At 68.0% G+C, this 55,373-nt stretch carries 55 protein-coding genes and 5 pseudogenes (1 of these 60 running past the window's edge); 27 read left to right on the forward strand and 33 right to left on the reverse strand.

Annotation, left to right across the window (positions count from 1 at the left end; translation table 11 throughout):
* Positions 1-248 precede the first annotated feature (248 nt).
* Positions 249-617 (reverse strand): hypothetical protein, encoded by a 369-nt coding sequence (locus J5X86_RS53100; RefSeq protein ID WP_374229416.1) that lies wholly within the window; start codon positions 615-617, stop codon positions 249-251.
* Positions 618-705: 88 nt separating this feature from the next.
* On the opposite strand from J5X86_RS53100, the gene J5X86_RS43010 reads away from it, so the two are divergent.
* Both J5X86_RS43010 and J5X86_RS43015 read left to right on the forward strand, forming a co-directional pair.
* Positions 706-1,065 (forward strand): hypothetical protein, encoded by a 360-nt coding sequence (locus J5X86_RS43010; protein WP_208522141.1) that lies wholly within the window; start codon positions 706-708, stop codon positions 1,063-1,065.
* Positions 1,062-1,766: pseudogene (locus J5X86_RS43015) on the forward strand (nucleotidyl transferase AbiEii/AbiGii toxin family protein). Before J5X86_RS43010 ends, J5X86_RS43015 begins: the two are co-directional and overlap by 4 nt.
* Positions 1,767-1,806: 40 nt before the next feature.
* Here J5X86_RS43015 and J5X86_RS43020 read toward each other — a convergent pair.
* The gene (locus tag J5X86_RS43020; protein WP_208522063.1) at positions 1,807-1,995 is read right to left on the reverse strand and encodes a hypothetical protein; all 189 of its coding nucleotides are present in this window, start codon (positions 1,993-1,995) and stop codon (positions 1,807-1,809) included.
* A gap of 370 nt (positions 1,996-2,365) precedes the next feature.
* Between J5X86_RS43020 and J5X86_RS51375 the strand changes: the two genes are divergently transcribed.
* Positions 2,366-2,521, forward strand: a complete 156-nt coding sequence (locus J5X86_RS51375; protein WP_243982975.1) for a DUF6233 domain-containing protein — start codon at positions 2,366-2,368, stop codon at positions 2,519-2,521.
* 161 nt (positions 2,522-2,682) lie between these two features.
* Here the strand turns inward: J5X86_RS51375 and J5X86_RS43025 are convergent, their stop codons facing one another.
* Positions 2,683-2,883: a hypothetical protein gene (locus tag J5X86_RS43025; protein WP_208522064.1), complete on the reverse strand. Its 201-nt coding sequence runs from the start codon at positions 2,881-2,883 to the stop codon at positions 2,683-2,685.
* A gap of 369 nt (positions 2,884-3,252) precedes the next feature.
* On the opposite strand from J5X86_RS43025, the gene J5X86_RS52200 reads away from it, so the two are divergent.
* Positions 3,253-3,378: a hypothetical protein gene (locus J5X86_RS52200; RefSeq protein WP_279595736.1), complete on the forward strand. Its 126-nt coding sequence runs from the start codon at positions 3,253-3,255 to the stop codon at positions 3,376-3,378.
* A 6-nt stretch (positions 3,379-3,384) separates the two neighbouring features.
* Here J5X86_RS52200 and J5X86_RS43030 read toward each other — a convergent pair whose 3' ends face one another.
* The 5 genes from J5X86_RS43030 to J5X86_RS52650 form a co-directional block, all read right to left on the reverse strand.
* Positions 3,385-3,717, reverse strand: a complete 333-nt coding sequence (locus J5X86_RS43030; protein WP_308124892.1) for an STAS domain-containing protein — start codon at positions 3,715-3,717, stop codon at positions 3,385-3,387.
* Positions 3,718-3,747: 30 nt separating this feature from the next.
* The gene (locus J5X86_RS43035; RefSeq protein ID WP_208522066.1) at positions 3,748-4,692 is read right to left on the reverse strand and encodes a hypothetical protein; all 945 of its coding nucleotides are present in this window, start codon (positions 4,690-4,692) and stop codon (positions 3,748-3,750) included.
* Positions 4,689-4,937 carry a hypothetical protein gene (locus J5X86_RS43040; protein WP_208522067.1) on the reverse strand — a complete coding sequence of 83 codons (249 nt, stop codon included), beginning with the start codon at positions 4,935-4,937 and terminating at the stop codon, positions 4,689-4,691. Before J5X86_RS43040 ends, J5X86_RS43035 begins: the two co-directional genes overlap by 4 nt.
* A 275-nt stretch (positions 4,938-5,212) precedes the next feature.
* Positions 5,213-7,366 (reverse strand): ATP/GTP-binding protein, encoded by a 2,154-nt coding sequence (locus J5X86_RS43045; RefSeq protein ID WP_308124893.1) that lies wholly within the window; start codon positions 7,364-7,366, stop codon positions 5,213-5,215.
* A 32-nt stretch (positions 7,367-7,398) separates the two neighbouring features.
* Positions 7,399-7,713: a hypothetical protein gene (locus J5X86_RS52650; RefSeq protein ID WP_308124894.1), complete on the reverse strand. Its 315-nt coding sequence runs from the start codon at positions 7,711-7,713 to the stop codon at positions 7,399-7,401.
* Between the two features lie 452 nt (positions 7,714-8,165).
* On the opposite strand from J5X86_RS52650, the gene J5X86_RS43050 reads away from it, so the two are divergent.
* Positions 8,166-8,384 (forward strand): hypothetical protein, encoded by a 219-nt coding sequence (locus J5X86_RS43050; RefSeq protein WP_208522068.1) that lies wholly within the window; start codon positions 8,166-8,168, stop codon positions 8,382-8,384.
* Positions 8,385-8,734: 350 nt separating this feature from the next.
* Here the strand turns inward: J5X86_RS43050 and J5X86_RS43055 are convergent.
* A pseudogene (locus tag J5X86_RS43055) lies at positions 8,735-9,616 on the reverse strand (serine/threonine-protein kinase); the annotation flags it as partial.
* Positions 9,617-9,753: 137 nt separating this feature from the next.
* On the opposite strand from J5X86_RS43055, the gene J5X86_RS43060 reads away from it, so the two are divergent.
* The gene (locus J5X86_RS43060; RefSeq protein ID WP_208522069.1) at positions 9,754-10,293 is read left to right on the forward strand and encodes a winged helix-turn-helix domain-containing protein; all 540 of its coding nucleotides are present in this window, start codon (positions 9,754-9,756) and stop codon (positions 10,291-10,293) included.
* The gene (locus tag J5X86_RS43065) at positions 10,290-10,835 is read left to right on the forward strand and encodes a transposase (protein WP_243982976.1); all 546 of its coding nucleotides are present in this window, start codon (positions 10,290-10,292) and stop codon (positions 10,833-10,835) included. The genes J5X86_RS43060 and J5X86_RS43065 overlap by 4 nt, the downstream gene beginning before the upstream one ends.
* A gap of 160 nt (positions 10,836-10,995) precedes the next feature.
* Here J5X86_RS43065 and J5X86_RS43070 read toward each other — a convergent pair whose 3' ends face one another.
* A complete protein-coding gene (locus J5X86_RS43070) occupies positions 10,996-13,644 on the reverse strand; it encodes a DEAD/DEAH box helicase (protein ID WP_208522070.1) in 2,649 nt (882 codons plus the stop codon).
* Positions 13,645-13,752: 108 nt separating this feature from the next.
* On the opposite strand from J5X86_RS43070, the gene J5X86_RS43075 reads away from it, so the two are divergent.
* Both J5X86_RS43075 and J5X86_RS43080 read left to right on the forward strand, forming a co-directional pair.
* On the forward strand, positions 13,753-14,019 hold the full coding sequence (locus J5X86_RS43075) for a hypothetical protein (protein WP_208522071.1): 267 nt from the start codon (positions 13,753-13,755) through the stop codon (positions 14,017-14,019).
* 351 nt (positions 14,020-14,370) lie between these two features.
* Positions 14,371-14,700: a hypothetical protein gene (locus J5X86_RS43080; RefSeq protein WP_208522072.1), complete on the forward strand. Its 330-nt coding sequence runs from the start codon at positions 14,371-14,373 to the stop codon at positions 14,698-14,700.
* Positions 14,701-14,777: 77 nt separating this feature from the next.
* Here J5X86_RS43080 and J5X86_RS43085 read toward each other — a convergent pair whose 3' ends face one another.
* Together J5X86_RS43085 and J5X86_RS43090 are read right to left on the reverse strand one after the other, a co-directional pair.
* On the reverse strand, positions 14,778-15,665 hold the full coding sequence (locus J5X86_RS43085; protein ID WP_208522073.1) for an aminoglycoside phosphotransferase family protein: 888 nt from the start codon (positions 15,663-15,665) through the stop codon (positions 14,778-14,780).
* On the reverse strand, positions 15,662-17,053 hold the full coding sequence (locus J5X86_RS43090; RefSeq protein WP_243982966.1) for a helix-turn-helix transcriptional regulator: 1,392 nt from the start codon (positions 17,051-17,053) through the stop codon (positions 15,662-15,664). The genes J5X86_RS43085 and J5X86_RS43090 overlap by 4 nt, the downstream gene beginning before the upstream one ends.
* Positions 17,054-17,275: 222 nt before the next feature.
* Between J5X86_RS43090 and J5X86_RS43095 the strand changes: the two genes are divergently transcribed.
* The 3 genes from J5X86_RS43095 to J5X86_RS43105 all read left to right on the forward strand — a co-directional run bounded on the left by J5X86_RS43095 (position 17,276) and on the right by J5X86_RS43105 (position 19,126).
* Positions 17,276-17,686, forward strand: coding sequence for an ATP-binding protein (locus J5X86_RS43095; RefSeq protein WP_208522075.1), 411 nt, complete (start codon positions 17,276-17,278; stop codon positions 17,684-17,686).
* 146 nt (positions 17,687-17,832) lie between these two features.
* Complete coding sequence (locus J5X86_RS43100) at positions 17,833-18,192, forward strand: DUF6415 family natural product biosynthesis protein (RefSeq protein WP_208522076.1); 360 nt, start codon at positions 17,833-17,835, stop codon at positions 18,190-18,192.
* 715 nt (positions 18,193-18,907) lie between these two features.
* Positions 18,908-19,126 carry a hypothetical protein gene (locus J5X86_RS43105; protein WP_208522077.1) on the forward strand — a complete coding sequence of 73 codons (219 nt, stop codon included), beginning with the start codon at positions 18,908-18,910 and terminating at the stop codon, positions 19,124-19,126.
* A gap of 280 nt (positions 19,127-19,406) precedes the next feature.
* Here J5X86_RS43105 and J5X86_RS43110 read toward each other — a convergent pair whose 3' ends face one another.
* Positions 19,407-19,580 carry a hypothetical protein gene (locus tag J5X86_RS43110; protein WP_208522078.1) on the reverse strand — a complete coding sequence of 58 codons (174 nt, stop codon included), beginning with the start codon at positions 19,578-19,580 and terminating at the stop codon, positions 19,407-19,409.
* A 214-nt stretch (positions 19,581-19,794) separates the two neighbouring features.
* Between J5X86_RS43110 and J5X86_RS43115 the strand changes: the two genes are divergently transcribed.
* The 11 genes and pseudogenes from J5X86_RS43115 to J5X86_RS43165 all read left to right on the forward strand — a co-directional run bounded on the left by J5X86_RS43115 (position 19,795) and on the right by J5X86_RS43165 (position 28,271).
* Positions 19,795-20,547 carry a helix-turn-helix domain-containing protein gene (locus J5X86_RS43115; protein ID WP_208522079.1) on the forward strand — a complete coding sequence of 251 codons (753 nt, stop codon included), beginning with the start codon at positions 19,795-19,797 and terminating at the stop codon, positions 20,545-20,547.
* Between the two features lie 135 nt (positions 20,548-20,682).
* On the forward strand, positions 20,683-21,039 hold the full coding sequence (locus tag J5X86_RS43120; RefSeq protein WP_208522080.1) for a hypothetical protein: 357 nt from the start codon (positions 20,683-20,685) through the stop codon (positions 21,037-21,039).
* Positions 21,040-21,049: 10 nt separating this feature from the next.
* Positions 21,050-21,658: a cupin domain-containing protein gene (locus J5X86_RS43125; protein WP_208522081.1), complete on the forward strand. Its 609-nt coding sequence runs from the start codon at positions 21,050-21,052 to the stop codon at positions 21,656-21,658.
* A gap of 226 nt (positions 21,659-21,884) precedes the next feature.
* Positions 21,885-22,328 (forward strand): DUF6082 family protein, encoded by a 444-nt coding sequence (locus J5X86_RS43130; protein WP_208522082.1) that lies wholly within the window; start codon positions 21,885-21,887, stop codon positions 22,326-22,328.
* A gap of 139 nt (positions 22,329-22,467) precedes the next feature.
* Positions 22,468-23,493: a thymidylate synthase gene (locus tag J5X86_RS43135; RefSeq protein WP_208522083.1), complete on the forward strand. Its 1,026-nt coding sequence runs from the start codon at positions 22,468-22,470 to the stop codon at positions 23,491-23,493.
* On the forward strand, positions 23,490-24,530 hold the full coding sequence (locus J5X86_RS43140; RefSeq protein WP_208522084.1) for a nucleoside-diphosphate kinase: 1,041 nt from the start codon (positions 23,490-23,492) through the stop codon (positions 24,528-24,530). Before J5X86_RS43135 ends, J5X86_RS43140 begins: the two co-directional genes overlap by 4 nt.
* 26 nt (positions 24,531-24,556) lie before the next feature.
* The gene (locus tag J5X86_RS43145; protein ID WP_208522085.1) at positions 24,557-25,741 is read left to right on the forward strand and encodes a radical SAM protein; all 1,185 of its coding nucleotides are present in this window, start codon (positions 24,557-24,559) and stop codon (positions 25,739-25,741) included.
* On the forward strand, positions 25,738-26,340 hold the full coding sequence (locus tag J5X86_RS43150) for a 3'-5' exonuclease (protein ID WP_208522086.1): 603 nt from the start codon (positions 25,738-25,740) through the stop codon (positions 26,338-26,340). Before J5X86_RS43145 ends, J5X86_RS43150 begins: the two co-directional genes overlap by 4 nt.
* On the forward strand, positions 26,337-26,927 hold the full coding sequence (locus J5X86_RS43155) for an AAA family ATPase (RefSeq protein WP_308124895.1): 591 nt from the start codon (positions 26,337-26,339) through the stop codon (positions 26,925-26,927). The genes J5X86_RS43150 and J5X86_RS43155 overlap by 4 nt, the downstream gene beginning before the upstream one ends.
* A gap of 68 nt (positions 26,928-26,995) precedes the next feature.
* Positions 26,996-27,705 (forward strand): annotated as a pseudogene (locus J5X86_RS43160) (aldo/keto reductase).
* Positions 27,706-27,815: 110 nt separating this feature from the next.
* A complete protein-coding gene (locus J5X86_RS43165) occupies positions 27,816-28,271 on the forward strand; it encodes a hypothetical protein (protein WP_208522087.1) in 456 nt (151 codons plus the stop codon).
* Between the two features lie 708 nt (positions 28,272-28,979).
* On the opposite strand, the gene J5X86_RS43170 is transcribed toward J5X86_RS43165, so the two are convergent.
* A complete protein-coding gene (locus J5X86_RS43170) occupies positions 28,980-32,030 on the reverse strand; it encodes a tetratricopeptide repeat protein (protein ID WP_208522088.1) in 3,051 nt (1,016 codons plus the stop codon).
* 223 nt (positions 32,031-32,253) lie between these two features.
* Here J5X86_RS43170 and J5X86_RS43175 point away from each other — a divergent pair, with 223 nt between their 5' ends.
* Positions 32,254-34,683, forward strand: a complete 2,430-nt coding sequence (locus tag J5X86_RS43175; protein ID WP_208522089.1) for a tetratricopeptide repeat protein — start codon at positions 32,254-32,256, stop codon at positions 34,681-34,683.
* A 437-nt stretch (positions 34,684-35,120) separates the two neighbouring features.
* Here J5X86_RS43175 and J5X86_RS43180 read toward each other — a convergent pair.
* Together J5X86_RS43180 and J5X86_RS43185 are read right to left on the reverse strand one after the other, a co-directional pair.
* Positions 35,121-36,101: pseudogene (locus J5X86_RS43180) on the reverse strand (IS481 family transposase); the annotation flags it as partial.
* An 87-nt stretch (positions 36,102-36,188) separates the two neighbouring features.
* The gene (locus J5X86_RS43185) at positions 36,189-36,554 is read right to left on the reverse strand and encodes a VOC family protein (RefSeq protein WP_208522090.1); all 366 of its coding nucleotides are present in this window, start codon (positions 36,552-36,554) and stop codon (positions 36,189-36,191) included.
* A 96-nt stretch (positions 36,555-36,650) separates the two neighbouring features.
* Here J5X86_RS43185 and J5X86_RS43190 point away from each other — a divergent pair, with 96 nt between their 5' ends.
* Positions 36,651-37,616, forward strand: coding sequence for a YafY family protein (locus J5X86_RS43190; protein ID WP_208522091.1), 966 nt, complete (start codon positions 36,651-36,653; stop codon positions 37,614-37,616).
* 106 nt (positions 37,617-37,722) lie between these two features.
* On the opposite strand, the gene J5X86_RS43195 is transcribed toward J5X86_RS43190, so the two are convergent.
* Positions 37,723-38,619: a hypothetical protein gene (locus J5X86_RS43195; RefSeq protein ID WP_208522092.1), complete on the reverse strand. Its 897-nt coding sequence runs from the start codon at positions 38,617-38,619 to the stop codon at positions 37,723-37,725.
* A gap of 12 nt (positions 38,620-38,631) precedes the next feature.
* Between J5X86_RS43195 and J5X86_RS43200 the strand changes: the two genes are divergently transcribed.
* On the forward strand, positions 38,632-38,943 hold the full coding sequence (locus J5X86_RS43200; protein ID WP_208522093.1) for a hypothetical protein: 312 nt from the start codon (positions 38,632-38,634) through the stop codon (positions 38,941-38,943).
* A 613-nt stretch (positions 38,944-39,556) separates the two neighbouring features.
* Here J5X86_RS43200 and J5X86_RS43205 read toward each other — a convergent pair.
* The 4 genes and pseudogenes from J5X86_RS43205 to J5X86_RS43220 form a co-directional block, all read right to left on the reverse strand.
* On the reverse strand, positions 39,557-39,997 hold the full coding sequence (locus J5X86_RS43205) for a hypothetical protein (RefSeq protein WP_208522094.1): 441 nt from the start codon (positions 39,995-39,997) through the stop codon (positions 39,557-39,559).
* Between the two features lie 960 nt (positions 39,998-40,957).
* Positions 40,958-42,241 (reverse strand): annotated as a pseudogene (locus J5X86_RS43210) (DUF2637 domain-containing protein); the annotation flags it as partial.
* A gap of 116 nt (positions 42,242-42,357) precedes the next feature.
* Positions 42,358-45,648, reverse strand: coding sequence for a LysM peptidoglycan-binding domain-containing protein (locus J5X86_RS43215; protein ID WP_208522095.1), 3,291 nt, complete (start codon positions 45,646-45,648; stop codon positions 42,358-42,360).
* Positions 45,648-46,112 (reverse strand): pilus assembly protein TadG-related protein, encoded by a 465-nt coding sequence (locus J5X86_RS43220; RefSeq protein WP_208522096.1) that lies wholly within the window; start codon positions 46,110-46,112, stop codon positions 45,648-45,650. Before J5X86_RS43220 ends, J5X86_RS43215 begins: the two co-directional genes overlap by 1 nt.
* Positions 46,113-46,246: 134 nt before the next feature.
* On the opposite strand from J5X86_RS43220, the gene J5X86_RS43225 reads away from it, so the two are divergent.
* Positions 46,247-46,582: a hypothetical protein gene (locus J5X86_RS43225; RefSeq protein WP_208522097.1), complete on the forward strand. Its 336-nt coding sequence runs from the start codon at positions 46,247-46,249 to the stop codon at positions 46,580-46,582.
* 20 nt (positions 46,583-46,602) lie between these two features.
* Here the strand turns inward: J5X86_RS43225 and J5X86_RS43230 are convergent, their stop codons facing one another.
* The 12 genes from J5X86_RS43230 to J5X86_RS43285 form a co-directional block, all read right to left on the reverse strand.
* Positions 46,603-47,079 (reverse strand): TadE/TadG family type IV pilus assembly protein, encoded by a 477-nt coding sequence (locus J5X86_RS43230; RefSeq protein WP_308124896.1) that lies wholly within the window; start codon positions 47,077-47,079, stop codon positions 46,603-46,605.
* Positions 47,080-47,101: 22 nt separating this feature from the next.
* Positions 47,102-47,530, reverse strand: a complete 429-nt coding sequence (locus J5X86_RS43235; protein WP_208522098.1) for a TadE family protein — start codon at positions 47,528-47,530, stop codon at positions 47,102-47,104.
* Entirely contained in the window at positions 47,530-47,736 is a 207-nt protein-coding gene (locus J5X86_RS43240; protein ID WP_208522099.1) for a hypothetical protein, read from the reverse strand. Before J5X86_RS43240 ends, J5X86_RS43235 begins: the two co-directional genes overlap by 1 nt.
* A gap of 50 nt (positions 47,737-47,786) precedes the next feature.
* Positions 47,787-48,674 (reverse strand): type II secretion system F family protein, encoded by an 888-nt coding sequence (locus J5X86_RS43245; protein ID WP_208522100.1) that lies wholly within the window; start codon positions 48,672-48,674, stop codon positions 47,787-47,789.
* Entirely contained in the window at positions 48,671-49,594 is a 924-nt protein-coding gene (locus J5X86_RS43250; protein ID WP_208522101.1) for a type II secretion system F family protein, read from the reverse strand. Before J5X86_RS43250 ends, J5X86_RS43245 begins: the two co-directional genes overlap by 4 nt.
* Positions 49,591-51,105: a CpaF family protein gene (locus J5X86_RS43255; protein ID WP_243982972.1), complete on the reverse strand. Its 1,515-nt coding sequence runs from the start codon at positions 51,103-51,105 to the stop codon at positions 49,591-49,593. Before J5X86_RS43255 ends, J5X86_RS43250 begins: the two co-directional genes overlap by 4 nt.
* A 4-nt stretch (positions 51,106-51,109) precedes the next feature.
* Positions 51,110-51,952 carry a hypothetical protein gene (locus J5X86_RS43260; protein ID WP_208522103.1) on the reverse strand — a complete coding sequence of 281 codons (843 nt, stop codon included), beginning with the start codon at positions 51,950-51,952 and terminating at the stop codon, positions 51,110-51,112.
* Positions 51,952-52,572, reverse strand: a complete 621-nt coding sequence (locus tag J5X86_RS43265; RefSeq protein WP_308124897.1) for an SAF domain-containing protein — start codon at positions 52,570-52,572, stop codon at positions 51,952-51,954. The genes J5X86_RS43260 and J5X86_RS43265 overlap by 1 nt, the downstream gene beginning before the upstream one ends.
* Positions 52,573-52,659: 87 nt before the next feature.
* Positions 52,660-53,583 (reverse strand): ATP/GTP-binding protein, encoded by a 924-nt coding sequence (locus tag J5X86_RS43270; RefSeq protein ID WP_308124898.1) that lies wholly within the window; start codon positions 53,581-53,583, stop codon positions 52,660-52,662.
* Positions 53,541-54,095, reverse strand: coding sequence for a hypothetical protein (locus J5X86_RS43275; RefSeq protein ID WP_208522105.1), 555 nt, complete (start codon positions 54,093-54,095; stop codon positions 53,541-53,543). Before J5X86_RS43275 ends, J5X86_RS43270 begins: the two co-directional genes overlap by 43 nt.
* Positions 54,096-54,327: 232 nt before the next feature.
* Positions 54,328-55,113, reverse strand: coding sequence for an SAM-dependent methyltransferase (locus J5X86_RS43280; protein ID WP_208522106.1), 786 nt, complete (start codon positions 55,111-55,113; stop codon positions 54,328-54,330).
* On the reverse strand, positions 55,110-55,373 hold the 3' end of the coding sequence (locus tag J5X86_RS43285) for a helix-turn-helix transcriptional regulator (protein WP_208522107.1). It continues 579 nt past the right edge of the window; the window shows 264 of its 843 coding nt (coding positions 580-843); its start codon lies off the right edge, out of view — the gene reads right to left on this strand; its stop codon occupies positions 55,110-55,112. Before J5X86_RS43285 ends, J5X86_RS43280 begins: the two co-directional genes overlap by 4 nt.

Genomic DNA, 55,373 nt, shown 5'->3' on the forward strand with positions numbered 1-55,373 from the left:
TTTAACGAGCGGCGAACCAGGTGACAAGTAACCCGCCAGTAGCCTTCAGATCGAAGGGGCGGGCTTTTGTCCTGTCTGGGGCCGGGGCCCGGGGAACGGAACGGGAAACCGGTGTTGCTGTCAGGAGTTTTGACGGCGGGTCTTTCTGTGCTGGCCAGGACCGTTTCGACCGCCTCTGAGGGGCACGGCCGTGATACGAGAGGGTGCCGTCCATCAGAGATGGGCGGCACCCTCGTGAGCGGTTCGGTTCAGTTGTCGAGTGCCTGCCGGATACGGCGGGAGGGGCTGAAGGTGTAGAGGTCGAGGATGTCGGGCGCCTGCGTGAGGCCGGGGCCGCCGGCTTCGACCCAGGCGGTGATGTCCCGCGACGCGTCCGGGTCGTTCACCAGGCCGAGCCAGACAGGGCGTCCACCGGCTTTGCGGCCCTCGGCGGAGGGCTGGATGACGATCACGTTGGCCTCGCCCGCTGCTCCCTGAGCGGCCGTTTCGTGCTGCCCGGCACCGGTACGGCTGCCGTCAGCGTCATCGCCGTCTGGCCCCAGCACCGCCCGGCGTGTCCGGCGTGCCGGGGCTGCTGAGGCCGGACGCCCGCCCGGCGTGACCGCCTCCCATCGCACCGTGGCCTCCCCTTGGCGACACCGCGCGGCCGTCAGCCGGCCGATGGGAAGACCTGAGTGCTGCGCCATACTTGTCTGCATGTCCGCCATGCCTGCTGCCGAGCCGTCGCCGTCCGCTGCCGAGGTGCTGCGGGAGCGGTATGTCCGCAGGCTGCCCCCCTCGCTCGGCGAGCTGGCCGGGTCGGCGCACGGCAGGGTGCAGTTGCCGCTGCATGTGGCCTGGTCGGGGCTGACCCGGTTCGATCTTGACCGGCCACGGTCGCGGATGAGCATGTACCGCACCGTGCTGGCCGAAGGGCAGCACGACGACCTCATCACCCTGCTGAACCGGGACCTCCTGATCGACCAGTGGCCCGTCCTGCGCACGCTGATCAGCCGCGCCATCCGTGACGTATGGGAAGAGGCATTCCCCGAGCTGGCTTCGGCTCGCCCGGCAGCCGCAGCGTGAACCTCAGCAGCCTTCACCGTCGGCTCCTCTCCGACGTCCTGGCCATCTGCACCCCCTCTACCCCCTGGTCATCACCGGCGGGTACGCCGTCCAGGCGCACGGCCTGGTCGACCGGCTCAGCCAGGACCTCGACGTCGCCACAGAGAACCCCGCGCCCATGGCGGAGATCACCCGCACCCTCACCGCCGGGCTGGCCGAGCGCGGCTGGCAGGTGACAGAGGTCGGCGTGGACCCGCTCTCCGGCCGTCTCGTGGTCACCGATCCCGCCAGTGGTGAGCAGTGCGAGGTCGACATCCTCAAAGAGGCCTTCTGGCGCCCGCCCACGGTTACCGAGTACGGCCCCGTCCTCGCCCTGGACGACGTCATCGGCACGAAGGTGCGTGCGCTGGCCGACCGCGGCGCCGTGCGTGACCTCATCGACGTCCACGCCGCCTCCCGCCTCCACACCACCGCCGACCTGGAAACTCGGCCGCCGCCACGCCCGCGACGAGTTCTGCCTCGAGGATCTCCAGGCACGTCTGGCGGGTGCGGACTGGTACGAGGACGAGGAATTCATCGCCTACGGTCTCACCCCCACGGAAACGGCCACCTTGAGGGCCTGGGCCGGGGACTGGGCCGACGACCTTGCCAGGCGCCTGCACGAGGAGACCAGTGACGACTGGCCAGCGATAGCCGGGGAGCGTTTGGGGCAACGAGCCTGAGGGTGCCCGTACGGGCCGCGCTTTGTCGCGGGCCTGGCTGTCAGCTGCCGGGGTGAGCGGCGGTCTTCAGTTTCCATCCGTCGCCGGTGCAGCGATCCGGCAGGGGAGGGAATCGGTGGCCCTTGACGTCCGTGCTGTATTCATGCGAATCGCCGCAGTTGCACTCATAGATCCCGGACTCCGGCACGATCTCTCCCGGGTGATGGACAGTGCCGTTTTCATCGCTCATGCGTCTTGTGTACGACAGGACCGCGCGGCCCGCGATCCAGACATGCCGTAGGAGGTTGTCCGGATCCAATCGAAGAGTCGGTACAGCGCGGTCCGTTCGCTCACTGCCGACCCCTGGGCTTCGGGCCTGGCTTAGGCGGCTGGTGGTACGAGCTCCGCCTGCCCATCTGGGCCGAAGCGCAGCTCCCGGACCGCATCACGGTCGTACCCGACTCGATCATCTTCCGCGTCCCCGCCCGCCTGGTCACTCCCATCGAGGACACCGACTACTCCGGCGTGCCGACCCACGGGAACGCCCACCAGGCCGACCACCCCGCTCCATCCCAGCCGCCCCGGCAGGCCGGTGGAGCGTGCAGCACCTGCCCGCGCCCATGAGTGGCCCCGGGCGCAGGGTCATCCACCACGAGTCGTGCTGGATACCGACCGGCGGCGCGGACCTCACGCTCGACCAGGTGCTGCGCGAGCTCGCCCGACCGGGCAGCGAAGCATGTGCCGCCTGCGAAGCCCGCCACCTCCCGCGATCCTGAGGGCGACAGAAGCGGCCAACCTCCTGAACCACGGCGTACGCACCCGGACAGGAGCTGATGAGGACACCCGCAGTGATCCCGGTTCCGGCTGCGTGGGACGGCGTGCCGGTTCTCGCCGCTGTACGTCTCCGCGGTGACGTACAGCGGCGACCGTCGAGGCTTCACCGCTTGGTGATGGCGAACCCGAGTCCGGTCACCAGGACTGCGGCGGCCGTCCCGCCGACCGCCAGCGGATCGGCCAGCACCGGGTGCTGGTACGTCACGTAGACCAAGCCCCCCACGATGAGCAGGATCACGGCCAGGGCGAGCAGCAGCAGGTACACCCGGTCGTTGCGGCGCGGGCCGTTCAGGTCAGTCTGCATTGGTTTGTCCTTCGGATTTGGGCATGCGGAAGTCGCATGCGACAGGGGTGGAGTTCGCCGCGTTCGTCGGAGTGGACGGGCGGCGGGAGAACAGCGGAGGCTGCGGTCACCACTGTGGACTGGGCGCCTGTTAGTGGCGCAACTCCGCTGGTGCGCCGGTCGCTCTCCCGATCGGGAGACCTGCATTCAATGCTTTCCGACCCGCTTCCCTCGCGGGCCGATCGCAATTCACCGGCTTTTGACACACGCCGATCAGCCCGTGACCGGACTTGAATGGCGTGCCTACCACTGGTATGGGCAAGCGGCGCAACTTCTATAACTGCCTCTGTAGGTCCCCGTACGGTTGTCTTGGCTGTGTACGACACAGCGATGAGCGCAGACGTGGCCGGGCTCGCCGCGCGCCACCTGGTGGCCGGAGCCTGGCCCGAGTACGCCGATGTCCGCGGCCGAGCCGCGAGGGCGAGGCCTCATCCGGGCCAGCGTGAGATCCACTGATCGGCTCTATGTCTGGCCGTGTTTCTCTTCGATGGTGAACGCGCCGTGTGTGCCGGACAGCCGCAGGATGCGGGCGAGGAAATGCGGGACGGCACATAGCCGCAGCTCGACGTCACCGGCGTGAGCGGTGCGGGCAGCGGTCAGCAGCGCGCTCAGCCCCGTGCAGTCGCAGAACGTCAGCCCACCGAGGTCGATGACCACGATACGGTTCTCGCCGACGGAGTCCTGGAGCGCCTGGCGCACGTCGTCGGCAGTCACAAGGTCAAGCTCCCCCGACACCGCGACTCGGCAGCTGTCGGGTCCGGTGGCTTTCCGGTCCACCCTGATCCTCTCGTGCACCGGCAATGCCTCCTTGGCGCGAGGCAGCCCTCAGGGCTTGTCTCCAGGAAACTCCTGACCAGCGGTTCTGTCCATCTTCACCCCTTCGGCGCATGCGCCAGCCTGATCACAGGATGCCGTGAGCAACTGCTGCTCGTGCCATTCCTCTTCGTCCTCAAGCCGCTGCTGCTCCCATAGCTCGTCCGTTTCGCGCATCTCCTGTTCGTGCAACTCGTCCCCGTCGAGCATCTCCCGCTCGTACCAGTCCTCGGCCTTTCGACCGATCAGGGTATGGATATCCCGGCCCCGTTCTTGACGCGCGAGGGCGGCCTGATACTCCCAGCTGGCATCCGCGCAAGCGCCCGGCCGCGAAACACTGGCAGTAGACAGCCGCGGGTCGAGTCGCCTGAGGGCGTCGAGCAGCGCTTTGACGACCTCCTCGCTCGCGCCGCAGGCAGCGGTGAAGGCGATCAGCATCTGCTCACTGGGCAGTCGAGCGCCGGTCAGGACCAGATGGAGCGCGCTGCGGGAGATCTGGCCAGCGGCCTCGGGCGCGGCGGCCAGCGCGCGTAGGGAGGATGGTCTGCTGGTCTCTGCCTGTATACGCCGCATGGCCCGGGCCAGCCCGGCTCGTGTCGTGATCCGGCCCGGCACCCACTGGACATGCCGCCGGTCCCTGGTCGCTTCTCGGCGGACGGCGCCGGCCGCCGCTTCCCACAACCTCTGGGCGGTCTGCTCGGTAACCTGTACCTTGCCTGCCCAGGGTTCGCCGGTCTTCTGAGCGTGCGCGCAGACGGTGCCCCGAGCAAAGGCGAGGACGGCACGGAGAGTGGGCAGTCGACCGTCCATGGCTCGACGTAGGGTGCACGCGCTGACAGGCCGCCCGTTCTTGATCGCGTGGCGGGCGATGGTGTCGAAGTCCAGCGCCTTCTTAGCTCCGCGCATCCAGCCTCGCAGTTCGGACAGCTCTACTGGCTCGGCGGGGTGGCGGCTCACCGGTGGCCGCCGGTGAGCGCAGCGAGTAAGCGGCCCACCCGGCCAGGGAGCAGCAGCAGGACGGCCGCCGCCGTGAGCACAGTCAGGGCCGTGGGAATCGGACGCTGCAAGACTGCGAGAACGGTCACCGCGGCGATCGCAGCGACGACGACGGCCGCCTCACCCCCGTTCAGGCGCCCGCACACTCCGGGGGAGGGGGCGACCGGCAGGGTGTCGAGGGGTTCGACGGGCGGGACGGTGGGCATGACGGTGCCTCCATGAGGGGTGTCGTGAGTGTCGGGCGTCTTCCCGGTGCGATGACGACGATGGTGACAGTGCCCCCGCCTCGGATGCGAGCCGACGCCCCAAGGCCCGGAAGCCGACGTCACCACAGCAGTTCGCACATCTGCGCAGGCCAGACATAAGAAACGAGCACGACCTGTCCACGCCGTCCCGACTTGCCGTCCCTGCCGTCGCCGTTGCCGTGAGCAGGCCACCAGGAAGCTCCGGCGGCCACACCGCCGGGGCTTCACGCCTGCCGCTACTGGGTGCCGCGCAGGTGGTCTTGGCGGGCGGTGACCAGGGCGCGCCAGCGCTCTCGGACGGTGTGTGCGTCGTCAAGCCACAGGACGGTGCTCCCGGCGGGCTGGGGGAGGCCGCCCATGGCGGTGGCGATGTCGACGTAGTAGGTGAAGTCGCCGTTCGCGGTTGCCTCGCGCAGGCGGTCGAGGGTGGCGGCGAGGTCGTCTGGTGCGTCGCGTACGGCGTGGTGGAAGGCGAGGGCGGTTTCCAGGAGCGGGGTGAGCCAGGCGAGGCCGGAGACGGCGATCTCGGTGCGCAGGACGGTGGCGCGGTCGGTGACCTCGTGGTCGGTGCCGGCGTCGCGGATGAGGGCTGCGACGTGGGCGTAGAGGGTGGTGGCGCGTTGGTCGAGCTGGGCGAGGTACTGGTGGGCGAGGGCGAGTTCGTCGGCGGCGCGGATTGGGGCGGCGAAGGCGGTGACCAGGGCGAGAAGGGTCTGGGCGATAGCGCGCTCGCCCGGGGCGTCGTGCTGTTCGGCTTCGGTCCGTGCGGCTTCGAAGGCGGCCATGGCGCGGTCGATGTCGCCGTGGGGCCACCGGATGTGGGCCAGGACGCGGTGGTGGCGGCCTTTCCAGCCCAGGGTGGGGATCGCGGCAAGGGCGGTGGGGAAGTCGCCCCGGATGCGGGCGAGGTTGGCCAGGCCGCGGTGGGCGCGCGGGGCGAGCCGGCCGTGGGCGTCGGCGACCTGGCGCATGCCGTGCGCGGCGGCGTCGGTGCGGCCGAGGTCTTTGTGTGCCTTGGCCCGGTAGTACAGGGCGAGTTCGGTGAGTTCGCCGGACAGTAAGCCGGTGTCCAGGACGGCGGTGAGGCGTTCGGCGGTGCGTTCGCGGTGTTCGTGCTGGCGGCGGGCGATAGCGGTGAGGAGCTCGGCCAGGGCGTCGGCGGGTGTGTCCGGGCCCGGCGGCTCGGGGCTCAAGGCCCGGGTGGGTGGGGCGAGGTGCTCCCAGACGGAGTAGTCGGTGTAGGCGAAGGCGGCCTCGGTGAGCCAGCCGAGGGCGTCCAGATGGTGGTCGCGGGCCAGGCGCAGGCCCTGGCGCAGGCACGCGACGAGGAGGGTCCGGCCGGGAGTGAGACTGCGACGGTCCTGCCACTGCCGGCCGAGGGCGGCGAGGGCGCGTTCGGCGGCTCGGTGCCAGTCGGCGGGGGTCCAGTGGTCCTCGGTGTGGTCATCAGCCCGTAGCGCGGTGCGGATGGCGTCGTGGAGGTGATACGGCCAGATCGCGTGCGGATCCTCGGTGATCATCGGCCGCTCGACTAACCTGCGCGCCGCCGCCTGGTGGGCCAGGCCCGCCGCTTGGGTGGCCAGCTCCAGGTCGACGGCATCCAGTAGGCTGGCGCTGCGCAGGACGTGGCGTTCGTCGGCGGTGAGGTCGGAGAGGGTGCGTGCGATGAGGGCGGGGAAGGTGTGGTCGAAGTCTGCGGGGGCGGGGGTGCGGCCGGTGCGAGGGATTTCCAGGAAGCGGGCGACGGCCAGGTCCAGGTGGAGCGGCAGGCCGTGCGAGCGCTGGGTGATGACCGCGCGGATGTCAGGGCCGATCAGCGGTTGGTCGTCCTGGGTGAGGCGGTGGGCGAGGTAGGTGTCGCAGTCGGTCTCGGAGAAGTCCCCGATCAGGTGCTGGCGGGCGCCGCCCTGCTCGGTGGCCCGGGCCGGCCGCCCGGAGTGGGGGGCCAGGCCGGGCCAGGCGGCTGGGCCGGTGTAGTCGAGCTGGCCCTGGAGGGCATCGTCGGCCCACTGAAGACGGTTGCGGCCGCTGATGACGAAGAAGCAGTTCGGCATGAGCCATACCAGGCGTTGCAGGAGCCGCTCGGCGTCACGGTGGCGGTCGCCGGTGTCCTCGAAGGTGTCCAGCAGGATCACCGGCGTGACTTTTCTGTCGGCCGGGAGCTGGGCGAGCTCCCACGCCAGCAGGTGCGGGTAGAAGGACAAGGCGTCCAGGTCGGGTTCGGCCTCCAGCAGGTCGGCCAGCCGCGCGCACCCGGCCAGTGCGCGGGCGGTCTGCCGGCGCTCCCGCAGCGCCCGCACCAGGGAGCCGGTCACCTGGCCGACCGCGGCGGACCCGACGGTGCCCGGCATGAGAAGGGCCTGGGCGACGTCGGACAGCGCGGACTGCATCTGCTGCGGCAGCGCCCGACCGAATCGGGAGGTTAGCCCGCCGCGGTGCAGGTACTCCTCCAGAGGCTCGCCGGGATGCTGGTGCTCCAGTACCGGCGCAGCGCCACGTCGAAGGCGGGCAGGGGGCGGCCGAGCTCGGCGAGCGCGGCCCGGATCGTGAGGACGATGTGTTTGAAGTCGGTGCCGGCGGAGCGGGCGAGGTCGATGCGTACGGGCCAAATCCGCTCGCCGGACCAGGTCGGGGCGCCCCACTGGGCGGGCCGGTGCCAGGCGTCGGCGAGAGTGGCCTCCAGCTTGCGCGACAGCGTCGTCTTGCCGATGCCGCCGACACCGTGGAACACGAGCACGTTTCGCGGGGCGCCTTGAGGTCCTCAACGTTGAAATCCGGATCGGCGATGTGCCGCAGGTGCTCCTCGATGGCGGTGGCGACGAGGCGCCACTGGCTCTGCCGGTTGGTGAACGCCTCGTTGCTGCCCACGGGGTCATTGGAGCTGAACAGCGCACGAAGATCGGCCATGTGATGTCCCCCCAGAATTGATCACCTGCGGACCCAATCTATGCCGCAGGCGGCGGCCGGCGGCAGCCCGACGGGGGTATGGGGGCTGAGAAGAGCCGGTGATGAACTGAATCAGCCTGGGCCCGAGAATGACCTTTTGCCAGCGGTTCCCGAACACCCCGAGGTGGTTTTCCCCATGCACGACCCCGCATCCTCGCCGTCCTCTCCTGACCGACCGCCCCAGCCGGGGCAGGCCCGGACCCGGACGGCGACAGCCCCGGGTATGAGGTGGCGCACGACATCGTGGGGATGGTCATCGCCTGGTACAGCCGACAGCTCCTGCTCGCACGGCGCTCCGGTGACCAGCAGCGCCTCGAGGAGTTCAAGGCGCGGCGGCAGGAGTGCGTGGAGGACCAGCACCGGCTCAGGGATGCCGAGCCAGAGGAGACCGCGCGTATTGCAGCCGCATACACCGCACGCTTGAAGGAGCTGGAAGCCGACGAGCCACGGCCCGAGTCGTAGAGCGGGTCACCCTGCCGGACGCCCCGGTGGCTATGTACGCGGGAACGGGATCGTTTGTAAGCGAGTTTCGGAGGCACCGTAGGGTCCGTCAGCACGATCAATGTCACCGAGTTCGGGAGTCACCGGTGCACCGCAGGAGAGGATCGGAAAGGACTCCAGAGTCGGCATCACCACGTCGTACTCCAGAGATAGCCCGCGCCCCAGACCAGCAGGGCGGCTACGACCGCCGTTGCGGCGATCCGCCAAGCACGCCCACGACGACGCGCGGGTGCAACGATGGGCGGCGGGTGGGGGCCTCGTTCCTTACCCGGGACCGGCGCGGTCTGGGTGGGCTGATATGACTCGGGGAGCCGGACAGTCGGGCTTACATCACTCTCCGCGGCCGCGGTCAACATCGAGTCGAGTCGCTCGGCCGAGGGCCGCGCTGCCGGGTCCGGTACGAGCAGCTGCATCAGCACAGGCCCCAGGGCCCCGGCTCGATCGGGTGGAGGCACCACGCCGTCGAGGACGGCCGCCAGAGTGGCCAGCGATGTCGGCCGGTGCATCGGGTTGCGGCCCTCGACGCAGACGTACAGCGTCATGCCCAGCGACCACAGATCCGAGGCAGGGTCGTCGTCCGAACCGCGGATGCGTTCGGGGGCCAGGTAGTCGGGCGTACCGATGAGTTCGCCGGTCGCGGTCAGCGACGCTGAGCGAACGGCGGAGTCTCGTGCCCGCTGGAAGGCAGCAATTCCGAAGTCGGTGAGTACCGCGTTGCCATCCGGGCGCAGCATCACGTTGGCGGGCTTCACATCGCGGTGACGGATGCCGACGGCGTGCGCAGCGCGCAGCGCGGCCAGTACCTGACGGCCGATCCGGGCGGCCTCCTGCGGCGCCAGGAGCGTCTCCTCCTCCAGCCGCTCCGCTAAGTTGCCACCCCGCACCAGTTCCATCACGAGCCGGGGATAGTGATGCTCGCCCTCGTCGACGACGTGAAAGATCGTCACCACGTGAGGGTGGCTGAGTCGAGCCAGCGCCCGGGCCTCGCGCAGCACGCGTTCGCGCAGCACCCGCGAGGCGCCGGAGCCCTCGGGGGCTAGGTCCGGAGGGAGAGGGCGGACCTGCTTGACCGCGACATCACGCTGCAAGGCGATGTCCCGCGCCCGCCACACCGTGCCCATCCCACCGTTGGCCAGCCGCTCCACCAGCTCGAAGCGTCCATCAATGACCCGACCACTCTCGTCATCGATCACCCAGGGAGCGTACGTGTGCGCCCCTGCCCTCGGCACCCCCTCGCCGTAGTCCGATACCACCCGGCCGAGTTACTGAGCTTGTTGGCGTGATGTCGCTGGGGGCTGACGATGTGTGATCGTCACGGTATGCCGTTTGTATGAGGTATCCGCAGGGTGGTGGGCTGACGCCTGAACGGCAGGCGTTTCGTGAGCGGATCCGGATGGAGGCCGCCGAACGGTTCGGCACCGGCGCCTCCAACGCGGAAGTCGCCAAGGACTTACGGGTGAGCGTGCGCTCCGTTCAGCGGTGGCGCCGGGCCTGGCAGGACGCAGGCGCGGACGGTCTTCGGTCCGTGGGGCCGGTGTCGCTGCCCAAACTGAGCGAGAAGCTGTTCGCGGTACTGGAACAGGAGCTGGGCAAGGGCCCGGTCGCACACGGCTGGCCGGACCAGACCTGGACGCTGGCGCGGATCAAGACGCTGATCGGGCGCCGGTTCCACAAGAGCATGACCCTCTCGGCCATCGCGCAGATGCTGCACCGGCACGGCTTCAGCCACCAGGTCCCCGCCCGCCGCGCTCTGGAGCGCAACGAGGAAGCCGTCACCGGCTGGGTGAAGGAGACCTGGCCCCAGGTGGAAACACCGTGGCGGCGCTCGGGGCCTGGCTGTGCTTCGAAGACGAAGCCAGCTTCTCGATGACGCTGCCCACCACCCGCACCTGGGCCCGGCGCGGACAGACACCCGCCATCAGGGTGCGGGGACGCTCCCAGCGCCGCTTCTCCATCGCGGCTCTGGCCTGCTACAAGCCGGGCGAACGCTCACGCCTGATCTACCGGCCCAAGCGGCACGTCGATCACAAGCGGGGCGGCAGACGCAGTTTCACCTGGACCGATTACCGCGACCTCATCGCCGCCCATCAGCAGCTCGGTGCACCCATTGTCCTCATCTGGGACAACCTGCACGTCCACAAGGACGCCCGGTTGAGAGCGTTCATCGATGCTCACGGTTGGATCACCTGCTACTTCCTGCCGGCCTACGCACCCGACCTCAACCCCGTCGAGGGCCTCTGGTCACTGCTGCGACGCAGCAGCCAGGCCAACACCGCCTTCACCGACCCAGACCACCTGATGCGCACCCTCCGGCATGGCCTCCGCCAGATCCAATACCGCAGCAACCTCATCGAAGGATGCCTCGCCGATACCGGTCTCACCTTGACGACATCACGCCAACAAGCTCAGTAACGCAGATCCGGGCCGCCGACCGGGACACTGTGTGGTGCGGCGTCCGACAGCGCGAGGCCTGTGTCCATGCCCAGGGGCCCCGGTACAACCTCCGGTGAGGACGGTGACGAGGAGAACGGTCTGCCGGTATCCTGTGGGCCGACCTCCGAACTGATCGGGCTCAGGCCCATTCCACGCCCAGCTTGGCCAGAGCGGCGCGCTGCGGCTTGGTGAGTTTGTCCCGCCTGGATTTTGTGTTGCTCATGAACACTCCAAGCCGGATCTTCGCTGCTGTGTGCTGGCCGTCGATCGTGATTTCCTCTACGTGGCTTCTGGGGACGCGGTGGTGTCCTTCGCGGGCGATGAACTGTGCGAGAGCCGCCACACTGTGCTGGAAGGCCGCTGACAGCTTCTCCGCCGCCTTCTGACCGCTGTTGGCCGCAGCAACGGGTCGTTCCGTCGGTGTCACGCCCAGCGCGGTCAGCCGTCGTCGTTGTTCGTCGGACAGGCATGTCCAGTTGTTTGCTTGCTGCTGGAGCCATCGCCCAAGGTCGTCGCCTTCGAAGAGCACGCCCGGGGGAATGTGGGGCAGGTGGCCGCCGGGTTCGTCCTCGGCGAGCTGGGCGAGGACGCGGTAGTGGCGTTGCCAGTCCAGCGGCCACGGGCAGTTCCAGTCGGGGTCGATCTCCGCCAGCTGCGCGGCGCGGGTCTCAGCCCGCTCAAGGTTCTTGCCCAGGCCGTTCTTTCTGCGGATGTTGGCCACGTGCTGGCCGACTGGCTGGGCTTCGGCATCACTCTCGCTCCAGACGGCGTCCTGCCGCGGGGCGAGGTGCCCGGTGGCGCGCCGGTAGGAGCGGAAGAGAGCCAGCCTGGCCTCCCAGGCTTCCTCCCCGGGCTCCCACACCATGCCTTCCTCGTCCAGGAGCTCGCGGCGCCAGGCATCGAGATCCCCGGCACGGGCAGCACGGCGCTGCTGCGTCTCCCAGCGCCCCACAGGGAACCGGACCACGCCGATGGCTGCTTCCGCGTCATAGGGGGTCGCGTGGAGCCCGGTGATGCCGTTCTCTTCCCGCCAGCGCCGCCTGGCCTGGTAGCCCTCGAGCCATACCAGTGACTGGGGCCGGTAGACCCGGGTGCGCAGGAACGCGGCGATGGTCGCCGCGTCGCGCGGACTGGAGAAGCGCAGCAGCGCCGACTCGGCGGTGGCCTGTGTGTCGTCCTGCTCCTGGTCCTCGCTGCCAGTCCCGACGATGCGGCCCTCTTCGTCGCGCTTCACGTGTATCTGGCGCTCGTGCTTGCCCCGGCTCAGAGCGCGGGAGGCGAGCTGCTCCACCAGGCGCTCATCATGCGAGCGCAGGCCCTGGAGCACGGCTACAAGGGGGCGGAACGAGGCGGAGGCGACCATGTCCGTCGGATCCTCGCCGGGCTCCAGAAACACGGGCACGATGATCCTGGCCACCTTGGTGGAGCCGTCAGGGTTCGGCCTGAGTGCTCGGCCGATGTTCTGGACGATCTCGATCTGAGAGCCGCGGGTGTCGGCGAAGCAGATCGCCTCCACCCCGCGTTCTCCGGTGATGTCGACGCCTTCCCCGAGCACGCGACAGCTTGCCAGGAAGGCGCGGTGCACGCGCCGGTTGTTGGCGTCGATACCGCCCGCGAACTGCCGCAGGACCTCGCGTCGCTCGGCCACGAGATGGTCGCCGCACAGCCAGGCCGACCATACCCGGTCCGGCGGGACGTGACGGCCCGGCTCCAGCTCGTAGAACTCTGCGCCGATCGACGACGTCGGCAGCCTCTTCTCCGCCTTGGCCAGGGCGTCGTCGAAGGCGTCGGTGGCGTACAGCTCCGTAGCCGTCTTGGGCAGTTTCTCCGCGAACGCGGCTGCCTCCTCCACCCTCTGGTGAAATGTCATCACCGTCTTGAGGTTCCATCTCACCGCGTGCTCCAGGAGTGCGGTCTGCAGGAGAGCGAGGCGCCGGCCCCGCAGCGCTTCCTCCGAGTGCCCCAGGACCGGCTCGGGGTCGCGGATCTCCAGGACGTCGATCTCGAAGCCCGCGAGGATGTTCCGCTCGATTGCCTCGCTCAGCCCGAGCTCGAAAATCCATTGGCCGTAGGCGGCGGAGTCGCTGCTCATCGAGGCGATCTCCAGCTCCTGGTCGTCCTTGCCGTTCTGTGGCCGGGGGGAGGCGAGGATGCGCGGGGTGGCGGTGAGGTAGAGCCGGAAGCTCGCGGGAATCCGCTGGTTGTCGTGGATTGCTGCCCAGGACCGTCCGAGGTCTCCGGCGGTTCCGTGGGCCTCGTCCACGACCGCCAGGTCGAACGACTCCATCTTCTGCCCGTACAGCCGGTCCCCGCCAGCCAGGGCCGCCTCCAGCGGCCCGCGGACGCGTCCCCGGCCCGTGGGGTCCTCCGGGTCCTCGCGGTCCACAAGAGAGGCGTAGGTGGCGAACACAACCACCGGCCCCTTCGCGGCCCACAGCGCGAGCCGGATCGGATTCGTAGTCGCGCGGACCCCCAACTGCTGCAGCACCTCGTCGTTTTCCAGGGAGCACACAGCGACCATGGGCCCGTGGTGGCCGACCCTGCGCCACGTCTGGACGGTCTGCACGAGCAGATCGAGGGTGGGCACCATGACAAGGATCCGGCCGTGGCGGAAGTTCTCCAGCGCGGCCCACGCGGCGGTGATCGTCTTCCCGGTACCGGTCGCGGACACCCCCACACCTCTGACGCCCACAGCGGGCACAGGTGATGCCTTTGCAGGGAATCCCACCCACTTGCGGATACGCCTGTTCGCTTCCACCTGATGTACCCGAAGCTGGAGACCTGACATGACAGGAATCCTCCCCTGCTCGTTCCTGCCCGCTCCGGAAAGATCACCGGGATGGCGTGCAGGGCTGCCCGACACCGTACCGTCCTTGCTCACCGCGCCCTGCTCGGCATGCCGCGCAAGGTGTTGCCGGAAGACCTGTGGTGCCTGATCCCACCGGACCGGGAGAAGTGGGCGCAGACCCAAGTCGGCGTGACGGCCGAGGCGTTGGTAATTTCGCGTGGCACGAACCCGGAGATCATCCGCGAGCACGCGCCGGGCATCATCATCACTCGCGGGGTCCAGGACGATCCGGTGCAGATCTATACCAAGGGCGCGGCGGTCGGCATGCCGGTCATGCACACCCCGGACGCGTACATCGTGGCGAAGGTCCTGTGATGCCGGTGCCTCGGCTGAAAGCCGCCGTGTACGTGCAGGATCCGGCCACACAGGAGGAACTGATCCTTCTGCCTGACGAGGAGCCCGAACCGCGTCTCGCCGTCCTGGTGACGAACCCCGACGCTTGGGAGGTTCCGCCCGAGGAATGCGGGTCGCAGCCAATCGCGGTCGGTGAGCCGGACCCGACCGCAGAGAAGACGGTCGACCCGGAGCCCGGGGAGGCAGGAGGCAGTGCGAAGAAGTCGCCGCCGCGCTGCTCGCGGCCCGCTTCGGCGGCACCGTGACCCATGGCCCGCCACCGGGGACGCCTGGTGGCGGGCCGCTCCCGTACAGATGAGAAAGGGCAGGCTGGTGGATGAGTTCCAGCGGTCGTGGCTGCTGGCGCAGCTTGGACCGGACACGGACCCTGCCGACCTGGAGCGCCGGTTCTTCCGGCTGCGGTCGGCTCGTGCGGTGGCACTGGAGGTGCTGGGGGAGCGGCGAGCGAAGCTGCTTGGCGACCCGCTGAAGGTCACCGTCGATGGTGTCGTGACCATGGATCTGCAAGAGAACTTGCGCGGCATCGAGCGGCAGATCGAAGCCGTACGTCAGGCTTCGGCTCCCAATGACCCTGAGGACGAGGGCGAGGAGGGGAAGGCTACGGCGACGTCATTTATGGTGCCGACTCGCAGATACCGATAGCCGGGTCAGGATGAAGCCGACGTCGCGTCAGGCTGGGGCGAGTAGCCGTCGAGCTGGGTGCTCAGCGGACGGTGACATCACAGAATGCCTTTCCACACCCAGGGACGAGGGCCGGAGCGACCACGTAGGCAGTCGATCCGGTACTGGGCATGCCCGATCCACTCAGGGTTGCTGGCCGCGTGCTGAAGGGCGTATGTCACCATACGGAGCTCCCGGATACTTGCGAGGGTCTGGTAGCCGTCCCACTCCGTCACGTCAGCTCCGTACGCCTCGCAGAATTCGTCATACTCCTCGGCGGTGACGGCCCCCGTCGTCATCCTGCCCACTGCGGTGGAGACGAGGTCCCACTCCGGCGGCCCCACGGAGAACCGCTCCAAGTCCATCATCAACCGGCCAGTGGCAGTACGCACGAGGTTGCCAGGCCACGCGTCGCCGTGAACAGCACAATCGGGCAGCCCGGTTGGCCGTTCAGCCCACGCTGCAACCAGATCCTGGTGCAGCCCATGGAGCCACTGCGCGTCGTCTTGGCTGATGGCGGTCGCCGCGGCCATTCGTTCGCTTATCCGAACGAATGGGTCGAGGTAGCCGAGCGCGATATCTGGCTTCGGGAGCCTGTGGAGGCTCTTCAGCAGGGCCGCCACGTCCGTTGCCGTACCGTGCTCGTGCTCAGGAAGCTCAGCCCAGAAAGTAATAGGCCGCTCCGCGGCCAAGACAGGCTGATCAATGTCCAGAGGGCGCACGGCCGGGACGTCGTTGTCCGCGAGCCAGCGCGCAACGCGTACCTCTCGACTGGCCGTATCGAGTTGGCCGACCCTGGCCACACGCAGGATCACTCCTTGGCCGGGGAGTCTCCATGTCTGGTTCTCGGCGAGGCGCACGGGCTCAGCCGCTGCGGCGTCCAGTCCGACGCTTGCGCACGCCTGGATCACGGCTTGGCGGGCGGGCGTGGCTGCCGATGTCGTCATACCGAGACCGTAGCGCCGATCCGTTCGCGTAGGGCGTTCGCCTCCTGAATCTTGCGGTGCTTGGCAGCGAACGACCGTAGCTGTCGGAGATCGTCAATGGCTCTCTGCGAGGTGAGTCGGCCGACCTCATCGAGGGCGTCATGCCCGATCTGAGCGGCCCGCCGGGGGTCTCCCTTGGCCATGAGCAGCGCGGCCAGCTTGGTGCGAGAGATGGCGCGGGAACGCTTAAAGGCATCGGTATGCCCCTGCACGGCAGCTGAGAAGCGACGGGCTGCTCGCCCAGGATCTTGGTCCGCGAGGATGGCAAGGTCAAAGAGGGCATGCGCGGTGTCACCGTTGTGCTGTGCGGCGTCGTAGTACGCCATCCACGCAGGGTCTTCTGCTGGCCGGGCTTGCGTGAAGGCGTCGTCAGCCTGGCCGACTGCGGCCATTGTCTCTCGTACGTTACCCATCTTGCCGAAAGCTCGAGCTCGGGCGGTGTGCAACATGGCTTGCTCGGTGGCGGTGAGGCGGTCGGACCGAACGAGGCCCTTCTCCGCATAGGTCAGCCCGTCGTCAGGTGCACCGATCCAGACCGCCTGTCGGGCCAACCACGAGTAGGTACTGGCCCGGAGGTGCCAGTCGCCAGCCTCTTCGGCGCAGTCCGCAGCGAACTTGAAGGTCCCCCGGGCGTCATCGTGCGCATAGGCGTCGAACTCCGAGGCGCCCACCACCATGCCCAGTCGTGAGACAGCAGCGAAGAGTTCGGAACGGAGAGGGGCGGGGCACTCTGCTCGCAGGAGGCCGGCCGACCATTGCATGGCTCGGCTGCCTAGGCCGCGGACCATGCCCCCACCGCCGAATCTGTTGTCCCAGCCGCTGACGGCCGTAGCTACGTCGCTGACCTGGGCAATGTCGCTGGGGCGGATGGCGGTTGGAATTGCGAGGTCGGAGGGGGCGAACAGTTGTGTGAGGTCGAAGGGGGCTATGGCAGCGATGCCGCCGACTTGGAAGAACGAGCGTCGGTGCATGGGATCACGGCTCCCAGAGGGGGTTGGAAGTTCGTCACTGCTCAGGATGCGGCCTGACCGCACCTGAACAGGTACATCCCCGCTCTCCGCCCTCGTCTTATCGGCATCACGCCGTCTTTTATCGGCATCACGGCTGCCGAAGACCATGGGCCAGGCCCGCTGGAAGAGCCCGCCTGTCTTCAAGACATCGTCCAGACGCTTGGCCAGGTCCTCCCGGCAGCTGGGGTACTTGCCCTTCTCGATGGCAAGGATCATGTCGTCGCTGACCTGCACTAACCGGCCCAGCTCGCGGGCCGACATCTGCTCTGCGATACGCAGCTGACGCAGCTCGTTGCCGAACCACTCCCGGGGGGAGGCCCCGGGGTCAAGCTGCTTCATCGGTTGCGGCATTCCCTGTCCCTGTGACTCGTGATGCCGAACTTTCAGGCTCTCGGCATCAAGCCCTGCACGTTCCCTGCTTGCTCTGCGTGAATAGTTGCTGACCGATGCGCTTCCAGTACACACCGCAACCGTGCCCTGCTGAAGGGCTTCGGCAGAACGGACGGAGCAGCGATGAAATCACTACTTGAGCCCCCCGCTCAGGATGCTTCTTCGCGAGCCATGGCCAGAAGCGTGCATGGCCAGCTCGACATGGGCCTCAACATGAAGTCCGAGTATCTGGCAGCCGTACGTGGCATCGTCCGCGCGCACTTGCGCCTCTGGGAAGTGGGCGACGAGGCGAGTGAGCGCATGCTCATCGCTGTCAATGAACTGCTGACGAACGTGTGTCAGCACACCGATCCGGACCAAAACGGATGGCAGATGGTCAGTCTTCTCGTTCAACGCGTCCCTGGCGGCGTTACGGCGATCGTCAGTGACCGAGACGCCCGCGTCCCCGTGCAGGTGGTTCCCGCTCAGCTAGCTGAGAACGGTCGAGGCTGGCGGCTTGTACGGGACTTGGCCGACGACGTCTCTGTGTCCGTGACCGGCGCCGGAAAGGATGTGTGGGTCTACGTAGGGGAGACGACCTAGCGGTAGAACACCCGATGTCCAGGCCCGTCTCGTTGACGAGCCACCTTCCATACCGCCGCGGTCGGGAGTCAGTGATGAACCGGACGGGGCTGCCCCATCGTTCACCATCGAGCCGAACTACCCAGAGGTGGGTACCTCCTTTAGGTGTGGACACCCTCGCCCAAGTCCTAGCGAAATTGGAGGAGTGGGAGCCGCTTCAGGACACAATCTATGAGGACTTGGCGGACGCTCTGGGCGACCAGGCACCTTCGCCTGGCGAGATCGATGGGCTTGTACAGCGGATACAGAGCAGCCTCACACGACTCGTCGCTATCGCCCTCGCGGGCCATGCAGGCAGATCAGACCGTGAGGCAGCCCTGCTGATCGAGCGCGCATACGACCTGCATTCCGTGACCGTCCCCGGCGGCTACTGGAAGGCGGTCGGTCACCTTCGTCAGCTGGGTTGGGTCACCAACGAGCTGATGGAATGCCTTTCCCGGACCGGGCACATCGATGTCGATTCATGATTGCGTCAACTGGACCACCCTCACGTCTGGTGGGGGCAGGCCGCCGCCTCTGCTCCAACTGCCAGGAAGGGAGGGGCGGCGGCAAAACCAGGCGTGGGACGCGGACCCACTACTCCCTCTTGGGCGCCTTCCCCGTTCCCCGCGGAGTCTCGAGGTTGTCGAAGAGTGGCTGTACCACCCACGAAGAGCACACATCCGAGAGGACTGAACCATGCGTCGGGACCAGTGCCCGTCCCCCACTGGCTGGCTGTCGCCGGACTGCGCCGGTGTTCCCCTTCGGCGTCCACGGCCGCGTCAGTACTTCGCGGGCACCGTTCGCGTGCCGTACATCGCTCCGTGGACAGGAGAGAATGCGCCCCCGGCCCTGGTCACGACGCGACACGGCTGCGGCGGTATGGGCATCGGTTACGCGGACGAATACGGCATCGCCGACCGTCGGCGCGGTGCGTTGTGGATCAGGGTGCCGGTCAAGCCTGGATCTGGCGCGCCACTGCTCGATCGTGTGCACGCCTTGCGCCAGCGGCAGGCGATGAATCACATGCTGTGCCAGTTCTGTGGCCGACCCACTGATGACCAACGTGGGCGGCAACTGTTCCTGTTGCACGCGGTATCCGGCAGGCCGATCACAGATGGAGAGAGGACTGCCACGCCACCTGTGTGCGGTAGCTGTGTCCCTGAAGCGGTACGGGGCCGGGCTCCGTTGCGGCGGGAGTGTGTGGCGGTGCTGGTGGAAGACGTCACAGTCTGGGGTGTGGCCGGGATCGTGTATGCGCCGGAGACTCTCAAGCCGGTACCCGGCGACGGCGAGCAGTTCACGCTCGTGGCGTATGGCGACCCGCGACTGCCTTGGACACTCGCCTGCCGCGAGGTCGTCACGCTCCACGGCTGCACGGCCATGGACCTTGAAGACCTGACCGGGCAGACCGCCGCCTGAGTCGTCTATCCCCGTGTCGTCGCGTCAATGCGCATCGAAACTGGAAAGGGGCATGGTGACCAGCCAACCGCCACGCCGTCTGAAGCTCTCTGCTCGTGAGCGCGAAGCCCTCCAGCTCACAGCGGGCGGTATGACTCCGGCAGAAGCGGTCACGGAAATGGGGGTGTGTACAGCTAGGGTGGCCGACTGTTTGAGATACGCCTCGGCGAAGCTCAACTCACCCGAACGGCCGGGTGCCGTGCATCGGGCCTACGTGCTCGGGGAGATCTCCCCGCCCGAGTCAATCGACGATGCGGACATCGTGCTCCGCGCGGGACAGTGCGAAGTTCTCCGCGGCTTGGCGGGTGGCCGGGATCTGGGGTGGATTGCTGCGAATATCGGGGCCCGTGCGGACGTCGTACGCAGAGACGTGCGCGAGCTGATGACACTGCTGGGCGCCAAAACACAGGCACATCTCATTGAGCGTGGCTGGGAGTTCGGCCTTCTCGGTCCGACACGGGATGACGCAACCAGCTCCTCGATCACCAGGGACCTTGGGTCAATCTCCCGACGGCACCAGTCCGGGCAGCTGCTCATCGGAAAGTCGAGACCGCGCGACGCCGGGCCCACTCCATGCACTCCGTCTGGCGATCCAGTTAAGGGAGATGATGACGATTACTGCTCCGAGTATGGTGCCGAGCAGCGTCGGTGTGCTCAACAAAATTTCCGCGATTCTCGCTGTACTGGAAAAGGGGCCAGCGTGTCTGCCAACGGTGGTTTCAGAAACCGGCCTGAAGCGTCCCACGGTGCATCGGCTCGTTCTCGCTATGCAGAATCTGGGATTGGTCGATGACCAGCAGGGACAGTTCATTGTCGGTCCCAGGCTGACCCACCTGGCAATGGTGGCGCAGCACGCGATGGCAGATCGTGAACTGCGGCGGGAGCTAAGCGCACTGAGGGCCACAACCGGCGCAAGGTCCGTTCGTCTTCATCAGCGGTACGGCGATCAGCGGATCTGCGTCGCCGAGGCCCTGCGGTACAAGTCGGCACCCAGTGACCGCAATCCAGTCAGGGCAGTGGCGATGGGGACAGACCCTGTCTCACGAGTCTTCTTCGCATGGCAGCGGCTCAGCCGGAGCCATGTCACCGGGAGTGATGCCGCTGTGTGCTCGGGCATACGGCATCGCGGCTGGGCGCAGGGTGTCACCGACGAGGGCCTGGTCCTGGCGGTGGCGGTGTGCGGCCGCGATGGGGAACTGGCCGCCGTCCTGTCGCTATCCAGCCCCTCTCGGCGGACACGCTGCTCGTTCCGCCGAGAGGTGATCAAGAACGCGGTAGAGGCTGCTGCCCGCATCTCCTGCCGTCTCCCTGCCCAGGAGTCCACCGGACCAGTTAAGGAGCTGGAGGACTTCCCAAGGCGAGTCGGGCCAAGGTCTGAATAGGCCCCGCTCGGGGCACCGGTCGACGCCGCTCCCGGTGCCCCGAGCGGTATCACACTCCCGGCGCGGAATAGGTGGAGCGCGACGTATCGCGCTGGGTTCATGTAAGAGATCACGCACTCACAGAAGGAGAAATAGGTGACAGTTCTCGCCTCCGAACCGGTGGTTGAGCAGCAGGCGAATCTGATGCGGCAGCTGGCCGAGGTGCTCAAGCAGCATGAGATCGGCGGGTGCTTCCGGCTCATGTTCGTGCCATCGGGGCTCAAGATCTCCGATGACGAGGTCCTGGTCCAGGACGTGAATGCAGAGCAGCGTGTGATCGAGATTCGCCCTCGTAAGCTGACCCAACTCAGCCTCGGGGACGTTCTCCACGCAACCCAGGTCATCGACCCGTCGGATGAATCGCTTATCGATCACGCAAGTAACCCGGTGGCATCGGATTGCAAGGCCGTAGACAGGGTCCCTGGGGGCACCGGGCACCATTACGCGACCTAGGAGCAGCTGGATGATGGGCACTCATGCACACCACGACGTGGCCTTCAGCTTCCTCGGGCGCCTTGGCTCGGCGTTTTGGCCGAGGCTTACAGCGAGCCAGCCGGTACACGTGCGGCAAGTGTTCGATGCTTCATGGATCGAGAAGGTCTCCCTGCCGTTGGCGGAAGAGAAGGCAGCCGGGCAGACAGTTGCTTTGGTCGATGGAACAGAATTCGTCCGCGAGTCCCGTAACGAGGAGGTATTCCATGCCTATCGGGATCGGCCGCGCACGCGTGTTTACGAGAGTCTGCACGTTCGCAGCGATGGTTGGGTCAGCGCAGTTACACTTCAACTGACTGCGATGATGCGCCGTAACGTAATCTGCTCGGCCTACGAGTCGCACGCGGGGGACCGCAACCTTGGCGCGCACGATGACGAATGGCTCGGCGTGATCACCCAAATGCACGGTGCGAAACGCTGGCTGGTGTGGCCGGAAACAACCGGTGCACCCGAGGAGATAGTCACCAGGGTTGGAGATGTGCTGATCCTGCCGCAGGGGGTGAAACATGAGGTGAGCACTCCGGACCTTCCAGGGTATTCGGTGCATCTGGTGTTTGCCATTACGGACGATCCGGTGTGACACCCAAAAGGCAAGGTGACTGCTAACACTCCGCGGGCACCGACAGATAGGTTGCCCCGGCCGAGCCATGGCTGGCCGGGGCAACCGACAGAAGCCCTCTCGCGGCAAATGCACCGAGCACCAGCAGCTCACTCACCTCGCCAAATTCCTATCTCGCTCCCGTAGGGAGACCCCGAATGGGCTGCGGAGGCAGTTTTCCGCTACCAGTCACTACGAAAGGTGTGGGATGAAGACCTCATACGTCGTTCTCGCCATCGCCGCAGTCGGTATCGCGCGGCTTGTGCAGTCCGAGAGGCAGGCCCGGCAGCGGCTCGCCCTGCATGCCGAGGAGATACACCAGGAGCTGATCTCCGATGCGGTGTCCAATCCCGAGCTGCGGGTGATGTGGACAGCCCCCGGCGAGCTACCCGACGAGGAGTACAGGGAGATCCTGCACTGCAACCGGCTGATCAGCCTCCTGTCGGTCAAATTCCGGGCAGGACTGCTCGATAGGGCCTCCTTGAGGGTCCAAGCGAGGTGGCTGATGGCACGCGAGGTTGGCCGGACGTATTGGGCGACTCTCGGGAGCTTCCGTGAGGAGGAGGCGGTGGACCGCATCGATCGCACCTTCAATGCGATCATGGCCGACGAGCACGCGGCCATGGCGGCCGTTGACACGGTAGCCACCTGACCGAATGCCCGTGCTGCCGCGAACCGGGCTGGCGCTCGGTCCGTGGCAGCCCTCGACGGCCACTCCTTGGTGAGGCAAGGGCCGGGCTCAGCATCCCCGCCGACCGGCCGCGGCCGTGACTGCACGTCCAAGGAGAATCATGCTCACACCCCTCAGCCTCCCCGGCCTCGAAGAGGCATACCTGGCCTTACTGAGGCTGGTATCCGAGGATCACGATCACCGCATCTCTGCCCGTGGCAACGACGCCCGTGAGGTGATCGGCGCGAGTTTCCGCTTGTCGGAGCCGCGCCGGCGACTGCCCTTCCTGGCAGCGCGTAAGGTGAATCCGGTCTTCCACTTCGCCGAAGCACTCTGGTACCTGGCCGGCCGCAGGGACCTGGAGATGATCGGCTACTACGCGCCGTCCATGCGCTCCAGTTCCCGGGACGGCATGCATCTGGGCGGGTCCGCGTATGGGCACACGATCTTCAACCCGGCCGACGGCGACACGGTGTCGCCCTTTGACCGTGTCCTGGAGTTGCTCCGCGGCGAGCGGGACAGCAAGCGGGGTTACATTCCCGTCTTCGCCGCTGACGAGCTGGCGATCAGTGACAACCCGGATATGGCGTGCCTCGCCGGGCTGCACTTCCTGGTGCGGGATGAGCGGCTGCACATGGTGTGCTACATGCGGGCCAACGATCTCGACTGTGGTCTGCTGTCGGATGTTTTCAGCTTCACCATGCTTCAGGAGTTCGCGGCCGTCCAGCTCGGTCTTGAGCTGGGCTCCTACACCCACTTCATCGGCTCGGCCCACGTCTGCGACCGCAACGCCGAGCGTGTCCACCGAGTCCTGCTGGAAGCCGTCACCCGGTCCGCGCCGATCCAGTTCCCGTTCCCGGCGATGCCAGTGGGCACCACCGCAGCGACCGTGGCGCGCGTCCTTGAGCACGAGGAGGTGCTGCGCACGAACAAGGCCCACTACAGCGCGGCACACATCACGAGTTCGGACCTCGATCCCTATTGGCAGCAGGCTGTGCTGCTGTTTGAGGTCTATCGGCAGATCCAGCACGACCACGCGGACACGGTGAACCCCGAGGTCATCGATGCTCTGGACCCGGGCCTGCGGTGGCTCGTCGGCCACCGCTGGTTGGCCTGCGCTGCCGCCCTGGACGGAGGCGAGAAGTGAGCCGGAAGCCGCCGAGCGGCGCCGTGGTCGACGGCGTCGACTTCGACCGCTGGGCGGTCGTCCTGTGCAAGCCGGACTGCGTGGCACGCGGCCTGGTCCCGCGTGTGCTCGATATGATCCGAGCCTTTGGTGTCACCGTCACGGACCGCATGGACCTTGTGGCGCAGCCGTGGCAGGCCCACGTTGTGTACCGCGATCTGCTCGCAGACGCCAAGCGTGCCCCCCGTGATCTGCCGGCCTACCTCGATGAGGCGTTCGCCGACCGCCTGGTGTCCGTGGCGCTCGCCCACGGTGAGCCTGGTATCCACGCCTGGCTGCGACAGCTCGTCGGGCATACCGACCCCACGCTGGCCGTTGCCGGGACGATCCGCGGCGACCTCGGAAACGATAGTCTGAGCGTCGCGCTCGCCGAGCGGCGCCTGGTTCGCAACCTCGTGCACACCAGCGATGATCCCGACGCCGCCCGCCGCGACTTCGGCACCTGGTTCAGCGACGGCCGCCGAGCCGCCGATCCCGGCTTCGAGCGGTGCTCGGTCATCCTGTGCAAGCCCGACGCGGTCGAGCGCGGCCTGGTGGACGCCGTCCTGGACCGGATCGGCGCAGCCCAGGTCGCGGTGGCGGGCCAGCTCGACTTGACCGTTCAGGCGTGGCAGGCACATGTGCACTACTGGGACCTGCTGGTGGACGCCGACTGGTTCCCGGACCGCGACATCCCCGCCTGCCTGGACGCGGAGTACGCCAACCGCCCCGTCACGGTGGCACTGGCCCACGGAGAACCAGGCGTACACCACCGCCTTCGTCAGCTCCTGGGGCACTTCGACCCCACCCGGGCCGCGCCCGGCACCATCCGCGGCGACCTCGGCGACGACAGTCTGGCCGCGGCGCTCGCCGAGCGGCGCCTGGTCCGCAACCTCGTGCACACCAGCGACGACCCGGACGCCGCCCGACGCGACTTCGGCACCTGGTACGGCGCCCATCGCCGAGCCCTGCTCTCACCGCCGAGCCCCCCGCACCAGCGCACGTCTGTCGACACCTGACGCCGTTCCCCCGAACTGGAGGCATCATGAGCGAGCCGCACCAGCACAGCCCCTTACCGATCCTCCCCACGGAAAAGATCGGGGAGCTGAAGCCCGCCCTGGCGGACGTGATCGAGTACCGCAAGTCCGGCCTCTCCCTGAACTGGATCATCGGCTGCCCGCTGGACTGCGGATACTGCATCCGCCATACCTTCGGCAACTTCGAGATGAAGGTCCCCCGTCGGCTGATGAGCGACGAGGAGGCAGTTACCGCTCTTGTCGAGCACCCGTACTTCCGGCCGCACACCACGCCGCTCCAGCTCCTGAACCGGGCGACCGACCCCATGCTGCCGGCCGTCAAACCGCACCTGTTCACCGTGCTGCGTCACCTGGACGATCGGGGCCTGACCAACCATGTCCTGGTCATCACCCGCTGGCGCGTCTCCCCGGGGGACTGCGAGGTCCTCAACAGCATCCAGAACCTGCGTCTGACCGTGCTGGTCACCCACTCCGGCATCGACCACGAGGCCATCGAGCCGGTGGACTCCCAGATCGCCGCCGAGAGCCTGCGCACCCTCTACGAGCACGCCGAGCGGTACCGCGCCGTCCTGTACTGGCGGCCGATCGTCCCCGGTCTCAATGACTCCGACGCCCACCTGGAGCGGGCGCGCGAGCTCTCCCGGCATGCGCACGCCACGGTCTTCACCGGCCTGTTCTTCCGCCAGGAGATCGCCGCCTACTACCAGGCGCACGGGCTGCCCACACCGTACGAGGACACCGCCCGGCGCAAGATCCTTCCCGAGGCGGCCGAGCGCCGGGTGCTCGATGCCTTCCGCATCCCCGCCGACGTCTCCGCCCCGTGGGGAGCGCTGTCCCGCAAGACGAGCTGCGGCGTGGCCTACGCCCACGGCGAGCCCGACTACAACGGCCACTACGGCATCTGGGAACTGTGCGACGTCTGCCCCCGGAAGCAGGTCGCGTTGTGCGACTCGGCCTGGGCCAAGCCCGACTTCGCGGATGTCACCGCAAGCGCCCGAGCCCTTGGCGCGACCGGGCCCGTTGAGATCACTGACCGGGCCATCATCGTGGAGGGTCTGGACGAGCCGCCGCGCTACTACCTCCAGCACGGCTACGGCTACCAGTGCCACGACCGCGAGAAGCCTCACCACTACCGCCGGCATGGCCGTGCCCCCATCGGCTGGCCGGCGGAGAACGGAACACCCGCACCATGAACTTCGCCGCCTGGCCCGCGCTGTTCGTCGTGGACGTCGAAGGCAACGGCAGCAACCCGCCCGACCTGGTCGAGGTGGCCGCCCTTCCCATTTGCGACGGCGGGCCGGATACCAGCACGGCCGGGGCGTGGCTTATTCGCCCGCCCCGGCCTGTCACCTCCCGCGCCGCCGGCATCCACGGTCTGACCAACGGACTTCTGGCGCAATCCCCCGCATGGGGAGAGATCGCCGAGCAGGTCCACGGGCTCCTGGGCAAGGCGTGGATCTGCGTCCACAACGCGCACACGGACTACCGAGTGCTCAAGGCGCACTTGCCCAAGTGGGAACCGTCCGGGGTTCTCGACACGCTCCGCCTGGCCAAGGCCACGTACAAGGACCTGTCCCGCTACAGCCTCGACGCCCTGATCAAGCACACCGCGCCGGACCTCACGACCGCTCCCGCCCAGCGGCACCGCGCCACCTACGACGCCTACGCCACCGCACAGCTCCTCATCGCCATGGCCAGCCACTACGACACCTGGGACCAGCTCGTCGCCGCGGCCGTGCCGCCCGGCCTGCCAGGCGCCCCCAAACCAGAAGAGGACCCGACCCTGTGGTGAACACGCCCATCCGTATCGGTGTGCTCGGCACCCACTCCACCGGCAAGACGACACTGCTCAAGCGGATCCAGATGGAACTGCGCGGCCACGGGCTCACCGTGGCCCGCACGGGCCGACTCGCCAAACGCGCCGCGGCCATCGGCCTGCCGAAAATGCAGCACCACACCGCTGCCTCCACCGAGTGGATCATCACGCAGGGCATCGCCGACGACATCGCCGCCGCAGCACAAGGCGCCGACGTCGTCCTCGTCGACCGCGCCTCCTTCGACGCCCTCGCGTACTACCACGCGGCCCTTGAGCACCGCGGCGCGCACTCGCACCGGCTGGAGAGGGAACACCTGCGGCTCCTCGCCTCGACGCAGGCGCCGAAGTACGACCTCCTCCTGGCGACCGTTCTCGGCCCGGACGTACCCGTCGATCAGAGCCACGACTACGACCACCGCTACCGCCTCCTGGTGGACCGTCACGTCCACGGCATCTTGGCGGACGACGGGATCCCGCACCAGCGCGTCACCAGCGACCACGAAAGCCAGACCCGCGCCATCGAACGTGCCCTCCAGCTCTGCCTCCAGGAGGCCGCCGTATGACCATCACGCCGCCCGGGGGCGCCATCACCATCGCCGGGAAGGCCGTCTCCCGGCTCGGCTTCGGCACGATGCGCCTGACCGGCCCCGGCATCTGGGGCGACCCCGCCGACCGCGCCACCGCGCTCACAGTGCTCCGCCAAGCCGTCCACACCTACGGCATCACGCACATCGACACCGCAGACGCCTACGGGCCCCACACCGTCGAACACCTCATCCGCGATGCCTTACACCCGTACCCCGAGCACGTACTGATCGCGACCAAAGTGGGCCTGGCCCGTCCCGCCCCGGACACGTGGGTCCCGCATGGCCACCCCGTCTACCTGCGCACATGTGTCGAGGCGAGCCTACGCGACTGGGCATGGACCGGCTCGAACTCTGCTACCTCCACCGCATCGACCCCGAAGTGCCCGTCGCGGACCAGATCGGCACACTCCAAGCCCTGAAAGACGAGGGCAAGATCGGGCACATCGGTCTGTCGAAGGTCACGCCCGAGCAGATCCGTACCGTCACCAATGACATCACCATCGCCGCCGTGCAGAACGTCTTCAACATGAGCGGAGACCGGCACGACACCGCACTCGAACTCTGCCGCGACCTCTCCATCCCCTATGTGCCGTACCGGCCCCTCGACGCCGGTAGTCTCGCACGGCAGGGGCATATCGACGCAGCTCTCAACTGGCTGCTTCACCTCGGGAACCACGTCGCACCCATCCCCAGCACCAGCTCACCGGAACACCTCCGCCAACTCGTCGCCGCCGTGACGGGCGGGCGGTTATGACGCAAACACCCACGCCGACCACCGCGAATCCGGCTGCTCGCCAGCGCCACATACGGAAGACGGCCTCCTACGAGAACTGGCGGCCGCCGCTGGTGGGAGTGTCCTTACTCGTGCCCGTCGAGACCACCCACTTACTCGTCGCCGAACTACGCGGCGACCTGCTCGTGCCGTGCGGCCCCGTCCACAACGGGCAAGCCCCGGAGCGGGCCGCCTCAAAAGTTCTCCTGGGAGCGCCGAGAGGGATACTCGTCCTTCGACAGGTCGCCGTTGACTGGGTTCAGATGCGCCGTCGACAGATCATCACCTATGTCGTGGCTACCAAGCCCCTCACCCATGCCGATGCTGCTCGTCTCACCTACCGCGACGGGCGAGCGGACTTGTGGATGCTTCCCATCGCGCAGGTGACCTCCGCTCTCCCCACTCTGGCCCAAGCACGGGTCCTTGCCGGGCTTAAGGCTCTGGCCGAAGAGGAGATGGCTTATCTCGAAGCCGGAGTCGTAAGCCGCACCGACTCCGCCACCGGCTCCCGCCCACTGCGAGGTGAACGAAGGGCCGCGTTTCCCTGATACGGCGGAGTATCCTTTGAGATATCAAGAATTGGTTCACACGTGTCATGTTCTCGCCCGACTTCTTCCACCGTTGCCGAACTGTTCCACGAGTACTAGCAACCCTCACTGAATTCCCGGTGGCGCTATGGATGCAGAGAGCGGAGCGAGACCGAGATGCTTCAGATGAGGGAAGGCGGAATGGGCCCCCAAGTCTAGGCGCCTAGCCGACAGCGCATGGCGATGACGGCAAGGTTATCCAGGGCGCATCGGGAAAAGCGGAAAGGCTGGTATGGCTCAGGCCCACTCCACGCCCAGTTCCTGGAGCGCAGATCACTGCGGGTCGGTGAGCCTGTCCAGCCTGGATTTGGCGTTGCTTGAGGGCGTGCCGGAGATGGGGGCGTCCGGCACGCCGGGGTTAAGCGGTGGCCGAAGTCGAGGGGCCCAAAGCGACGATGTATGGAATGCATACAAAGGCCACAAAGGTGATCATTAGGGTCGCTCGACGAAAGCCGGATGGTGGCACGTGCGCCTCTCCTCGGGATCCATGGATGGACATACGACTGGCTGGATGCGGCAGCCTGTGGTTGTGCTTGACTCGCGTAGTCGATCATGGAACAGGAGTCTGGTGCAAATCGCATGATCGTTTATGAATCAACTACCTCTCTTGCCTCATGGGCATCCTGACCAGGATGTTCGGTGGCGGTGGCTGGCGTCCCGTGCGGGGTCTTACGTTCCGTCGGAGAGGCTGTGTCCTTGTCGTGTGCCGGCCAGTGCCGCGAGGGTTTGGGCTTCTTCGGACGGGGCGTTGAGCTGCTGGCTGAGGGCGAGGCTGGCTGTCAGGTGGGCGCGGGCCTGGGCGAGTCGTCCGGTGGCGTGCTCGGCTTCGCCTAGCGCCCGCAGGGCCTGGCATTCCTCGAGGGTTGCGTGGATCGTGCGGGCTATGGTGAGTGCGGCGGTGTGGTGGGGGAGGGCTTGTTCGCTGTGGCCGGTGGCGTGGAGGGCGCGGCCGAGGCCGTTGCGGGCGATGGCCTCGCTGCGGCGGTCGCCGATGCTGCATAGCACGGGCAGGGCACTGTTGTATAACTCAAGGGCTTCTTGCGGCCTGCCGTGTGCGCGCAGGGTGTCCGCCAGGTTCATCTGGAGCATGGCGTGCTGGGCCGTGCTGCCCAGGGTTTGTGCAATCTTGATCGATTGCCGGTAGGCGCTGATGGCGTTATCCAGACTGCCTGCTTCCTTGTACAGCTCAGCGAGGTTGTTGAGCGCGATGAATTGCCCTCGCCGGTCGGCGACGTCACGGAATCGGGTCAGGCCCTCGAGGAAGTATTTGAGTGCGTCCTTGTGCCGCTCGAGACGGAGGCTGAGCATGCCCAGAAGATTGAAGCTCCTGCCCTGCTGAAGCCGGTCGGTTTTTTGTAACCGGATGTGCAGTGCGCGCTGCTGTTGGTGAAATGCCTCCGTGTGCTGGGCGGTGTGCCAGTAGGAGATGGACAGCTGGTGGAGGGCTTCGGCTTCGAGGTCTTCGTCGTGCGCTTTGCGGGCCAGCTCCAGGGCTTTTTGGGCGCTGTGGATCGCCTCTTGGTAGCTGCCGACGTTGGCGCAGATACCGCTGAGGTCGATCAGAGCCCGGCCGTGGGCCTGTTGATCGCTTGTGTTCTGCCAGTGGGCAACCGTTGCTCTCAGGATTGGAGCTGCTGTACGCAGATAGCCCTCGCTGCCCAGAAAACCTGCCAGTGTGTGGGCGAGCAGGGCGAGTTGGTGCGGTGAGCCGTGGGTGCGGGTGTACTCCAAGGCGGCCAGGAGGTTCGGCCCCTCGGTGGTGAACCACTGGTGAGGGTCGGCCGCATGCCGTGCTGGTGCGATAGGGGGAACGGGCAGGGAGATGCGCAGACGGTGAGGGTAGGCGCGGCGGTCTGCCTGGTCGGCGCTGTGCAGATAGTGGTCGAGGAGACGCTGAAGAGCGTACTGGTTGTCGGCCTGCGCATCGCCCCCGGCCAGGGTGGAGGCGTATTCGCGCAGGAGGTCATGGAGCCGGTAGCGATGCGGAGCCGGCTCCGAGACCAAATTGGCGGAGAGGAAATCCTCTAAGACACGCTCCGTCTCTCTGAGAGGAAGGTTGGTAAGCGCTGCGGTGGCTTCGGGGCTGAACTCGGTGCCAATGTGCAGGCCGATGCGGCGGAAGACCTTTTGTTGTGCAGGGGTGAGCGTACGGTAGGAGATGTCGAACGCTTGTGCCATCGCGTAATGAGTGTCTCGGAGTTCAGGCAGCCGTCCGCTCGCGAGGGTGAAGCGCCCCACGAGGTCGGAAATGCTCCAGGAAGGGCGGGCGAGTAGGCGTCTGGTGGTGATGGCCAGAGCGAGGGGGAGGTCTCCGCATAGTCGGGCCAGTGTGGCTGCTTCCGCCGTGCTGGGGACTCGCTCTTCACCCAGTATGCGTTGGAGTAGCGCGACGGAATCCGCACGGGTCAGCGCGCCCAGTGCGACATGGCGGGCACCAGGGAGACTTGTCAGTTGCTGGCGGCTGGTGACGATGATCGCTGCGGCGGAGTCACCGGGCAGTATGGGGGTGATCTGCTCGGCGTCGGCGGCATCGTCCAGGAGGGCTATGAAGCGGCGGCTGCGGGCTGTGGTGCGCCACAGCGCGACCAGTCCGGGGAGGTCTTGGGGGAGCGTGGCTGAAGGCGTGCTGAGGAGGCGTAGGAGTTCTCCGAGCGCCTCGGCAGAGGTCAGGGGAGGCTGGAAGGGGGCGTGGCCGCGTAAGTCTACGAACAGTCGTCCATCGGGGAAGTGATCGCGCATCTGATGTGCGGCATGAATAGCCAGAGCGGTCTTTCCGGAGCCGGGCATTCCGGTGACCGCAGCTGCGGTCACCGGCCCCGTGCCCGTCCCTGCCGCGCCGGTCAATGCGCCGATCAGCTGGTCCACTTCAGCTTGCCGCCCTACCCAGGGCACGTCGGGGGGAAGGGTGTCGGGGGCGGGCGCGAGGGTGCTGCCGTGGGAAGCGGTTGTGCGGGGCAGCAATGCGGCGACCGGTGTGCGGGCCAGGATGCCGCGGTGGATGTACGCGAACTCCTTGCCCGGGTCTGTGCCTGACTCCCGCAGCAGGTGAAGCCGTGTGCGTTGCAGTAAGCGTGCCGCAGCATCGGTTCGGCCGCTTCCGTGGAGCGCGAGGGCAAGCCGCCCGATGAGGGCTTCATCTGTCAGGTTTCGCTCAGCAAGGGGCTGCAGGCCGGCGACGGCTTCAGCGTAGTCTTCGAGCCTCAGCGCGATGTCGGCGCGTAGCAGCGCGGTGGCCAGATTCCTTTCCTCGACGAGGCTGCGCAGGTGAGCGGCCCAGGCGCCGGGCAATCCGGCCAGAGGCTCCCCGCCCCATAATCGAACGGCTTCCTGTAACGCCTCCAGCGCTTCACGATTGTTGCCGCTGTCGGCCAGCCAGCGGCCCTGATCGAGAAGGGTGAGATAGCGGCGCAGGTCCACGGTGTCCGGGTCCACCTGAAGCCTGTAGGTGTGCGTGCGACTGATCACGGCGGGGGCATGTGGACCGGCGAGCGCGGACAGCGCTTTGCGGATGCGGGAGATGTGCGCATACAGGGCTTCACGTGGTTTGGCCGGCGGGTGCTCGTCCCAGACCCGGTGGACGAGCGTGTCCATGCTCACTGCCCGGTCGGCGTCCCACGCCAACGCGGCAAGGGTCAGTCCCTCCTTGGGCGTTCCAGGCGGGCTGTGATCTTCTCCTGCTCGCAATCCGACTGCGCCCAGCAGCTGTATGCGAAGGTCCACCAGCGACCTCCCGCTGATAGCGCACTTCTCCCATGTGAGAATGACACGGAGTGATGGTCATGACCATGACTAGATAAGGGGAGGTCCGAAATTGCCCTGACGGTGAACGGCTGAGCGGGGCTTCACCCGCAGGGAAAGCAGTGACCGGGGAGTGGCTGTATGTGAACCCCGCTGCGTGCAGCCTGACCGGCATGATGGGTAGGCCAGGTCAAGGGGGAGACGCATGAGGGAAACAGAGTTCGCCACGGAGCTGTTATCGGCCATGATTTCCAGCAGGCCTCTGCACAGTTCACCAGCCGGACAAGCCCTGCATACCCTCGTGCGTGCACGGTCCGATCCTCGCGGGACGCTCGTCCGGCAGTGGGAGGAAGCCTCCCGCGCCGAAGACCCCCTCCCCCTGCTCCTGCAACTGTCGAGCTCCCTGGCTCGGTACGCGGCTACCGACCCCGCGTGGCAAACCGACTTGGAGATCTGGCTGCAACATCACCGATCACCGTCGGGGGCGACGCACAACAGCATCGGCGGATCCGCCCACCTGCACGGCCCGACCCTCCAGACCGGCGCGATCCACGGAGGCGTGCACTTCCACCACACCGGCCATGCCGCCTCACCTCCCGCGCAAGTGGTGCCCCGCCAACTGCGCTCCGTCCCCGCACATTTCACCAACCGCCGTGTGGAACTGAGCACCTTGCACGGCATCGCCGGATCCCGGCAGAAGACGGGAGCACCGGCACTGGCGGTAATCTGCGGCCCGGGCGGAGTGGGGAAGACCGCGCTGGCGTTGCGCTGGCTGCACGAGGTGGCGGACCAGTATCCCGACGGTCAGCTGTACGCCGACCTGGCAGCAGACTCCTTTGGGGAACCGGTGCTGACCGGCGCGATCCTGGGGGGATTCCTGCGGGCTATGGGCATCCCCGGGCAGCAGATACCGGCCGAGGCCGACGAGGCTGCCGGTCTGTTCCGCTCCACCACCGCCGGCCGGCGCATCGCCATCCTGATGGACAACGCTGTCTCCGCCGCCCAGGTGAGAGCCTTGCTGCCTTCCGCACCGTTGAGCACGGTGGTGGTGACCAGCCGGTGGCGCCTGGGCGGCCTGACCATGGACGGCGCCACCTATCTCCCCCTGGCCCCCATGCGCGGGAAAGCAGGCAGAGAACTGCTGAGGCGAACCATCGGGGAACAACGGGTCGCAGCAGAAGCGGACGCGGCAGCGGGCCTGGTGTACTTATGCGCAGGACTGCCCATCGCGCTATCTATCGCAGGCGCCCGCCTGGTGATGCGTCCTGAATGGCCCATCGCCCGAGTCGTACGGGAGCTGTCGGACGAACAGCGCAGGCTGAAGGCGCTGTCGGTGGAGGAAGCAACGGTCATGAGCGTCTTCGACCTCTCCTACGACGGGCTGCCACCCAACGCGGCCCGCGTCTACAGACTGCTGGGCCTTCACCCGGGTCCGGACATCTCCCTCGAAGCGGCGGCCGCAGCGGTGCACTTGCCGGTCGACGACACCGCCGCGCTGATGGAAGGCCTCGTCGATGCGAGCATCCTGGAGACCGGCGAAGACGACCGGTACCGCTTTCACGACCTGATCCGCCTGCACGCCCGGCAGCGCGCCGAGGCCGAGGACAGCAGCAGCGACCGCGGCGAGGTCATCCATCGGCTCCTGGAGTTCTACCTCTCCTTCACCGCAGCCGCCGACCGGCTCGTGACGCCACTGGACTGGCACTTGGGTCCGACCCATCCGCTCCAGCACAGGTCGTCCGCCTTTGCAACGCGCCGCGAGGCGCTCGATGCGCTGGAGAGAGAACTGCCGAACCTGATGGCGGTGATGCGAGCCGGCTACGAACGCGGGTGCGACACCCTGGTATGGCAGCTGGCCGAGGCCATGTGGTCGATGTTTCTCCACCGCAAGCACTTCCCGGACTGGATGGCCGCCTATCAACTCGGCATTGATGCCACGACCCGCTGCGCCGACCGCGCCGCCCGATCCCGCATGCACCATCACCTGGGTTTCGCCTTCCACAACCTCAGCCGGGCCGAGGAGGCTCTCCAGCAGGGCTTCGCCTCGCTCACGGCGGCGTGCGAAGCAGGACACGAACTGGCTCAGGCAGAAGCCCTTGGGCTGGTAGGGATGGCATACCGGTCCCAGGGTCGCTTCGACGAGGCTATCGAGGCACAGCAACAAGCGATCGCACTCGACTACAGGGCTGGCCGGGTGCGGTCAGAAGCCCTCGGCCGGCGCAGGCTCGGCCAGGCCCTGTGCGCCGCAGGGAGGATCGAGGAAGCGATCGACCAACTCACCCAGGGCCGCAACCTGGCCGCGTCGCTGCCTGACAACCTTGTCAAGGCAATGACCACGGTCTGGCTCGCGGACGCACTCACCCGCGCCGGCCGCCCCAGGGAAGCGGTTGTGATGGCGCAGGAAGCCTGGTCGACTCTCGCCGAATCCGGCTCCAGCCAGTACCGGGCTCAAGCCCTGATGGTGTGGGGTGAAACCGCCGAAGAACTGCAGGACCTGGTGACCGCCCGCGACCGTCTTAGACAATCACGGGCTTTCTACCTGGAGGCCGGTGTGCCGAATCTGGACCGCATCAACCACGCGCTCAACAGGGTCCAAGCACAGCTCGACGACGGCTTTGGCCACTCACCCCCGTGACGGAGTCCGGACAGCGAGCCGGAGAGGTTCCACGAGCTGAGCGAGCCGGTACCCGACAGCCAGCCAAGGATGCATGCACACCCCGCACACCGGCACCCGCTCGGGCTCGTGGTGGACGAGGACCCGTTCCGTGCGGGTGCGGAACACCGTCCCGAACCCGTGCGCCGGCACCGTGACAAGAGCGCATCCGGGAGCGCCGGCCAACCGGGCCTCGGCTACCGCCACAGCGCAACCGGCCGTCGCCCGGGGGAAGCCGGTCACCACATCGGCAATCTGCCTCCACCGTGGCGCAGCTCCTTCGGTGACCACCAGAAACCGGTCAGCGACCATGCACGGGCACTCATGCCGCGACTCCATGCCCGCGCTCCAGACCCACACACCGACACCCGCGTCACCCCGGCTGTGCTGTCGGCAGCGGCTGACCTCCAAGCCCCGCTGTACTGACCGGGGACGTTAGTCAATCGTGTGAACGGCGGCTGACTGCCACACGCGGTGTGCGGACGGTGATGGTTGTACTGGTGGAGCCAGCCGGACAGTGCGTCTCGTCGTTCTTGCTCGCTGGTGTAGCAGCGGGCGTAGGCCCAGCCGTCGGCCATGGTGCGGTGGAAGCGCTCGACCTTCCCGTTGGTCTGCGGACGGTAAGGGCGCGTGAACTTCGGCGTGATCGACAGCGCGTCGCACGTGTCCCGCCACAGGTTTGACCGATAGGCACCTCCGTTGTCCGAGAGCACCCTCTCGATGGTGACGCCGCGCGCGGCGAACCACTCCACCGCGCTGTGCAGCACGCTGACTGCGGTCATGGACGTCTCGTCATCGTGGACCTCGGTGTATGCGACGCGAGAGTGGTCATCGATGACGGTGTGCACAAATGCGTATCCGAGCTTCGGGCCGCCGTAGGCGTTGCGTGACTTGTCAGGAGTCGCGGAGCGGTGTTTTTCGCCTTGGAGGCGACCGACGTAGCGCCAGCCGCCGCCGTCGGGGATGTTCCCGAGCTTCTTCACGTCCACGTGCACCAGCGATCCCGGATGGTCGTGCTCATACCGGCGGACGGGCTCGCCGGACGCGCGGTCGACGTAGGCGAGTCGGTTCAGGCGGGCCGATCGCAGGATCCGGTGCACTGTCGACGGGGCGATGTTGAGTCTCGCAGCGAGCTGGACCGGCCCTTCCCGCAGACGTAGTCGTAGGCTGACGCACCTCTTCGGCACGGTCTTGGGTGTCTTGGCCGGCGAGCTCCGCGGTCGTGAGGATCGGTCCTGCATGGACTCGCCTGCGAGGTAGCGGTCGAGCCAGCGCTTCACGGTCGGCCAGGACACCTGGAATCGGGCCGCGACTTCGCTGATGGGCCAGCCGTCGTCAGCGACGAGTCGAGCGACTTTCAGACGGTGGCGCGGTGTGAGGGCCGCGTTCGTATGGGACATTTCTGAGCTCCTGGACAGGCTGAAGGGCCGACCATGGTGTGTGGCCGGCCCTTCAGCTTGGAGACATGTGGGTAGGGATTGTGCGGCTCAGTCGACTGGGGAGACTCGGATGAGGTTGCCGTCGGGGTCTGTGATCACGAACGTGCGGCCGAAGACAGCATCGTGCGGCTCCTGCACGACGTGGACTCCCTTCGAGGCCCAACTCGTGAAGATCTCGTCGATCGCCTCCGATGGCCCCGGCACCATGAGTCCGATCTCGGTCGTACGAGGGGTGCTCGGGACCGCGTGCTCGCTGTAGCCCGTCCACAGCGCGAACAGGACACCGGGGGCAGCTTCGAAAGCTACGTAGTGGGGACTGGTGAAGGTCGGTTCGATCTCGAACAGGTCACTGTAGAAGGCGGTGGCGGCCTCGGCGTCGCGGACGCCGATCAGGAACAGGTTCGGTGTGGGCATGGAGCGCTCCTCAACTCGTCGATTACTCGGTACAGCACCCAGTGGATCGCCCCATCGCGACAGAACCTGTCATCTTTTCTGAGAACATGGGTCAGCATGAAGGCTTCAAGGCTCTTGCATCTCCTGTTGCTCCTGCAGACCCGTCAGCGGCTCACTACGACGGAGCTCGCCGCGCGTCTTGAGGTGTCCCGGCGTACTGTGCTGCGGGATGTCGAGGCGCTCTCGACAGCGGGTGTGCCCGTCTATGCCGAACGCGGGCGTAACGGCGGGATCGTCCTGCTCCCCAGCGCACGGCTCAACGCATCCCATCTGGAACCACCAGAGCTGGAGGCCCTCTCCGTAGCTGGCTTGGACAGCGCACAACGTGAGCGAATGGGCCTGTCTGCGGTGTGGGAGTCGGCGGAGCGCAAGATCGCCGCTCGCCAGGCTGCAGCACCTGAGTCGCCGAGCCCGCTGCGGCTGGCGGACCTGGTGCTTGTCGACAGCGCCGCGTGGTTTGCTGCCCCCGAGGCAGCGGTCGATGTATCGGATCTGGCCTCGGCCCTGCGACACCGTCGACGCCTTCGAATCCAGTACCGGCGCAGCGCCGAGAGCCAGGCCTCGACACGGGTGGTTGACCCGTACGGGATCGTGGCGAAATCAGGTCGCTGGTATCTCGTCGCCGATGACCAGGGGGACAGCCGGCTGCTCGCTCTGGAACGACTTTCGACCTTCGAACAACTCGACGCGCCAGCCGTACTCCAACCAGACGAAAGCCTCCGCACCAGATGGGCCGCGTTGAAGAAACGCACCGAGGGGCAAGATCGTGTGAGCGTGACCATCCGCCTGCCGGAAAATGGCCTCGATCTGGCGCGACGCATCCTCGGCACCCGCATCCACCATGTCTCCGACCCGGAAAACGGCTCGCGCGTCGTCATCGTGCGCTACCCCGAGATCGAGTCGGTGCGTCAGCTCCTCCAGTTCGGCGACCACATCGAGGTGCTCGCCCCAGAGGCGGCCCGCACACGCATCAGTCAGCTCGCCAGGGACCTGGCTGACAGACACTCAACCCCCGCAGCCTGATTGCCGATCAGAACCCCTGCTCTCAATCAACGTCTCCGGTCAGTACACCTAGCGACACGGTGGACCATCAGATCAGCGATGAGCGCGTGTTGGCACTGCATGTCATTCATGCCTCCTCCGCAAAGTCGATGCGCTCAACGCGGCCTATGAGAGTGGGAAGCGGTACCGGGGTGATGGTGAGCGTCCGGTCCGGCTCGGGCAGACCCAGCAAGCGGTACATCGTGCGCCGCAGAATCTGTGCGGCCTGCCCCGGCCGGGAGGTGATCATCCCGGCTATATACCTCTGCTGGATTCGGGAGCGCCTCTGCATGGCCGCACGCAGCTGTCCTGGAAGCGGCCTGTCCAGCCGCAGACGAACAGCTTTGCGGCCCACCGTCTCCGCCAGACTGCCCAGGCGTAGAAAACACTCCTGCACCGGAGGCGCCAGCACCACCGGAGCACCGATCGCCGCCCCGTAACTGGTCACCGACCCGTGATCCCCGATGACCACGTCAGCGGCAACCAATGCGGCCCGCCACCCCTCCTGCGGCGGTAACAACAACAAACCCGCACGCAGACAGTCCACCAACCACGCCCGCACCTGCCAGGCTCCGTGAACCCCCCAGATGTTGGGATGCAAAACCGCCGCCACCCGATACTTCTCCGGCGGCAACTCGCCCAGCAGCCGGTCCAGCAGATCCGGATGACTTCCCCAGGCAGACTCCGGCTGCCAAGTCGACGTCACCACCACCAGCCTCTGGCCCGCACGCACGTCCAACGCCCGCCGATAGTGCTCCCGCAGCGGCACACTTGCCACCAACCGGTCGAAGCACACGTCACCCGTCACCACCGCCGCCGGTACCGCCTCAGGACACGACTCATGCAGCACCGCGAGCTCATCGTCATGAGTGAGTGACAGCACGGTCGGCAGCAGCCGTCCACGATGCATCAGTGTTCCGCGATCCAGACCGTGCGTCGGAAGCGCCTGCGAACCGGCACTTCGTGCACGCAGCCGGGACGGCATCACACCGGCTCCATGCGGCAGCAGCATTACCTTCCCGTGCAGTTGCTCCACTGCGGCCTCACTGGCAGCCAGCACCAGATCGAACTCACACTGAACGGCCTGCTGTCACGGGAGAAGAAAGCCCCCCTGCGCCCGCACGAACTCTTCCGCGCCATGGCGCACCGCGCCATTCGACGCGGGTGCGACGGTGAACATCACACAAACGCGGTGATCCGCTTCCAACAACGCGAGAACGTCCATCAGCCGAATACCGGCAACCATAAACGGCACGACCACCAGAACGGTTCGGCACCCCGTACGGAGCACTCGGCTGTGCGCGCCTAACCCAACAGGGCCATTCAGCCATAAAGCCCCTGACATCACAGACCACCGCCCACACCATGGGTGGACGTGATGTCCCCAGATAGACGGGACGGGGCGTTAGCCAGGCGGTGCACACGCGCCACCGCGGACAGGAGAGCCAACTCGCCCCCGCGCCCTCGCGTAGATATCCACTGGCTTCGGCCGTCCGATGCAGGCCTTGAACGCCTGCGCATTGCAAACACGACATCCCCCTGAGTGTCGACTACCTCTAGAGGGAGGGTTGCCGCACCTGCCCGCCAGATTGCTTGCATGGGCCTTGCAGAAACCTTGCTGCCGATATGGCATGCCGCTGAGCGGCCTGTTGGCGGTCGCAGCTCACATGCCGTTGTCGGAGATGATCACCTGGCGTACCGCGTGCCTTAGCACGAGTTCGTCCAGGTCTTTGTTGCTCTCTTCGAGATTGCGCATACGGGAGGACAGATTCTCCCCGCCGCGCTGGTGTCCGTTCCCCGGCCCGCTGGAAAAGTGCCGTGGAGGCGCTGGTGAACGCGAGGTCCATTTGTGTGTGGCTCGGCCCGCTGCGGCTACTTCAGCGTGTTCTTCGGCGTCGGCCGGGTCGCGGTCCCGGAATCGTTTATGAGGGGCGTAATGCTCGTCGCGCGTAGGCGAGTAGTTCATTCTGGGCGGCGGGCTCGGATACTGGGGGCCGAGCAGACCACTCCAAGCGCAACTCCAGCGCCTTGTCGGCGACTTTCTCGGCTTCGGTCAGCAGTCTGTCGTTGAGGTCCTCGATGGCGCCGCTGGTGTCTGGTCCGGTGACGATGACGGGTCCGTAGAGGAGGTAGGGCAGGTTCAGTCCGCGCCAGGTGCAGGCGAGTGCCCAGGCCGCCGGATTCACCGGTAGCCGTATCCCGGCTCCGTTGCTGTGGAGGTGCAGGAGTGCTTGCCGGTGGTAGACGGCCCGGTCCGTGCTGCCTGCGATCAGGCTGCGGAGGACGTCGTGCTGCGCAGTCGAATCTGTCGGGAGGTTGAGGCGTGAGGAGGTGGCATCGGGGTCGATGCGCAGTGCGCTCACGCTCGCCGGGTACCGGTCGGGCTGCGCAGGCGGGTCTGTGTCTGCCTGAGTTTGGTGCTGCTTGTGCTGTGCAGCGCCACGCCAGGGGTCTGGGTGAGTGGGAGCCTGAGGGTCTTTCTCTGTACGCCGGGCGTCATCTCGCCCCATCTGGTCGGTCATAGCACCTCCGAGTGAAAGGGGGTCGCGAGAAGGATCTCCGCGTCGGACTGATCTTCTGCATCTCGCATCCGGCCTCGCCTGGTGCGAGAGGGAGCTGGACAACGGCACCGATCAGCCGGAGGAGCGCAGCCGACGCCGTCTGCGGAAGTCGGGTAGAAGACGCTCCAGATCCGTGAGTTCCCACGGTGTGCCGCCGTTGTTGCGCATGATGCCGTGGTCGGCCAGTAACTTCACAAGCTCTTCCGGGGCCGGTTCTCGGCCGTGGTTGTCGGTGTGCTTAGCCCAGGTCTCGTAGCAGGGGTATGAGGCGATGTAGCGTCGCAGGGTGCTGGGGCTGACCGCTTGGCCGCTCCTGCCCGTCACACCCTGGTCGAAGAGCCACCGGGAGAGCTGTTCGCCGTTGGGCGGGACACCTTCCTGGTCGCGGTAGGCGATCCAGGCGGCGTAGTAGCGGTCGGCCACGGTCTCCACGGCGGGGGGTTGCTCGGTGGTCTCCTCTTCGGACTCAGACCTGTCCGGCTCCGGTTCCGGCCTGGCCGTCGTGTCCTCGTCGCCCGGGGGCGGCCCTGGGAGAGGGGTGCTTGTGTCGGCCGGGGGAGGGGAGGCAGCGCCGTCGTTCGTGTGGTGCCCGAGGGGCGTTTCATCGAGGGCTGGATTCTTTGGCGACGCCGGATTCCACAGGTTCGGCTGCTTCTCGTGGCCCGTCTCGGGTGCCCGCCGTTGTTCCGGTACGGCCATGCGGTGGTCGTGGCCGTTCATGCCGTGCCAATCGCTCCGAGAGCGGCTGGCGCCGACTGGCAGGCGCTCTTTGAAGTCTTCGATGTATGTGGTCAGTTGGCTGTTGCTGAGGTCGGTCACGCCGTAGGTCTCACGCAGCTGCTGGCCGAACTGGTACGCCGACGGGTAGTGGCTGTGGTCGGCGAGGAACTGACGGAAGATGGCGTAGTAGACCTCCTCGCGTGGCATGTCGTCCGGTAACTGGCTCAGCGGCTGCCCCGACCGCTCCTCATACACGTGCCTTTCGGGCTCGTGCTGCTCCGGTATGTATACGCCCCGCTGGTCTTCCACACCCTCACCACCGGGCGGCAGCACCCGGCCGCCGGCCCCCGTCGGCACCGTCGGCTGAGGCTGCTGGTGTTCGGGCTGCACCGCCTGGTCCGGGGCCTGCTGGTCCTGTTGCGAGGCCGACGGTGCCTGTTGCGGGACGGGCGCAGGGTGGGCGGCAGGTCCGGTGCCGTTGATTCCGGGCGTGGCCCCCGGGCTGCCATACGCGTCCGGCTGCCCCTTCGGGGAGGCGCTCTTCAGCCCCACCCTGTCTGCCATTTCGTTCGCCGTGTCCTTCGTGGCCGGGAAAGGCGCGGCTGCTGGCAGCATGGATGGCTTCAGCCCGGCGGCGGTGAGTCCTGCGGGGGCGGTGTCGGTCAGTGGCACCCCGTACCGCGCCAGCCGCAGTGGGATCAGGGACTCCACGGGCGCCTTGCGGCGCCAGGAGCGTCCGTAGCGGGCGCGCAGCCGGGTCTGGTAGACCAGCCGGTCCTGCTCCAGTCTGATGACCTCGTCGTAGCTGCGCAGTTCCCACAGCTTCATCCGGCGCCACAGCCGGAAGGTGGGCGCCGGCGCGAGCAGCCAGCGGGTGATGCGGACCGACTCCATGTGCCGGTCGGCGGTGATGTCGGCGATTCGGCCGACCGCGTGCCGGGCGGCCTCGACGGAGACGACGAAGAGGATCGGGATCACGGCGTGCATGCCGACGCCGATCGGGTCCGGCCAGGCGGCCGCGCCGTTGAAGGCGATGGTGGCCGCGGTCAGCAGCCACGCGGTCTGGCGCAGCAGCGGGAAGGGGATCCGGATCCAGGTGAGCAGCAGGTCCAGCGCGAGCAGGACCACGATCCCCGCGTCGATGCCGATGGGGAAGACGTTGGAGAACGTGCCGAAGCCCTTGTCGAGGGCGAGATCGCGCACCGCGGCGTAGGAGCCGGCGAAGCCGATGCCGGCGATCACTACCGCTCCGGTGACGACCACTCCGGCCAGGACGTGGTGGGTCCGGCTGGATATCCCTGGCGTCGTTTCCTTCCTTGCGGTCACCCTTCTGCCCTTTCTTCATCGGCCCTGTCACCCGAAGCGTGTGCCGACGGGTAGCGGGGGGCTTGGATCTGTCTGAGACGAAGCCCGCCGCCTGCGCATCTTCCTGAGAGCTCCTCCTAGATCGCGTCGGTGGTGGGTGTGTTGGTGAGGAGGAGGCTGATCAGGTGCTCGGTCTCCGGCTCGAGGTCGAGGTCGAGGGCGCGGTTGGCCTGCTGGAGTGTGGTAATGGCGGTGTGGAGCCCGCCTCTGTTGCCCGCGGCGTGCTCGATGCGCATCCAGTCGCGGTAGAGCAGTTCTGCGGTCGGCTCCACGTCGATGCCGATGGCGATGGCGCGGCGGGCGGCGTCGAGGTTGAACTGTCCGCCGGCGGGGTCGGAGCGGTAGGTAGCCAGGGTGTGGGCGATGTCGACGATGCGGCTGATCATCTCTTGTTGCAGTGGGGCGGCCCAGGGCAGGTCCCGGCCGCCGAAGGGCCGGCCACGGACGAGGCCGAGAGCCTGTTCCAGGCAGCGCACGGCGGGGGCGGTGGACTCTGCGGTCAGGCCCCGCTCGGCGAGCTGCTGGAAACGGGTCCAGTCGCAGCGCACGGCGGGGGAGATGCGGTAGCCGTCGGAGCCGCGGGTCCGGCGGGGCACATACGGGTTGCCGTCGGGGTCGGTGCCGAGCTTGTTGCGCAGCCCGTACATGCGCGAGTTGAGGGTCCTGGGGGACCACGGGTTCATCGGGTCCATGGCTTCGCAGATCCCGGCGGCGTCGCGGTGGGGGCGGAAGTAGAGCAGTACGGCGAGCTCGGTGAGTTTGGGGCCGTGGCCGGACGCGCCGACGCCGGTCACCTCAAGGGGGCCCAGGACCCGGATTTCCGGTGCATGCAGATCACGTGCCGCGGGTGTCTCCGGCTCACCATCCCCGCTGGAGTCCTCGGTGGAGCCCGTGCCGGTCGAGCCCTCGGGGTTCGCGGGGGCCTGGCCGCCCTGGTCACCAGAACCCGTGGCGGTCGTGTCCGGGGTGTCGTCGCCGTCGTGCTCCTGGGGGTCCTGGGAGGGGAGGGCGGGGGAGAGGAGGCGTAGTCCGGCCGGGTCGCTGGCGGCTCCGATCAGAGCAGGGAACGGCGTGTCCGGCGACTGCTCGTCACCAGGACCCTCCTTTTCCTCAAGGGCGGGGCCTTCCCCGGGCGAGGGGAGCGGGTCGGAAGCGGTCGGCTCGGGCGGCACCTTTTCCCACACCCCGGTCGCGGGGCGCGCTGGTTGCTCGGCGACCGACAGGGTCTCCAGCAGCTGCTCGTAGGCGTCGGCGGATACGGACTGCAGCCGCAGCCGCGAGCCGAGGACATCCACCTCCTGGGCTCCATCCGAGCGCGTGTCGAGGCGTACGGCGTCGGGGAAGAGCGGGCCGATGCCGTCGGCTGGGAGGACGGCCGCGACTTTCAGGCCACGGGCCTTGTCCAGGGCGTCGGCGAGCTGCCATGCCTCGTCCTGGTTGATGCGGGCGGCGCAGATCAGCATCCACGGCAGCTGGGCGCCGAGTTCAGGGTCCTGGTGGGCCTCCAGGAGCCGCTCGCCCAGGTCGCGGATGGCCGCGGCGGCGTGGGGGAGGTGCCGGATGCGGCTGGTGGGCAGCAGGCGGGGGAGCTGGTGGCCGAGGCCGATCAGGAGGATGTCGGCCTGGTCGGCCCACGGGCTCATTCCGGTCTCCAGCGCGAGCGCGGTGCACACCGCATCCACCTGGGCCTGCTCGCCGTCGACCAGAAGCGTACGGAGGTGGGGGAGGTTGGCCAGGTACAGGCTGCCGTCGTCCCCGGTGCCGAGGGTCGCCAGTCCCGGGTAGGGGGCTGGGGTCTTCCGGGCCTGGTCCGGCTCCAGCAGATCGGCCTGCTCATCCAGGGTCCACCAGCCGCCGGTCCCGACGGTGAACGGCTTCATGGCCTCCCGCGGTTCGTCGGGGAGGAGCTCGACGGTCCGCGCGGTGACCCGCGCGCCGCGCACGGTGGGAAGCGCGTCGCCTGCCTGGGTGGCGTGGTGGGCCAGTGTGCGCAGCGCGGTGTCGAGCAGTTCCGCGCTGGCGGGGGTGGCGCTGGCGGTCAGGGCCTGCTCCAGGCGGCTGGAGTCGTCCGGCATGGCGATGGTCTGGCCCGGTTTGCGGCGGCGCTGCTGGATCAGGCGCAGGATGCCGATGCCGCCGACCAGGACGGCGGCCAGCAGCGCACCGATACCGGCGATGGCGCGGACCTGGATGCCGTGCGATGACGTGTCCGGCCCGGGCGCGGGCTGGTGCGGTGTGTCGGGATGCTGCTGGGTCGGCGCCGGGCTGGCCGGTCGCGTCGACTCCTTGCCACTGTCCCCGCGGTCGTGGTGCTGCGGTGGGGCCTGCGGGCGGGAGTTGGCCTCCGGGCCGCGGGTCGGCTGGTCCGGCCCGGAGGGGGAACCAGACGGCTCGGTGCTGTCCTTGTCGTCGGCGTGGCCGCCGGAGGGGCGCTGCGGATCATCCGGCCGCGGGGCACGGCCGCCCTCGTGCGGGGGCAGGGCGAGGCGTTGTCCGGGGTAGATCTGGTCCGGGTCGGTGAAGGCGCGGCCGTCCGGCCCGGGGTGGTCCTGGTTCAGGTCGAAGATCTCGCCGTAGCGTGCCGGATCTCCGAGGGCGGTCTCCGCGATCGCGGAGAGCGTGTCGCCGGGCGCGACGGTCACCGAGCGGGACGGGGCGTGCTGCGAGTCGGCCGGATCGTCAGCGCTGCTGGTGTCCGGGAGGAGGAGCGTCCAGCCGGGCTGGAGGAAGGCGTTGGCGTCGAAGCGGGCGCCGTCGGCCATGGTGCGGTCCTGGTTGAGGGCGGCGATCTGCGTCCACCGCTCGCCGTCGCCGAGCTCGGTCTCCGCGATGCTCCACAGACTCTCGGCCGGACGCGTGTCGCGCACGGTGTAGGTGCGCTGCTGGTTGCCGCGGTCCGCTGCGGGGGCCGGGGCCTGGTGGTGGTCGGTCGCCGTCGTGGCGCCGGGGATGGCCTCGGCGGTGGGGGCCACGGCCGCGGTGGCAGGGGTGGCCAGCGCGGTGCCGGTGGGCAGCAGGACGAGGATGCTGCTGATCAGGGTAGCGGCGGCGTGCCGGCTGAAGTTGAGGCGGCGGCCACGTCGGGAGGGGCGGCCGCGGAGCTGGGCGGGGATCTCGGCGAGCACGCAGTATGCGAAGTGGGCCCAGGCGATCCAGGCGATGGCGATCAGGGCCAGGAGGAAAGCGCCACCGGTGTCCTGGCGGTCCAGCAGGTGGGCCAGGTCGTCGTGTCCTCGGTCCCACAGCGCGGTGGTGACCTGCGCCAGCAGGACCGGAAGCCCGGCGACGGTAGCGGTCAGGGCAAGGAGGCTGGCCAGGCCGCGCAGGAGTGCTCGGCGAGGCGTCGTCGGCAGTGGGGGAGTGGGCATCACGGGCCTTCCGGAGCATCGACGCCGTAGAGGAGGGTGGCCTGCCCGCGGCCGGTCACCTCAAGGGAGCTGACCCCGGCCACGGCCAGGAACCGGGTGGCATAGGCGGTGTGGGTGGTCACGGTCAGCGTCTTGCCGTCTGGGGAGACGGCGACGCTGCCGCGGGTGCCGGTGGCGCGCAGGTAGGAGCGGGCCGCGGCCTGGGCGGCCTGCGGGTCGGCGACGATGGCGCGTCCGGGGATGGCCTGGGAAGGGTCGATCGCCTGACCGCCGGCCCGGGCCGCCTCGGTGGCCAGGGCGTCGGCGCGTTCCACCGCCCGGGCTTTGCCGCCGCCGTCGACGGCGATGCCGATGATGGCCAGTAGCGGCAGGACGCAGATGGCTACGTAGACCGCGACGCCGCCCCGGTCTCCCGCGAGGCGGCGGGCACGGCAGAACGCGGCGAGGCTCAAGTTCGGGCGCATCTACGCTCCTTCGCGTGTCGGAAAAGCCATAGGTTCGGTAGCGGCTGCCGTCGCAGGTCGCGCTGTGGTGCTGGCCAAAAGGGGACTCCACGGCGCAGTCGGCACGACCGCGTGCCATCACGGACAATGACGCCATGACGCGCTGGATCCGCAGCTACTGGGCCGAGGAAGACATCTGGTTCTACTTCGAGGTCGCCGCCGACGGCTGGGTCGCTCGCCAGATTGAGCTCCAAGGACCGCTCCAGGAGCCCATCGCCGCAGCCTCGTTGGCCGAATGGGAAGCCGCCCAGCAGGCCGGAACCCTTGGAGAATACGAAGCGACGTTCGGCGGCACGGCGGAGGTTCCCGTCCACGAGTGGGAAGCACACGAGCCGCAGGACCTCACCGCCGAAGAGTTTGAGACCGCCTGGCTCACGGCACGAGCAGCCTGCCAAGCAGGAGCTCGAGCACGCTCGACGCACGAAGCGTGAACCCAAGTCCCCTCGCGCACTCACCGCTCGGCACCCACACTTCGGTTCATACTCCACGGCACTTCAGAAGATGCTGACCCGAGAGCTCTTTGCCGGTACTGGTCGACGACCGAGGTGAAGGTCGAGGACAGCGTGCGGGAGCCGGGGGCGGGCAGCATCAGGTCGGTGAGATCGACCGTGCACCGCACGGTCACGGTGACCGAACCGGCCTGCCCCAGCGGCGCGTTGAGTCCGCTGGTGTCCACCGACACGCTGGTGCTCGCGCAGGCGATGCCCTGGTCGGTCAGGGACTCCTCGGCCGCCGCGGTGGCCGCCTGCCGTGCGGTGGCGGCCGACCGCGCCAGGGAAGCCTCGCGGGCGGCGTCCTCGGCCGCGGCGTCGATCTTCGAGCCCGACAGGACCAGGCGGCCTCCGCCGAGCGCCAGACACACAAACATGATCAGCAGCGGGGTGACGATGGCGGCCTGAACCGCCTCACTGCCCCGGTCATCGGCCACACGAGCCCGGAAGGTACCCAACTCAGTCTCCCGGTGTGGTGAAGCGTTCCACGGGCCCGGACGCGGACTGGGTGACCGACAGGCCGGATACGAACGGCAGCAGCGACGGGGCCGTGCCGTGAACCTGGACGCGGACCCGCTCGCCCGTGCTCCCGGCCGTCGACACCGTGGCCGCGCGGAGGCTGTCTCCGGCCGTGCGGTCCAGCACCTGGCGGGCACGGGCCGCCGCGTCGCTGGTCCCGGCCTGGTAGGTGCGGCCGGCGGTGACCCCGTCCCGCGCGGCGGCCAGGGCGATCTGGCGGGCGTAGTACCACATGCTCGCCTGCACGACCGCGATCGTGAGCACGATGACGAACGGGAAGACGATGGCCGTCTGCACGCTCGCGTCGCCCCGGTCGCCGGCCAGGCGGCCTCTCCACTTCCGCCACACGCTCGAGGTGGTGGCCGCCATCAGATGCCCGAGAGTTTCCCGTTGTACTTCGCCACCACCGCGGCGATGGTTCCGGCGATCGCGATGGCGCCGCCGATGGCAGCCACCCAGATGATGACCGTGGTGATGCTGATATCCCCCCGGTCCGGGCGGCGCCGGGCCTCCGTGAGCCCCTTGCCCCAGGCGGCGGCCAGTACGACCGCGGTCTTCACAGCGAGATAACGCATGAACAGGGTTCCCCTCTTTGGTGATATGCGTGGTCAGTTGTGCGTGGTGGTCAGGACGCGAGGATGCGGATGACGGCCGGGAACGCGATCAGCAGCATGACCAGCACCGCCAGCAGAGCACCGGGGGCCGTCATCTTCTCGCTGTCCGCGTTGGCCTCGGCCGCCTGCGCCTCCAGGAGCTCGGTGCGCAGACTCTGGGCGCGGGCCCGCAAGCTGGCGTAGACGGCGGCCCCATCATGGGCCGAGCGGCGCATGATCTCGGCGATGTCCTCCAGCACGGGAAGATCGAGGTCACGGTGGAGTTCCTCCAGGGCCTCCCATGGGGGGATCCGGTCGACCCGTGCCCGCAGCAGAGCCTGCTGCAGGAGCTGGAACGGCCACCCCTGTCCCACGGTGGCCGCGCGTTCCATGGCCTCGGTCGGGCCGGAGCCACCGGAGCGCTTGAGTGCCACCAGGTCCAAGTAGGCGGTGAGCGCGTGGGCGAACTCCTCCCTCGCCCGCTTGGCCTGGTCGCGTACCGACAGGTCCGGCACGATCCACAGGAGAGCGCCGACCGCCAGACCGGCCATGGCCGGCACATAGAACGGCACGCCGACGCCGAGCAGCAGCCACGGGGCCGTGGCCAGCGCGGGGGTCAGCAGTCCCAGAGCGGCCAGGGCGACCTTGGTCAGCACGAACCGCTCGGGGGTCTGCCGGAGCAGGCTGAGGTTCTTGGCCGGTATCCGCACGCCGGGCAGGCCGCCGAGGCGGTCGACAAGCCAGCGCCCCCACACCTCGTCCCGGTCCGCCGGCGCCTCGCCCGGCCCGGCGATCCCTGCGGGTGTGCGCTGCAGGGCTGCGGCCAGCGCCGGCTGCGGGCGCAGCAGTTCCCGCACCAGCACGGCCAGGCCCGCGCCCACGGTGCATCCGGCCACGACAGCCAACGTCGTGTTGCTCATGACACCTCCAGCGCGGTGGCAGCCGGTTCGGACATGCTGCGGACACGGCTGCGCGGATCGGGGACGAGGAAGCGGGGGATGGGACGGTACTCGGCCAGCGACCGCATCCACGTCAGCACGGCGATGAACCCCGCGGTCACCGCGGCCAGGACCAGCTCACCGAGCAGCGTGCCGTACGGGGCGGTGTAGCTGGTCACCAGGAAGCCCATGCCGATCAGGCCAAGGGTGATGAAGGTCATCCAGCGCACCGTCTGCCGTGGCTTGGCCCGGTCCGCCTCGCTCTTACGGCGCTTGCCGACTTCCTCACGGACGGTCTCGGCCAGATCTTCCAGCGACTGCGCCAGCCCCGGGCCGCGGTCGGAGATCGACAAGATGAGCGCGGCCACCAGCTTGTCCGCCGTGACATCGCCCAGCTCGTCAGCGAATTCCCGCAGCGCGTCCTCGGGAGCCCAGCCGAGCTGCAGCCGGTCCGCCAGAGCCGCGACCGGCTCCTCCAGCACGGCCGGGGCACCCCGTCTGCTCGCGATCAGGGCCTGCTGCAACCCCCGGCCGACCCGCAGACCGTCCGCCAACTGGCGCGCCCAATGGCTCAGCGCCTCCAGCCGGACAATGCCGGCTGCGGAAGACGTGGTGGGGGACAGCAGCCAGGGCACCCCGACGACGGCGAGCCCCGTCAGGACCCCGGCCATGAAAACACCGGTCACCAGCCACACGGCCAGGCCGAGCGTGATCCCGGCTCCCAGCAGGGCCTGGCGCCGCATCCGCTGCTCAACGGGGTCCGGCTGGCCCGACTTCCTGGCCCGCCACCGGGCCACCAGGCCCGGACGGTGGGGCTCGGTGGTGCCGGCCAGTCCGGCGATCAGGGCCACCAGGCCGCTGACGACGGCCATCCCGCACACCACCATGATCAGCGCGCTCATGTCGCCACCTTCAGCGTCAGCGGCTGCCCGGCCCAGCTGTCGTACCCCGGGTTCAGCAGGTGGTCCTGGAAGCCCACGCGGCGCAAGTCATTGATGCAGGACGGGTGCATCCGGGGGACCGCGCGGACTTCCCCGAACTCCTCACCCGGCGTGAAGATCGCGTTGGTGGCCGGGCGGCCGAACTCACCAGTCCCGGCGACCTCCAGGACGTGGGTGGCGAACCGGTGCCGCTGTCCGCCGATCTTCGTCTCGTTCACGATCCGCACGAAAACGATGAAGTCGAGCCCGTTGGCGGCCTGCCGGTACGCCAGTTGCTCGGACATGTTGCCCTGCGCCAGCAGATACAGCTCCGCGATCCGGTCGAAGACCACCCCAGGCTGAGAGGCGTGCAGGGTGCACAGATTCCCGCCCTTCCCGTTGGTCATCGCCTGGAGCATGGCCACGATCTCCGGGCCGCGGACCTCGCCGACCACGATCCGCGACAGCGACATCCGCAGCGCCCGGTACATCAGGTCCATCAGCGTGATCTCGCCGATTGGCCGCCCGTCCGGGCCGCGTTCTCCGTTGGACTCGCGGGCCTCCATCGCCACGACCTGCCGGTGGAATCCGCTGTCGTGGGCGAACAGCTCGAACTCGGTCTCGATGGTCCCGAACCGCTCGTCCGGGTCGATCTCCTTGAGCATCGCCCGCATCAGTGACGTCTTCCCTGCCTCTTGCGGGCCTGCGATCAGCACGTTCTTCTCCGCCTTCACGCATGCCGACAAGAAGGCCGCCAAGGTGGGGCTGACCATGCCCAGACGCACCATGTCCCCCAGGTCCGCGTCCTGCACCCGGTGTCGGCGGATGGTCACATAGTTCCGCGCGCTCACCTCGGTAACGGCTTCCAGCCGCGATCCGTCCGCCAGCCGCAGTGCCAGCATCGGGCTGGCCGTGGTCAGGGTGCGCTCGCTCTGCCCGCCGTCGGCGCTGGCCAGCCGCCGCAACAACTCCAGGAGTTCCTCCGGAGAGTCGGCCACCGGCTCGACCCGCTCCCGGCGTCCCCCGGCCAGGTCCAGCCACACCTCGTCATGCCCGTTGATGAAAATGTTCTCCACCTGCGGGTTGTCTAGGTGCTGCTGGAGGCGGCCTGCTCGGAACAGCTCATCGAACACCGCGCGGGCGAGCGCCGCGTCCTCCGCCGGTGTGGGACTCACTCCCCGCTCGGCCGCGGCGGCATCCGACCACTCCGCCACCGCCTCGTTGATCCAGCCCCGGGCCCGCTGCTCGACACTGGCCACGCTCACCGAAGGCGTGGCCTTGCGGAACGCGGTCACCTGCCGGGCGACGCGGTCCTTGACCACGGCGACGGCCTGACGGCCCACCACCACGCTCGGCACTGGCTCACCCAGCACCTGGTGCTGAATCGCGCCATCCACGGAGGCGCCCCGGCTCCGCGGGGAGCCCACCGGGCCGGTCTCGTCGGCGGCCGGGTTCCACGGCCGCGGCACCCGCACACTCGGGTCAGGATGCAAGGGCCTACCACGCACCACCGGCCCTCACCTCCCCTCCACCGGTCGCCGGGCCGCCGCGCGGCGTCAGCCGGGCACGCCGTAGCGCGGCCCGCTGCCGCAACGGCGTCGTCGCTCCCTGCACCGCCCGCATCAGCTCGTTCCGCGCGAAGCGGGACGGCTGCTCCGCCCCGTCCGACAGGACCCGAGCCGGCGACGGACGGTAGGGCAGGGTTGCCAAGACCGGTGTCCGCAACAGCCGTTGCACCTCTCCCGCTGTGTACGGGCCTTCATCCACCAGCAGCAGCCCGAGCTCGCCGACCCGTTCCTGCAACGCCTCGATCCGCATCTGCACCGACTGGATCGAGCGCATCGTGGAGCGCGCCACCATCACCAGCAGATCCGCCCGCTGGGCCAGCACTCCGGACGGGCCGAACGCCCCATTGCGGCCCAGGTCGATGAGCACGTCATGCGGATACTGCGCATGCCGCTCGATCCCTGAGAGGAGATCGGCTAGCTGCTCCCAGGCCGGTGCCAGCGCCGCTGCCTGCGCGGGATCGGTGATCCCCGGCAGCACCAGACGATCCCCCGTCGTCTGCGCCGCCTGCGCGTTCTCGGTCATATCGACCAGTTGCCGCCAGAACGCCTCGGGCAACTCGCCCTTGCGGGCGGCCACCGACAGGTTCTTCAGCCCGTACCGGTCGCCGAGCGAGCCCTGTAACAGCCCATACAGCACGCTTCCACCGTCGGGATCACACTCGGCCAGCACCACCCGGCGGCCCGGCTCCAGCGGCCATGACAGCAGCAGGGCCAGCGCCGTCGTCGTCACTCCGGGCGAGCCGGCACTCCCCGCCAACGCGATCACCGGCATCAGGAACCACCTTGGGCATCGATCAGCAGCCGGATGTTCCCGGTGGACGCCCACGACGCCAGCAGTGGCGCCTCGGCCTTCGCCGCGGCGACGTCGACCACGACCGACCCGGTGCCGGGCGTGGGGTCACCGACCTTCACCACGTGCGCCGGGATGGGCTCGGCCTGCGTCCTGCTCGTCTCCTGGTCCTCGCCCGGCACCCGGACGATCTGCACCCGCTGGCCCGGTGCGAGGGCGCTGGCGGGCACCTGCTCGGGCTTCAGCCCCACCGGCACCACCTGCTCACCGGCCTTCACCAGGGAGCTCCCCGTCACCTGTCCATGGGACAGCAGGGACCCCGGCGTCAGCTCCACAGCGGCCCGCTTGCCCACCACATCGCCCCGGTCGACGGCCTTCACCGCCTTGAGGACCGGGTCCAGCGCGACCGACGCCTCGCCCAGATCCCGGTCCGTGACCACCTGGCCCACCGGGACATGCCGGACCACGGTCACCACCTCGGTGCGCTGCCCGCTCTCCATCAGCAGCAGCGCACCACCCGCGCCACCGCCCGTGATCAGCAGCACGGCCAGGGCGATCAGACCTGGTCTTCTGCGCCGAGCCGATACCCGCGGAGGGGCCACCGGTCCCCTTGGCTGCGCCGGTGCCCCGGCGCTTTGAGCACTACGGTCCTTGGTCTTGCTCACCGCTCCGTCCTTCCGACACCGGCCTCAGCCGAGAGCCTGTAGCTCCCCGACCGACACCTGGACTTGGGACTCCCGGATCTCCGTGAGCTCCCCTGACTGACCGCCGCCGTTCCACTCCACAGCCCAGGTCGCGGTCGCGGTCACCGTGTACTTCTTGCCGGGCCTGGACGCGGAGGTCTGCGCATAGGTGTGGCCGCAGTCCGGCGAGGTCCGCTTCCCGTACGCCTTCCGGTACGGCGTGCCTGCCCCCGTGCAGGTCACGGTGGACCCGTCGCCCATCTGCCACTTGATGCTCGAGACCTTGGCGGTGGCGGTCACCGTCACCGCCCCGGCCGTCGCCGTCGCCGAGGTCGGCCCGTAGGTCGCCGGTGACCTGCCGGCGTGCATCCACACCGGCACTCCCACCGTCCACCGCCCGGCCGCGTCCGGGGTGACGATGTCCGGCCCCTTCAGCAGCATCTTGTCCACCGCCTGCTGCGCCAGCTGGGCCGGATCCGGGCCGGTGGCGGCCGGCGGCGTGGCAGACCAGAACGTTTGGCCGGGCAGCGGCACACCGGCGGTGACCGGGGAAGAAGCCGCATCGAAGACGCAGGCACGCCTGTAGACGGCGCCGTCGCCTGGATCGTGGCCTTCCCAGATTGCGCTCCCGGCCGGCGGTTGCGGGTCGAGCTTCTTCACCACACAGGACTGGAAGTTTGCCTTCTGATTCTTGTCACCTTTGCGCGGCTTGGCGGGCCGGTCCTGAGATGCGTCGGACCCGGGCGAGCCGGGGTCGGTCGCGCAGACACTCACCCAGGAGTGGGTCCCGCCACACAGGCCATTGCCTACGGAATCTTCTGCGTGCGCTTCCGCCGGTAGTAGCGCAGCGGCGAGCAGAGCGGGAGCGGCGATGGAAGTCAGGCTCTTCAGCAGGTGCGCGCCTTGGAGGTGACTTTGAGCATCGTCCACTGCTTCCCCCACTTCTCGGCTTTGATGGTGGTCGTATAGCGCTTGAGCTGCCCCTTCGCAGGAGGCACTGTTTTTCCGGATTTGCGGTTGACGCTGATCCATTTGGAGACATCAAGGCAGTCGTTGATCGTCGCCCGGGGGACTTGCCGGTCCATGTCGATCCCCGTGACTTCCGGGTCGCTGGTCGGCTTGCCCCTGGTTACCACTCCGGCTTTCTGCAGGCTCAACACGTCGCCCTCAGCCCGCCCCAGAGCGTCGGCGCTGGCGTATTTGTCGAGGTCAGTGCCTTTGACGCTCGCTTTCGAGTACGCCTTGACCTGTTCGCTCCAGTAGCTCCGGTACGCCTCAAGAACGTCGCGCTTGTCGGCAGCCTGCGGATCGGAGCTGGCCGACGACTTCGAGGGCTCCGGGGCCGATGCAGCGGGCGTGGACGAGCGCTTGGACTCGCCCGATGCCTTGTCATCGCCGCTACAGGACGAAACGGACAGCGCCACGCCGACCGCGATCGTCATCGCCCCGTACCGTGCGATCCGGGCCGTCCGGCCGCAGTGAACTGTGGGGCGGGCGGATGAACGTGGAGCTGTCACAGGACCTCCTGGGCGAGTGCGGACGATGGCGGGCGGAGCCAGCAGATCCCCGGGCCGCGCGCTCGGGGAGGAAATGTGGAGAGAGCTGAGCAGAACATGCTGTTTCCCTTGTTTGCTGTCATGAGCCGGTCATCCTGAAGGTTCAGGCCGGGGACCGTTACGGCTTGTACGCGAGGGCGGCGTGGATGCAGGAGTCGGTCTCCGCACCCGGCCGGGTGTCCTCGGCTCTCCAGCGGTTGGTGGCCACGATGCCGGGGGCGAGCACGGCCAGGCCCGCTCCGTCGAGGAATCCGGCGATGGTGGCCTTGTCCCGCGGGGTCACGATCACCCCGCCCTCGGCATACATCCGCGTCAGGTTGTGCACCGGGCGCCGCTCGTCGTCGTAGTCGTAGGTGCCCTGGCTGAAGGCCACGTAGCTGCCGGATGGAAGCGTGCTGACCAGGCGTTTGATGATCCCGGCCGGGTTCGCGTCGTCGGGGACGAACAGGAAGACCGACGCCAGCAATAGCCCGACTGGCTCTTCGAAATCGATGAACTCCCGCACGGCCGGGGCCTGCACGATCGCGTCGGGATCGCGGACGTCTGCGGTGAGGTGGCGGACCCGGTCATCCACGGCGAATGACGCCTGCTGGTTCGCGGTGATTACCGCGTCCTGGTCGACGTAGACCACCCGGCAGGCAGGATCGGCCGCCTGCGCCACTTCGTGCACGTTGGGGGAGTGGGCGAGCCCGGAGCCGATATCGAGGAACTGCCGGATGCCGTAACCAGCGAGAGCAGCCACCGCCCGCATGATGAATTTGCGCTGGTTGCGCGCGATGAGCCCTACGTTGGGTACTCGCTGCTCTATTCGCTGGGCCAGGGTGAGATCACCGGGCCAGTCGTCTCTTTGGTCCCCCAGGAAGTGTGCATATAACCGCGCCCCGTGCGCGGTGTCATCGGTCATGCTGCTCTCCAGTGGTCTTGGATCCGCTCGAGCAGGAGGCGCGTCTGCTCTCCGCGGCGCGTGGCCTTCCCGACGGTCTGGTCCAGGACCGCGGTGTAGTGCGCGACGGCTGAGGGTTTGTTCACGAAGCTGAGGTCGTCGAGTTGCTGGACGCAGACGATGTCCGGCAGCTCGCGTAGGCGCAGGCGGTAGACACAGCAGGCCCCGGCGCGCGCCGCGGGCGAGGGGCCGGCGTCGTACGGCACTATCCGGAGGTCGAC

Origin of the sequence: Streptomyces sp. NEAU-YJ-81, assembly GCF_017592595.1 — a bacterium.
Classification (GTDB): Bacteria; Actinomycetota; Actinomycetes; order Streptomycetales; family Streptomycetaceae; genus Streptomyces; species Streptomyces hygroscopicus_B.

Coding starts and splice junctions, on each gene's coding strand:
- J5X86_RS43010 (WP_208522141.1), top strand. CDS start 706: ATGCCTGCTGCCGAGCCGTCGCCGTCCGCTGCCGAGGTGCTGCGGGAG.
- J5X86_RS43020 (WP_208522063.1), bottom strand. CDS start 1,995: ATGAGCGATGAAAACGGCACTGTCCATCACCCGGGAGAGATCGTGCCG.
- J5X86_RS51375 (WP_243982975.1), top strand. CDS start 2,366: ATGAGTGGCCCCGGGCGCAGGGTCATCCACCACGAGTCGTGCTGGATA.
- J5X86_RS43025 (WP_208522064.1), bottom strand. CDS start 2,883: ATGCAGACTGACCTGAACGGCCCGCGCCGCAACGACCGGGTGTACCTG.
- J5X86_RS52200 (WP_279595736.1), top strand. CDS start 3,253: ATGAGCGCAGACGTGGCCGGGCTCGCCGCGCGCCACCTGGTGGCCGGA.
- J5X86_RS43040 (WP_208522067.1), bottom strand. CDS start 4,937: ATGCCCACCGTCCCGCCCGTCGAACCCCTCGACACCCTGCCGGTCGCC.
- J5X86_RS43045 (WP_308124893.1), bottom strand. CDS start 7,366: ATGCAGTCCGCGCTGTCCGACGTCGCCCAGGCCCTTCTCATGCCGGGC.
- J5X86_RS43060 (WP_208522069.1), top strand. CDS start 9,754: ATGAGGTATCCGCAGGGTGGTGGGCTGACGCCTGAACGGCAGGCGTTT.
- J5X86_RS43065 (WP_243982976.1), top strand. CDS start 10,290: ATGACGCTGCCCACCACCCGCACCTGGGCCCGGCGCGGACAGACACCC.
- J5X86_RS43070 (WP_208522070.1), bottom strand. CDS start 13,644: ATGTCAGGTCTCCAGCTTCGGGTACATCAGGTGGAAGCGAACAGGCGT.
- J5X86_RS43075 (WP_208522071.1), top strand. CDS start 13,753: ATGCCGCGCAAGGTGTTGCCGGAAGACCTGTGGTGCCTGATCCCACCG.
- J5X86_RS43085 (WP_208522073.1), bottom strand. CDS start 15,665: ATGACGACATCGGCAGCCACGCCCGCCCGCCAAGCCGTGATCCAGGCG.
- J5X86_RS43090 (WP_243982966.1), bottom strand. CDS start 17,053: ATGAAGCAGCTTGACCCCGGGGCCTCCCCCCGGGAGTGGTTCGGCAAC.
- J5X86_RS43095 (WP_208522075.1), top strand. CDS start 17,276: ATGGCCAGAAGCGTGCATGGCCAGCTCGACATGGGCCTCAACATGAAG.
- J5X86_RS43110 (WP_208522078.1), bottom strand. CDS start 19,580: ATGTGCCTGTGTTTTGGCGCCCAGCAGTGTCATCAGCTCGCGCACGTC.
- J5X86_RS43115 (WP_208522079.1), top strand. CDS start 19,795: ATGGTGCCGAGCAGCGTCGGTGTGCTCAACAAAATTTCCGCGATTCTC.
- J5X86_RS43125 (WP_208522081.1), top strand. CDS start 21,050: ATGATGGGCACTCATGCACACCACGACGTGGCCTTCAGCTTCCTCGGG.
- J5X86_RS43130 (WP_208522082.1), top strand. CDS start 21,885: ATGAAGACCTCATACGTCGTTCTCGCCATCGCCGCAGTCGGTATCGCG.
- J5X86_RS43135 (WP_208522083.1), top strand. CDS start 22,468: ATGCTCACACCCCTCAGCCTCCCCGGCCTCGAAGAGGCATACCTGGCC.
- J5X86_RS43145 (WP_208522085.1), top strand. CDS start 24,557: ATGAGCGAGCCGCACCAGCACAGCCCCTTACCGATCCTCCCCACGGAA.
- J5X86_RS43150 (WP_208522086.1), top strand. CDS start 25,738: ATGAACTTCGCCGCCTGGCCCGCGCTGTTCGTCGTGGACGTCGAAGGC.
- J5X86_RS43175 (WP_208522089.1), top strand. CDS start 32,254: ATGAGGGAAACAGAGTTCGCCACGGAGCTGTTATCGGCCATGATTTCC.
- J5X86_RS43185 (WP_208522090.1), bottom strand. CDS start 36,554: ATGCCCACACCGAACCTGTTCCTGATCGGCGTCCGCGACGCCGAGGCC.
- J5X86_RS43190 (WP_208522091.1), top strand. CDS start 36,651: ATGAAGGCTTCAAGGCTCTTGCATCTCCTGTTGCTCCTGCAGACCCGT.
- J5X86_RS43195 (WP_208522092.1), bottom strand. CDS start 38,619: ATGCCGTCCCGGCTGCGTGCACGAAGTGCCGGTTCGCAGGCGCTTCCG.
- J5X86_RS43200 (WP_208522093.1), top strand. CDS start 38,632: ATGCGGCAGCAGCATTACCTTCCCGTGCAGTTGCTCCACTGCGGCCTC.
- J5X86_RS43215 (WP_208522095.1), bottom strand. CDS start 45,648: ATGCCCACTCCCCCACTGCCGACGACGCCTCGCCGAGCACTCCTGCGC.
- J5X86_RS43220 (WP_208522096.1), bottom strand. CDS start 46,112: ATGCGCCCGAACTTGAGCCTCGCCGCGTTCTGCCGTGCCCGCCGCCTC.
- J5X86_RS43225 (WP_208522097.1), top strand. CDS start 46,247: ATGACGCGCTGGATCCGCAGCTACTGGGCCGAGGAAGACATCTGGTTC.
- J5X86_RS43235 (WP_208522098.1), bottom strand. CDS start 47,530: ATGGCGGCCACCACCTCGAGCGTGTGGCGGAAGTGGAGAGGCCGCCTG.
- J5X86_RS43240 (WP_208522099.1), bottom strand. CDS start 47,736: ATGCGTTATCTCGCTGTGAAGACCGCGGTCGTACTGGCCGCCGCCTGG.
- J5X86_RS43245 (WP_208522100.1), bottom strand. CDS start 48,674: ATGAGCAACACGACGTTGGCTGTCGTGGCCGGATGCACCGTGGGCGCG.
- J5X86_RS43250 (WP_208522101.1), bottom strand. CDS start 49,594: ATGAGCGCGCTGATCATGGTGGTGTGCGGGATGGCCGTCGTCAGCGGC.
- J5X86_RS43260 (WP_208522103.1), bottom strand. CDS start 51,952: ATGCCGGTGATCGCGTTGGCGGGGAGTGCCGGCTCGCCCGGAGTGACG.
- J5X86_RS43275 (WP_208522105.1), bottom strand. CDS start 54,095: ATGACGATCGCGGTCGGCGTGGCGCTGTCCGTTTCGTCCTGTAGCGGC.
- J5X86_RS43280 (WP_208522106.1), bottom strand. CDS start 55,113: ATGACCGATGACACCGCGCACGGGGCGCGGTTATATGCACACTTCCTG.